General features: G+C 66.0%; 56 protein-coding genes and 1 other RNA gene (1 of these 57 running past the window's edge). 28 read left to right on the forward strand and 29 right to left on the reverse strand.

Going from position 1 to position 54,440, the window contains the following annotated elements; genetic code table 11:
- Positions 1-2: 2 nt before the first annotated feature.
- The 3 genes from J0L98_RS00875 to J0L98_RS00885 are packed head-to-tail and all read right to left on the reverse strand — an operon-like array spanning position 3 to position 1,801.
- The gene (locus J0L98_RS00875; RefSeq protein ID WP_296409424.1) at positions 3-881 is read right to left on the reverse strand and encodes a pirin family protein; all 879 of its coding nucleotides are present in this window, start codon (positions 879-881) and stop codon (positions 3-5) included.
- Between the two features lie 44 nt (positions 882-925).
- A complete protein-coding gene (locus J0L98_RS00880; RefSeq protein WP_296409426.1) occupies positions 926-1,564 on the reverse strand; it encodes a TRIC cation channel family protein in 639 nt (212 codons plus the stop codon).
- Positions 1,565-1,585: 21 nt separating this feature from the next.
- Positions 1,586-1,801 (reverse strand): VF530 family protein, encoded by a 216-nt coding sequence (locus J0L98_RS00885; RefSeq protein WP_296408937.1) that lies wholly within the window; start codon positions 1,799-1,801, stop codon positions 1,586-1,588.
- Between the two features lie 410 nt (positions 1,802-2,211).
- On the opposite strand from J0L98_RS00885, the gene J0L98_RS00890 reads away from it, so the two are divergent.
- The 3 genes from J0L98_RS00890 (at position 2,212) to J0L98_RS00900 (ending at position 3,824) form a co-directional block, all read left to right on the forward strand.
- Positions 2,212-2,652, forward strand: coding sequence for a GNAT family N-acetyltransferase (locus tag J0L98_RS00890; RefSeq protein ID WP_296409429.1), 441 nt, complete (start codon positions 2,212-2,214; stop codon positions 2,650-2,652).
- Between the two features lie 138 nt (positions 2,653-2,790).
- A complete protein-coding gene (locus tag J0L98_RS00895) occupies positions 2,791-3,492 on the forward strand; it encodes an AzlC family ABC transporter permease (RefSeq protein WP_296409431.1) in 702 nt (233 codons plus the stop codon).
- A complete protein-coding gene (locus J0L98_RS00900; RefSeq protein WP_296409432.1) occupies positions 3,489-3,824 on the forward strand; it encodes an AzlD domain-containing protein in 336 nt (111 codons plus the stop codon). The genes J0L98_RS00895 and J0L98_RS00900 overlap by 4 nt, the downstream gene beginning before the upstream one ends.
- A gap of 343 nt (positions 3,825-4,167) precedes the next feature.
- Here the strand turns inward: J0L98_RS00900 and lgt are convergent, their stop codons facing one another.
- The 6 genes from lgt to uvrA all read right to left on the reverse strand — a co-directional run bounded on the left by lgt (position 4,168) and on the right by uvrA (position 12,695).
- Positions 4,168-4,950 carry a prolipoprotein diacylglyceryl transferase gene (gene lgt / locus J0L98_RS00905; protein WP_296409434.1) on the reverse strand — a complete coding sequence of 261 codons (783 nt, stop codon included), beginning with the start codon at positions 4,948-4,950 and terminating at the stop codon, positions 4,168-4,170.
- Positions 4,951-4,958: 8 nt separating this feature from the next.
- Positions 4,959-5,645 carry a YceH family protein gene (locus J0L98_RS00910; RefSeq protein WP_296409436.1) on the reverse strand — a complete coding sequence of 229 codons (687 nt, stop codon included), beginning with the start codon at positions 5,643-5,645 and terminating at the stop codon, positions 4,959-4,961.
- A gap of 214 nt (positions 5,646-5,859) precedes the next feature.
- Positions 5,860-6,768: a DUF1186 domain-containing protein gene (locus J0L98_RS00915; RefSeq protein WP_296409438.1), complete on the reverse strand. Its 909-nt coding sequence runs from the start codon at positions 6,766-6,768 to the stop codon at positions 5,860-5,862.
- A gap of 201 nt (positions 6,769-6,969) precedes the next feature.
- Positions 6,970-8,730, reverse strand: a complete 1,761-nt coding sequence (locus J0L98_RS00920) for an EAL domain-containing protein (protein WP_296409440.1) — start codon at positions 8,728-8,730, stop codon at positions 6,970-6,972.
- Between the two features lie 145 nt (positions 8,731-8,875).
- Entirely contained in the window at positions 8,876-9,481 is a 606-nt protein-coding gene (locus J0L98_RS00925; RefSeq protein ID WP_296409442.1) for a response regulator, read from the reverse strand.
- 379 nt (positions 9,482-9,860) lie between these two features.
- Entirely contained in the window at positions 9,861-12,695 is a 2,835-nt protein-coding gene (gene uvrA, locus J0L98_RS00930; protein ID WP_296409444.1) for an excinuclease ABC subunit UvrA, read from the reverse strand.
- 90 nt (positions 12,696-12,785) lie between these two features.
- On the opposite strand from uvrA, the gene J0L98_RS00935 reads away from it, so the two are divergent.
- The 4 genes from J0L98_RS00935 to J0L98_RS00950 all read left to right on the forward strand — a co-directional run bounded on the left by J0L98_RS00935 (position 12,786) and on the right by J0L98_RS00950 (position 16,261).
- The gene (locus tag J0L98_RS00935) at positions 12,786-13,958 is read left to right on the forward strand and encodes an MFS transporter (RefSeq protein WP_296409597.1); all 1,173 of its coding nucleotides are present in this window, start codon (positions 12,786-12,788) and stop codon (positions 13,956-13,958) included.
- A 31-nt stretch (positions 13,959-13,989) separates the two neighbouring features.
- Positions 13,990-14,511 carry a single-stranded DNA-binding protein gene (gene ssb / locus J0L98_RS00940; RefSeq protein WP_296409445.1) on the forward strand — a complete coding sequence of 174 codons (522 nt, stop codon included), beginning with the start codon at positions 13,990-13,992 and terminating at the stop codon, positions 14,509-14,511.
- Positions 14,512-14,620: 109 nt separating this feature from the next.
- The gene (locus tag J0L98_RS00945; protein WP_296409448.1) at positions 14,621-15,244 is read left to right on the forward strand and encodes a response regulator; all 624 of its coding nucleotides are present in this window, start codon (positions 14,621-14,623) and stop codon (positions 15,242-15,244) included.
- A gap of 519 nt (positions 15,245-15,763) precedes the next feature.
- The gene (locus tag J0L98_RS00950) at positions 15,764-16,261 is read left to right on the forward strand and encodes a hypothetical protein (protein ID WP_296409450.1); all 498 of its coding nucleotides are present in this window, start codon (positions 15,764-15,766) and stop codon (positions 16,259-16,261) included.
- A 97-nt stretch (positions 16,262-16,358) separates the two neighbouring features.
- On the opposite strand, the gene J0L98_RS00955 is transcribed toward J0L98_RS00950, so the two are convergent.
- From J0L98_RS00955 to J0L98_RS01025, 15 genes are all read right to left on the reverse strand, one after another.
- On the reverse strand, positions 16,359-16,859 hold the full coding sequence (locus J0L98_RS00955; RefSeq protein WP_296409451.1) for a hydrogenase maturation protease: 501 nt from the start codon (positions 16,857-16,859) through the stop codon (positions 16,359-16,361).
- A 4-nt stretch (positions 16,860-16,863) separates the two neighbouring features.
- The gene (locus tag J0L98_RS00960; protein WP_296409453.1) at positions 16,864-18,330 is read right to left on the reverse strand and encodes a Ni/Fe hydrogenase subunit alpha; all 1,467 of its coding nucleotides are present in this window, start codon (positions 18,328-18,330) and stop codon (positions 16,864-16,866) included.
- Positions 18,331-18,340: 10 nt separating this feature from the next.
- Positions 18,341-18,823 carry an NADP oxidoreductase gene (locus J0L98_RS00965; RefSeq protein WP_296409598.1) on the reverse strand — a complete coding sequence of 161 codons (483 nt, stop codon included), beginning with the start codon at positions 18,821-18,823 and terminating at the stop codon, positions 18,341-18,343.
- Between the two features lie 125 nt (positions 18,824-18,948).
- Positions 18,949-19,656: a 2Fe-2S iron-sulfur cluster-binding protein gene (locus J0L98_RS00970; protein WP_296409455.1), complete on the reverse strand. Its 708-nt coding sequence runs from the start codon at positions 19,654-19,656 to the stop codon at positions 18,949-18,951.
- Positions 19,653-21,422 (reverse strand): NAD(P)H-dependent oxidoreductase subunit E, encoded by a 1,770-nt coding sequence (locus J0L98_RS00975; RefSeq protein WP_296409599.1) that lies wholly within the window; start codon positions 21,420-21,422, stop codon positions 19,653-19,655. Before J0L98_RS00975 ends, J0L98_RS00970 begins: the two co-directional genes overlap by 4 nt.
- Before the next feature lie 128 nt (positions 21,423-21,550).
- Positions 21,551-22,762 carry an MFS transporter gene (locus tag J0L98_RS00980; RefSeq protein ID WP_296409457.1) on the reverse strand — a complete coding sequence of 404 codons (1,212 nt, stop codon included), beginning with the start codon at positions 22,760-22,762 and terminating at the stop codon, positions 21,551-21,553.
- Between the two features lie 8 nt (positions 22,763-22,770).
- A complete protein-coding gene (locus tag J0L98_RS00985) occupies positions 22,771-23,922 on the reverse strand; it encodes a PatB family C-S lyase (RefSeq protein ID WP_296409459.1) in 1,152 nt (383 codons plus the stop codon).
- A gap of 7 nt (positions 23,923-23,929) precedes the next feature.
- The gene (gene cysK / locus J0L98_RS00990) at positions 23,930-24,862 is read right to left on the reverse strand and encodes a cysteine synthase A (protein WP_296409461.1); all 933 of its coding nucleotides are present in this window, start codon (positions 24,860-24,862) and stop codon (positions 23,930-23,932) included.
- Positions 24,863-24,974: 112 nt separating this feature from the next.
- Positions 24,975-25,700, reverse strand: coding sequence for an RES family NAD+ phosphorylase (locus tag J0L98_RS00995; RefSeq protein ID WP_296409462.1), 726 nt, complete (start codon positions 25,698-25,700; stop codon positions 24,975-24,977).
- Positions 25,660-26,040 carry an antitoxin Xre-like helix-turn-helix domain-containing protein gene (locus tag J0L98_RS01000; protein WP_296409463.1) on the reverse strand — a complete coding sequence of 127 codons (381 nt, stop codon included), beginning with the start codon at positions 26,038-26,040 and terminating at the stop codon, positions 25,660-25,662. Before J0L98_RS01000 ends, J0L98_RS00995 begins: the two co-directional genes overlap by 41 nt.
- 58 nt (positions 26,041-26,098) lie before the next feature.
- Entirely contained in the window at positions 26,099-26,584 is a 486-nt protein-coding gene (rfaE2, locus tag J0L98_RS01005) for a D-glycero-beta-D-manno-heptose 1-phosphate adenylyltransferase (RefSeq protein ID WP_296409464.1), read from the reverse strand.
- A gap of 43 nt (positions 26,585-26,627) precedes the next feature.
- Positions 26,628-27,788 carry a cardiolipin synthase ClsB gene (gene clsB / locus J0L98_RS01010; RefSeq protein WP_296409466.1) on the reverse strand — a complete coding sequence of 387 codons (1,161 nt, stop codon included), beginning with the start codon at positions 27,786-27,788 and terminating at the stop codon, positions 26,628-26,630.
- Between the two features lie 4 nt (positions 27,789-27,792).
- Positions 27,793-28,542, reverse strand: coding sequence for an endonuclease/exonuclease/phosphatase family protein (locus tag J0L98_RS01015; protein WP_296409468.1), 750 nt, complete (start codon positions 28,540-28,542; stop codon positions 27,793-27,795).
- A 105-nt stretch (positions 28,543-28,647) separates the two neighbouring features.
- Positions 28,648-29,748, reverse strand: a complete 1,101-nt coding sequence (gene nadA, locus J0L98_RS01020; RefSeq protein WP_296409469.1) for a quinolinate synthase NadA — start codon at positions 29,746-29,748, stop codon at positions 28,648-28,650.
- An 18-nt stretch (positions 29,749-29,766) separates the two neighbouring features.
- Positions 29,767-30,219, reverse strand: a complete 453-nt coding sequence (locus J0L98_RS01025; RefSeq protein ID WP_296409470.1) for a rhodanese-like domain-containing protein — start codon at positions 30,217-30,219, stop codon at positions 29,767-29,769.
- Positions 30,220-30,563: 344 nt separating this feature from the next.
- Here J0L98_RS01025 and glnA point away from each other — a divergent pair, with 344 nt between their 5' ends.
- The 10 genes from glnA to J0L98_RS01075 all read left to right on the forward strand — a co-directional run bounded on the left by glnA (position 30,564) and on the right by J0L98_RS01075 (position 39,368).
- Positions 30,564-31,973 (forward strand): type I glutamate--ammonia ligase, encoded by a 1,410-nt coding sequence (gene glnA / locus J0L98_RS01030; protein WP_296409472.1) that lies wholly within the window; start codon positions 30,564-30,566, stop codon positions 31,971-31,973.
- A 149-nt stretch (positions 31,974-32,122) separates the two neighbouring features.
- Complete coding sequence (locus tag J0L98_RS01035) at positions 32,123-32,602, forward strand: DUF4124 domain-containing protein (protein ID WP_296409474.1); 480 nt, start codon at positions 32,123-32,125, stop codon at positions 32,600-32,602.
- 64 nt (positions 32,603-32,666) lie between these two features.
- Positions 32,667-33,740 (forward strand): nitrogen regulation protein NR(II), encoded by a 1,074-nt coding sequence (gene glnL, locus J0L98_RS01040; protein ID WP_296409476.1) that lies wholly within the window; start codon positions 32,667-32,669, stop codon positions 33,738-33,740.
- A 78-nt stretch (positions 33,741-33,818) separates the two neighbouring features.
- Complete coding sequence (gene ntrC, locus J0L98_RS01045) at positions 33,819-35,222, forward strand: nitrogen regulation protein NR(I) (RefSeq protein ID WP_296408888.1); 1,404 nt, start codon at positions 33,819-33,821, stop codon at positions 35,220-35,222.
- A 229-nt stretch (positions 35,223-35,451) separates the two neighbouring features.
- A complete protein-coding gene (locus tag J0L98_RS01050; protein ID WP_296409600.1) occupies positions 35,452-36,225 on the forward strand; it encodes a biotin--[acetyl-CoA-carboxylase] ligase in 774 nt (257 codons plus the stop codon).
- Positions 36,225-36,944, forward strand: coding sequence for a type III pantothenate kinase (locus J0L98_RS01055; RefSeq protein ID WP_296409477.1), 720 nt, complete (start codon positions 36,225-36,227; stop codon positions 36,942-36,944). Before J0L98_RS01050 ends, J0L98_RS01055 begins: the two co-directional genes overlap by 1 nt.
- Positions 36,945-37,006: 62 nt before the next feature.
- Positions 37,007-37,729, forward strand: a complete 723-nt coding sequence (locus J0L98_RS01060; RefSeq protein ID WP_296409479.1) for an SPOR domain-containing protein — start codon at positions 37,007-37,009, stop codon at positions 37,727-37,729.
- Positions 37,726-38,349: a dephospho-CoA kinase gene (gene coaE / locus J0L98_RS01065; RefSeq protein WP_296409482.1), complete on the forward strand. Its 624-nt coding sequence runs from the start codon at positions 37,726-37,728 to the stop codon at positions 38,347-38,349. The genes J0L98_RS01060 and coaE overlap by 4 nt, the downstream gene beginning before the upstream one ends.
- A 60-nt stretch (positions 38,350-38,409) precedes the next feature.
- Positions 38,410-39,165 carry a cell division protein ZapD gene (gene zapD / locus J0L98_RS01070; protein WP_296409484.1) on the forward strand — a complete coding sequence of 252 codons (756 nt, stop codon included), beginning with the start codon at positions 38,410-38,412 and terminating at the stop codon, positions 39,163-39,165.
- Positions 39,162-39,368, forward strand: a complete 207-nt coding sequence (locus J0L98_RS01075; RefSeq protein ID WP_296409485.1) for a DNA gyrase inhibitor YacG — start codon at positions 39,162-39,164, stop codon at positions 39,366-39,368. The genes zapD and J0L98_RS01075 overlap by 4 nt, the downstream gene beginning before the upstream one ends.
- A gap of 25 nt (positions 39,369-39,393) precedes the next feature.
- Here J0L98_RS01075 and J0L98_RS01080 read toward each other — a convergent pair whose 3' ends face one another.
- Genes J0L98_RS01080 through J0L98_RS01090 form a run of 3 tightly spaced genes read right to left on the reverse strand, consistent with a single transcriptional unit; the run spans position 39,394 to position 41,313 of the window.
- On the reverse strand, positions 39,394-40,332 hold the full coding sequence (locus tag J0L98_RS01080; RefSeq protein ID WP_296409486.1) for a Nudix family hydrolase: 939 nt from the start codon (positions 40,330-40,332) through the stop codon (positions 39,394-39,396).
- The gene (locus tag J0L98_RS01085) at positions 40,329-41,192 is read right to left on the reverse strand and encodes an ATP-binding protein (protein ID WP_296409487.1); all 864 of its coding nucleotides are present in this window, start codon (positions 41,190-41,192) and stop codon (positions 40,329-40,331) included. The genes J0L98_RS01080 and J0L98_RS01085 overlap by 4 nt, the downstream gene beginning before the upstream one ends.
- Complete coding sequence (locus J0L98_RS01090) at positions 41,185-41,313, reverse strand: hypothetical protein (RefSeq protein WP_296409488.1); 129 nt, start codon at positions 41,311-41,313, stop codon at positions 41,185-41,187. The genes J0L98_RS01085 and J0L98_RS01090 overlap by 8 nt, the downstream gene beginning before the upstream one ends.
- Positions 41,314-41,382: 69 nt before the next feature.
- Between J0L98_RS01090 and J0L98_RS01095 the strand changes: the two genes are divergently transcribed.
- Positions 41,383-42,624 carry a murein transglycosylase A gene (locus J0L98_RS01095; protein WP_296409489.1) on the forward strand — a complete coding sequence of 414 codons (1,242 nt, stop codon included), beginning with the start codon at positions 41,383-41,385 and terminating at the stop codon, positions 42,622-42,624.
- A 116-nt stretch (positions 42,625-42,740) separates the two neighbouring features.
- Positions 42,741-43,607 (forward strand): EAL domain-containing protein, encoded by an 867-nt coding sequence (locus J0L98_RS01100; RefSeq protein WP_296409490.1) that lies wholly within the window; start codon positions 42,741-42,743, stop codon positions 43,605-43,607.
- A 29-nt stretch (positions 43,608-43,636) separates the two neighbouring features.
- On the opposite strand, the gene J0L98_RS01105 is transcribed toward J0L98_RS01100, so the two are convergent.
- Both J0L98_RS01105 and J0L98_RS01110 read right to left on the reverse strand, forming a co-directional pair.
- A complete protein-coding gene (locus J0L98_RS01105; protein ID WP_296408868.1) occupies positions 43,637-44,365 on the reverse strand; it encodes a DsbC family protein in 729 nt (242 codons plus the stop codon).
- Between the two features lie 58 nt (positions 44,366-44,423).
- Positions 44,424-45,587, reverse strand: a complete 1,164-nt coding sequence (locus tag J0L98_RS01110; RefSeq protein ID WP_296409491.1) for a UbiH/UbiF family hydroxylase — start codon at positions 45,585-45,587, stop codon at positions 44,424-44,426.
- Positions 45,588-45,887: 300 nt separating this feature from the next.
- Between J0L98_RS01110 and J0L98_RS01115 the strand changes: the two genes are divergently transcribed.
- The 9 genes from J0L98_RS01115 to mraY form a co-directional block, all read left to right on the forward strand.
- Positions 45,888-46,316 (forward strand): hypothetical protein, encoded by a 429-nt coding sequence (locus J0L98_RS01115; RefSeq protein WP_296409492.1) that lies wholly within the window; start codon positions 45,888-45,890, stop codon positions 46,314-46,316.
- 43 nt (positions 46,317-46,359) lie between these two features.
- An RNA gene (gene rnpB / locus J0L98_RS01120) (RNase P RNA component class A) lies at positions 46,360-46,749 on the forward strand.
- 351 nt (positions 46,750-47,100) lie between these two features.
- The gene (gene mraZ, locus J0L98_RS01125; protein ID WP_296408863.1) at positions 47,101-47,547 is read left to right on the forward strand and encodes a division/cell wall cluster transcriptional repressor MraZ; all 447 of its coding nucleotides are present in this window, start codon (positions 47,101-47,103) and stop codon (positions 47,545-47,547) included.
- Entirely contained in the window at positions 47,544-48,473 is a 930-nt protein-coding gene (rsmH, locus tag J0L98_RS01130) for a 16S rRNA (cytosine(1402)-N(4))-methyltransferase RsmH (protein WP_296409494.1), read from the forward strand. The genes mraZ and rsmH overlap by 4 nt, the downstream gene beginning before the upstream one ends.
- Position 48,474: 1 nt before the next feature.
- Entirely contained in the window at positions 48,475-48,741 is a 267-nt protein-coding gene (ftsL, locus tag J0L98_RS01135; RefSeq protein WP_296408860.1) for a cell division protein FtsL, read from the forward strand.
- On the forward strand, positions 48,738-50,495 hold the full coding sequence (locus tag J0L98_RS01140) for a penicillin-binding protein 2 (protein ID WP_296409495.1): 1,758 nt from the start codon (positions 48,738-48,740) through the stop codon (positions 50,493-50,495). Before ftsL ends, J0L98_RS01140 begins: the two co-directional genes overlap by 4 nt.
- Positions 50,495-52,012 carry a UDP-N-acetylmuramoyl-L-alanyl-D-glutamate--2,6-diaminopimelate ligase gene (locus J0L98_RS01145; RefSeq protein ID WP_296409496.1) on the forward strand — a complete coding sequence of 506 codons (1,518 nt, stop codon included), beginning with the start codon at positions 50,495-50,497 and terminating at the stop codon, positions 52,010-52,012. Before J0L98_RS01140 ends, J0L98_RS01145 begins: the two co-directional genes overlap by 1 nt.
- On the forward strand, positions 52,009-53,385 hold the full coding sequence (gene murF / locus J0L98_RS01150; protein WP_296409498.1) for a UDP-N-acetylmuramoyl-tripeptide--D-alanyl-D-alanine ligase: 1,377 nt from the start codon (positions 52,009-52,011) through the stop codon (positions 53,383-53,385). Before J0L98_RS01145 ends, murF begins: the two co-directional genes overlap by 4 nt.
- A 60-nt stretch (positions 53,386-53,445) precedes the next feature.
- Positions 53,446-54,440: the 5' portion of a phospho-N-acetylmuramoyl-pentapeptide-transferase gene (gene mraY / locus J0L98_RS01155; protein ID WP_296408855.1), read on the forward strand. Its footprint extends 94 nt past the window's final position; 995 of the gene's 1,089 nt are visible here — the first part of the coding sequence; the start codon lies at positions 53,446-53,448; the stop codon falls past the right edge of the window.

Here is a 54,440-nt window from a genome sequence, read left to right on the forward strand (position 1 = left end):
TGTCAGTGGCCGATCCACGGCAGGGGCGGCGCGACCAGACGCCGGGTGCTGCCCTCGACGGCGCCGAAGCGGGGGTTGCCGGCTTCCCAGTCGCGCTGGGCGGCGGCGATGGCTTCCCGGCTGTGACCGACGAAGTTCCAGGCCATCAGCACCGGCTGGGCGAAGGGCTCCCCGCCGATGACGAGCAGGCGGGTGCGGGCGGCGAGTTCCAGATGGAGGCTGTCGGCGCCCGGCGCGAAGCGGGCAAAGGCATCGCTGTCGAAGGTCTCGTCGCCGATGCGCAGGCTGCCTTCCAGGGGCAGGATGCCGTATTCGAAGCCGGGGTTGAGGGGCAGGGTCAGCCGGGCTTCGCCGTTGCTGCAGATGTCGAGCCCGATCAGGGGCGAGTGGAGGCGCGCCGGTGACTGGTGCTCGCCGTGGCGCCCGGCCAGCAGGGTCAGGGTGCAGTCATCCTGTGTCCAGCGGGGCAGGTCCGGGTGATGTTCGAAGGCGGGCGGGCAGTCGGCGTGTTCCGGCGGCAGGGCGATCCATAGCTGGGCGGCGTGCAGGCGGCGGGCGTCGGGCAGGGAGTCTTCGGTGTGCACGATGCCGTGGCCGGCGGTCATCAGGTTCACCTGCCCGGGGCGGATCACCTGCTCGCTGCCCAGGCTGTCCCGGTGCAAAACTTCGCCGTCGATCAGCCAGGTGAAGGTCTGCAGGGCCGTGTGCGGGTGGGCGCCCACGTGCATGCCGCCCCCCGGGGCGAAATCCACCGGCCCGGCGTGGTCAAGGAAGCACCAGGCGCCGATCATGCGGCGCTCGCGGGTGGGCAGGGCGCGGCGCACGTGCAGGCCTTCGCCCAGGTCGGCGCTGCGCGGGGTGATGCGTTCGATCGGCTGCATGGGGTGTCTCCTTCGGGCAGTCCGGTATGGAGGGGGCGGGCGGCCTATTCGTTCCGCAGCAGGGGGCGGGTCTGCCAGTTGTAGCGGATAGTGAGCATGCGCACCACGAAGAACAGGGCGATGGTGGCCCAGGCGGCGGGCACGGTGGCCACGCCGAGGGCCAGGGTCAGTGCCAGGAAGGCCAGGCTGGCCAGCAGCACCACCAGGGCGAAGAACTGGCCGGGCTGGAGGATGAAGGGAACGTCGCGGACGATCACGTCGCGCAGCACGCCACCCCCCACCCCGCTCACCGCCCCCACCAGCACCACCCCGGGCAGCGGGATGCCGGCCCCCAGGGCCAGCTGCATGCCCACCACCGCAAAGGCCGGGGTGCCGACGGCGTCGATGGTGCTGACCAGCTTGTCCACCACCGGCAGATCGGCAATGCGCTGGTGGAGCAGGGCGATGAGCAGGGTGGCCAGGGTGATCAGCGGTAGATAGACCGGATCGGTGAGCACCGGCGGGGTGCGCTGCAGGAAAAGCCCGTCGCGCAGGATGCTGCCGCCCACCGAGGTGAGCAGGGCCAGCACGAACAGGCCGACGATGTCGCAGCGCTTGCGCAGGGCCACGATGGCGCCGGAGAGGGCCCAGCTGAAGGTGGCCAGGTAATCGAAATAGACCGGGACGTGAAACTCGGCGGCCATGGGCGTCGGCTCCGCGCTGGCCTAGCGCCGTTGTCTCAGGTACAGGGCCTCGACTTCGGCGCGAGCCCAGGGGGTGCGGCGCAGAAATTTGAGGCTGGACTTGATGCTCGGCTCGAACTGGAAGCAGCGGATGTTCACCTGGTTGCCCAGGCTGTCCCAGCCGTAGCGCTCCACCAGTTCGGTGAGCATGCTTTCGAGGGTGATGCCGTGGAGGGGGTTGTTGGGCTGATCGGTCATGGCGGCGTGTTCGTGGGCGGGCGGCGGGAACTTTGATCCTGTTTGCACGCTCTGCCAAGGGGGGGCGACAATCCCCCGTTGATATTGCGAGTGGCCCTCTTGCTGCGGTCGTGTCCACATCCTGCTGCTGATCCCCTGCTGCCTCTCCAGGCGATGGCAGGCAGCTTCGCGCCCCTGTGCCGGCACGTGGCCTTCTCTCCCTGCCCGTTGCTCCCGGCGCCGTTGCCCCCAGCCCTGTGTAATGCGTGGGCCTCCGGGCCGCGCCACCTGCCGTCCGCATGTTCTCCATCGTTTGTCTGCGAGGGCGTCATGCGACGCTCTGGCTCGCTGCAGGATTCCTGTGTGGTCCTTGTTGCCACGTCAGGGCGATGGCTTTACCGTGTGACGCGGTGTCCGGAAGGAGAAGAGGCATGGAAGTGCGCATGGCGTCCACGGACGCCGAAATAGCGGGCTGTTTTGCGGTGATGAAGGTGCTGCGTCCGGATCTCAACGAGGCCGGTTTCGTTGCCCGGGTCCGCCGCCTGGCCCTGGCGGGCTATGGTCTGGCCTACGGGCTTGAAGGTGAGCGCGTGGCGGTGGTGGCGGGGTTTCGCCTCGGCGACAGCCTGGCGCGGGGGCCTTTCCTTTACGTCGATGATCTCGTTACGGCACCCGAGCTGCGCTCGCGCGGCTATGGGGCGGCCATGCTGGCGTGGCTGCGCCAGTTTGCCCGGGACAGGGGTTGCACCCGGCTGCACCTGGATTCCGGCCTGCAGCGCACCGACGCCCACCGCTTCTACGAGCGTGAGGGCATGCGCAAGTCGGCCTTCCACTTCTTCGAGCCCTTGCCCCCTGCCGACGGGCAGGCCTGAACCATGGGCCTGCCGGTGCGCTCCCGCCGGGGCGCCGTCCTGACCGTAGTGGCGGCGGGATGACCTTCACGTTAACCCGGACGGTCCCATGCCTCCTCGCGTGCTAAGGTCGCCCGCTCGATTCTGAAAGGAGTGGGCATGTCCCCGAGTTTCCGGGACGGCTTGCGGGAGGGCTTCCTCGCCTTCCTGCCCCTGTCCGTCGGCCTCATCCCGTGGGCGCTGGTCACCGGTCTGACCATGTCCGGGGTTGGCTTCACGCCGCTGCAGGCGATGGGCATGAATGTGATCGTGTTTGCCGGCACGGCCCAGCTCGGCACCCTGCCGCTGATCGCCGCCGGCACGCCGGTATGGCTGATCGTGATCACCGCCTTCGTGCTCAACCTGCGCTTTATCATCTTCAGTGCGGCCCTCGCCCGCGGCTTCCGTGGCGTGCCCCTGGGGGCGCGCTGGCTGTCGGGCCACCTGCTCACCGACGGGGCCTTCGCCACCTGCCTGGAGAAGATGCTGTCCCATCCTGACCCGCAATGGCGCCTGGGTTATTACCTGGGGCCGTCCCTGTGGTCCTGGCTGCTGTGGCAGGTCTTTGCCTTCTGCGGGGTGATGGCGGCGGGTTCCATCCCGCGGGGCTGGTCGCTGGAGTTCATGGCTACCATCGCCCTGATCGTGCTGCTGGTGCCCATGGCCCGGGTGCGGCCGATGCTGGTGGCGGCCCTGGTGGGCGGCGGCCTGGCGGTGGCCCTGCGCGGCATGCCCCTGCGCCTGGGGGTGATCGTGGCCATCGTCGCCGGTATTGCGGCGGGCTTTGCTGCGGAGAGTTGGCGCGGAAAGGACCTGTCATGAACTACGACTGGACCCTGTGGGGCCTCTTTATCCTCCTTGGCCTGGCCACGACCCTGCCACGGGCCAGCTTCATCGTGCTGGGTGAGCGGGCGGCGCTGCCCGAGTCCCTACAGAAGGCCTTGCGCTACGCCCCGGCCGCGGCGCTGGCGGCCATCGTGGCGCCGGACATCTTTGTGTCGGGTGGCGAGCTCACCGTGCTCAGCCCCCGGCTGGCGGCGGCCGCAGCCGCGGTGCTGGCCGCCCTGGTCTTCCGCAATCCCTGGCTGCCCTTCATTGCTGGGATGGGGGTGTTGTGGGGGTTGGAGAGGCTGCTTTCGGCTTGGATGGGGTGAGCCCTTGCTGGGTGGGGTGCTGGTGTTTGGCGTATCGTTGGCCGGGTCTCGCCCCGGCGGGCGATCTTCTTCTTTGTTGTACGACAAAGAAGAAGGCAAGAAAACGTACCCCGCTGTCGCGCCCCCTTCGGGGGTTCCCGCCCACGGCCGGGTGTGCAAACCCGGCCGTGGAAAAATCCCGGCCGATGTAACGTCAAGCAACGGAACGCCCGCAAATAAGGGCTCAAGCCTTGCCTGTCGAGGTGAAAACGCCTCCCAGCGTTAACGCGAACATCGCCTTGCGTAATGCCGGATCAATCTGATCCCGCTGCACGTCCTGGCCGGGGCCTGCCCGGTCAGGACCTTAGTCCCGCCGTTTCACCGCCCAGGCCGCCATGGCCACACCGGCGAGGATCATCGGCAGGGACAGCCACTGGCCCATGGACAGGCCGAAGGTGAGCAGGCCGAGGAAGTCGTCGGGCTCACGGCCGAATTCGGCGATGAAGCGGAAGGCGCCGTAGCCGATCAGGAAGACGGCGGAGATCAGGCCGCGGGGGCGGGGTTTGGCGGAGAACCACCACAGGATCAGGAACAGGCTGACCCCTTCCAGTGCAAACTGGTAGAGCTGGGAGGGGTGGCGGGGCAGGGCGTCCACCTGGGGGAAGACCATGGCCCAGGGTACGTCGGTAACCCGCCCGACGAGTTCGCCGTTGATGAAGTTGCCCAGGCGCCCGGCGGCCAGCCCCAGGGGCACCAACGGAGCGATGAAGTCGGTGACGGCCAGCCAGGGGCGATCGGTCTTGCGCCCGAACAACCACATGGCTACCAGCACGCCCAGGAAGCCGCCGTGGAAGGCCATGCCGCCCTGCCACACCGCCAGGATCTCGGCTGGGTGGGACAGGTAGTAGAGGGGCTTGTAGAACAGCACGTAGCCCAGCCTGCCGCCCAGGATCACCCCCAGCACGCCATAAAACAGGAGGTCGTCGATCTGTTGGGCATTCCAGCCCAGTTCGGGGCGGCGCCGGGCGTGGAGACGCCCGAGGAGCACGAAGAGGATGAAGGCGACCAGGTACATGAGGCCGTACCAGCGTACGGCCACGGGGCCGAGGGAGATCGCGATGGGGTCGAACTGGGGATGGACGAACATGCCTGGACTCACTGGAACTGTTTGCGGAAGGCCTCGAACTCGTTGGTCAGCCATTCAAGCTGCTGGCGCAGGCGGCGGACTTCTTCTTCGAGCTCCCCGACGCGGCTGCCCCGGGGGGGGCCGCTCTCGCCGATTTCGAAGGTTTGCTGGGCGGCGGCTTCTCCGCTCATGAGGTGGGTGTAGCGGGCTTCCTTGGTGCCGGGGGCCTTGGGCAGTTGAAGTGCCATGCCCTTGTCGTCCAGGCGTTCGAGCACGTTCTCCACGTCGGCGGTGCTGTTGAAGGTGTGCATGCGCTCGCAGCGGGCGCGGATCTCGCCGATGGTCTGTGGGCCGCGCAGCATCAGGATGGTGAGCACGGCCTGCATCGGGGGGGTGAGGGAGTGGCGCAGGCGGATCTGGTGTTCCCATTTGGCAACGCGGGCGCCGGCCTGGTGCCGCTGGGTCACCAGGCCACGCTCGACCAGACGATGGAGGGTGGTCAGCACGGTGGCTTCGGACAGGTTCATCACCGGTTCGCGGCCGGTGAGCTGGTTGCAGCCGGTGAGCAGGGCATTGACCGACAGGGGATAGGTGTCGGGGGTGACGAAGGACTTTTCAATGAGAACCGCGAGGACGCGCACCTCGAAGTCGTCCAGATCGAAACCGGAGCGGGTTTCAGGTGCGGCGGCGGGGACGTCGGGGGCGGTGTCGGTCATGGCGGGCTTCCGTTTGTTGCGAGGGCGCAATGATAGCCGACGCAGTGCGTCGGCCGGATGGCAAGGCGGTTCGGGCTTCGCCGGACAGGCTTAGAGGGTGTGAATAAATCTGCTGCGCGACCCGATTTCACCCCTGCGATGCTCAACGTAGCCTTGTACGGCTGCGCTTCTCGGGGCGAACTCGAAGCGCTCGCTACGATTTCTTGACACCCTCTCAGTTGGCGCCGTGACACTTCTTGTATTTGCGGCCGCTGCCACAGGGGCAGGGGTCGTTGCGGCCAACCTTGGCTTCTTCGCGGACGATGGGTTCGCGCAGGGCGCCGAGGGGGATGGGGGGCAGCTCCACCGGCGGCATGTGGTGGATGTGGGGCCAGATGGCAATTTCCGGCATCAGATCGTCGATCAGGCCGTGGCCGGCTTCGCGTACGGCGGCCAGGGCTGCGGCGGGGCTGCGGCGAATGTCGTGTTCGAGCTGGGTGGCGTCCACGTAGCCGTCGTCGATGAGTCCGGCGGTGAACCATTCGCGGATCAGGGGGAGGTGTTCGGTGGCGCCGAGATCGGCCAGGTGGGCTGCCACCGGGTCAATCAGGGGAAAGTCGTTGTTGTGTTCCGGGTTGTCCCGGAGGGCCTGGGCTTCGCGGGTGCCGAAGTCGGCCAGGAAGTCGATCACCGGGCCCCGGCTGCAGTGACCTTCAAGGGCGGCGAGCGTCATGGCTTCGAGGGCGGCGGCACGGGCCCAGGTACTGGCGGCGTCATCATCGGCGAGGCGGGTCAGGGGGGTCAGGTCGCCGTCGCAGGTGGAGGCCAGGGCGCGGCCGTAGCTGTCGTGGACCAGTTGGCCGAAGACGGTGTCCACCCGGCTTTCGTCCAGGTGGCCGAGTTCGGCGAGGGGCCGGTAGGCGCGGCTGTCGCGCCAGCGGGCCAGGAGCAGCATGGCATACAGGTGCAGCACGTAGCCGTCGGCCTGGGCCGGTGCAGGGTCGCTGGCCAGGGCGTCGAGTTCGGCGATGAGCAGGGGGGCGATCTCGTCCCTGCGGGTGTCGGCGAGTTGCAGTTCGGCAAGGGGCAGGGGGTTCGTCAGGTGTTCCAGCCGGGGGCGGAGGGCAGACCAGAGTTCGGACATGGGCGTGGGCAAAGTGGGGATGGCGATCAGTGTACTGGAACGCCGTGCGCCGCTGCGGGTTGTGGTGGCCGGGGCGTGCGGGCGTGCGAGTCAGTCTGCCGTGGGGCGTGATTGCGCTTTTGGGACGCCCGCCGTACCCCGTGTACGGCGGCGCTTCCCGGAGGCAACCCGAACCGCGCGTTGCGATGGCATTTCGTGCTTTCAGTGGGGGAGGCTAAGAGCCAGTTCGGCACCCGTGACCGGCCGGCTGAACAGGAATCCCTGGGCCTGGTGGCAGCCGACTTCCTGCAGTAGCGCGAGCTGCCCCACATTTTCGACCCCTTCGCCGATCAGTTCGAGCCCCAGGCTGCGCGCCAGGGAGGCAATGGCGCGGACGATGGTGGCGGCTTCCTTGCTGCGCTCCATCTGATAGACGAAGCTGCGGTCGATCTTGAGGGTGCGCACGGGGAAGCGCATCAGGTAGGCGAGGGATGAGTAGCCGGTGCCGAAGTCGTCCACCGCGACCCGGATGCCCCGTGCGCGCAGGGCTTCCAGCACGGCGGCAGAGGCGTCCGGGTTGTCCATGAGGGCGCTCTCGGTGAGTTCAAGCTCCAGCAGCGCGGGATCGAAACCCGCTTCGTCGAGGGCCGCGGTGACGTCCTGGAGCAATTCCACGTCGCGGAACTGGCGGCTGGAGAGGTTGAAGGCAAGGCGCAGTGTGGGTTGTCCTGCGCATTGCAGGGTACGAACCTGGCGCAGGGCCTGACGCAGGGCCCAGCGGGATACGGGCACGATCATGCCGTTCTCTTCGAGCAGAGGGATGAAGTGATCCGGCGGAACGGTGCCATGGGCGGGTGAGTGCCAGCGCATCAGGGCCTCGACGGCAATCGGGCGCTGGGTGCGCGTGTCGATGATGGGCTGGTAGACGACGGCGAATTCCTGATTGTCGAGGGCGCCTCGGATGGCCGCTTCGAGGGTCAGGGTGCGCATGGCGCTGGCGTCCATGGCCGCTTCGAAGAAGCGGAAGCTGTTGCGCCCGCCCTCCTTGGCCCGGTACATGGCCAGATCCGCCCGCATCAGCAGTTCGTCAGGGGTGAGGCCGTCTCCCGGGTAGAGGGCGAGGCCGACGCTGACGCTGACGAAGAGGCCCTGGGGAGGCGTTACCGGAAAGCAGGGGGCGAAGGCATCGAGCACCTTGCGCGCGACTTGCTCGACTTCATCGGGATTGCCCACGCCTTCCTGGATCAGGATGAATTCGTCGCCGCCGAGGCGGGCGACGGTGTCGGTGGCGCGCAGGCACTGGCGCAGCCGGCTGGCGGCTTCGATCAGCACCCGGTCGCCGGCATTGTGGCCGAGGGTGTCGTTGATGAGCTTGAAGCGGTCCAGGTCCACGAACTGCACGGCAACCCCCTTGCCCAGGCGATGGGCGCGCTGGATGGCCTGGGCGAGGCGGTCATGGAGCAGGCTGCGATTGGGCAGGCCGGTGAGGGCATCGTAGTTGGCCAGGTATTCGAGGCGGCGTTCGGCGGCAATGCGTTCGGTGACGTCCTTGCCGGTTGCCACGAAATGGCTGATGGTTTCGTCGGCTCCCCGTATCGGGCTGATGGTCTTCTCTTCGTAGTAGAGCTCGCCACTACTGCGCCGGTTGGTGAACACGCTGCGGAAGGATTCACCGCGGCCGAGGGTGCGCCACAGTTCACTGTAGAAGGCGGGCGGATGCATGCCCGAGGCGAGGATGGAAGGGCGGCGGCCGACGATGTCGCCAGAGCGGTAGCCGGTGATGCGCTCGAAGCCCGGGTTGACGTACTCGATAATGCCATCGGAGCGGGTGATCATGACGGCATCATCGGTCTGTTCGATGGCGCGGGCAAGGATCTGGGCGACGGGAGTGGCGCCGCAGTTGAGGTAGGGTGCGTCGACCGGGCTGGCGGTCTTGCCTTGGGAAAGCCCGGTTTCCGGCCGGCCGTTGGAACTGGCGATCATGCTGCCCCGCTTGGAGTGGCCGCCGTCCTGGCAGAGTACGGGCTGCGAGAACCTTGGCAACAGTCAGTCTGGGGCGGGGTCCGGGCCCGTGGTGCCGTCGCCGTGAGGGACGACCATGGAATGTGCCGATTTACGGCGGGAATGCCTATGTCTTTAGGGTGGCGCCGCGATTGCCGATCAATTCGTGGGCTACCTCGCCAAGCTTGCGCCGGCTTGACCGGGCCTGGCGGCGCAGGAATTCAAAGGCACCCGCCCGATCCAGGTCGAGCAGGACCATCACCATGCCAGTGGCGATACTGATGTCCCTTTCCTGATTGAGGGCGGTCTGCAACTGGTCGCAGGTGGTGCGGAGGGCTTTCAATTCCGTTCCGCGGGCGATGGCGGTGGCGATCATCGGTATCAGCTGACACACATCCACCGGTTTCATGAGGTAGGCGAGGGCACCCTCAATGATGGCATTCTGGAGGCAGTTCCCATCGGTGCAACTGGAGAGCACGATGAAGGGCAGCTGAAATTGCTCCCGCAGCGTGCGGGCGAGTTCATGCTGCATGATGCACGGGAGCGGTTCATCGAGGATGGCGAGGTCGAAATGGGCTTCCCCGCGCAGAGCGAGTGCGTGGCCTGTGTCTGTGGCGCAGGTCAGCTCGTAGCCCTCTGACTGGAGGCCGAGATGCAGGGCTGTGGTGAACGTGGCGTCATCGGCAATCAGCAGAATGCGCGGCCGGCCGGGGGTGGAGGTATCGACGCTCATGACGGGGCTCGATTGATGGCCGGGCGGTGAGGCGGATGGTGCAGGGGCCGTACAGGGTGGCTGATGGGCAGGGGCCGGCGAAGACCGGTACGGTGCCGTACGGCGCTGCTGCGCCCGGAGGAGGGCGGAATGGAGCTTGCCTGGTGAGGTGCCCCCGAGCTACGAGATCCCATGTATTGCCTGCGATGCGGTTTGCCATCGTCGGCGCGGGGGCTGGGCGCCTGATGTAATCTTCCGGAATGTGTTGCGGTCGGTGTTCCTGGGGGAGGCCCCCTGCCGAAGTGTCCGTTTACGTGGTACTCATCATACCCCATAGTCTGCCCGCGGGGGCGCCACGTCGCAGGCTTCCTTCCAGACTGGGCGCGGCTCTCCGGTATGCTCAGGGGATGGGTCGGGGCTTCAGTTGTCTGGTCAGATAGCGACCCGTGTGACTGGCGGGGTTGAAGGCCAGTTCCTCCGGCGAGCCGGCACCGACCACCATGCCGCCCCCGTCTCCCCCCTCGGGACCCATGTCGATGAGCCAGTCGGCGGTCTTGATGACGTCCAGATTGTGTTCGATGACGACGATAGTATTGCCGTGGTCGCGCAGACGGTGGAGTACCGAGAGCAGCAGCTCGATGTCGGCAAAGTGCAGGCCGGTGGTGGGTTCATCAAGAATGTAGAGGGTGCGCCCGGTATCGCGTTTGGACAGCTCCAGGGCCAGCTTGACGCGCTGGGCCTCGCCGCCCGACAGGGTGGTGGCGCTCTGGCCGAGGCGGATATAGCCAAGGCCGACCTGCATCAGGGTCTCGAGCTTGCGGGCGACAATGGGCACGGCGTTGAAGAAGGCCAGGGCCTGCTCGACCGTCATCTCCAGCACTTCGTAGATGGTCTTGCCCTTGTAGCGGATCTCCAGGGTCTCCCGGTTGTAGCGCTTGCCGTGGCAGACGTCGCAGGGCACGTACATGTCGGGCAGGAAGTGCATCTCCACCTTGATCAGGCCGTCGCCCTGGCAGGCTTCGCAGCGCCCGCCCTTGACGTTGAAACTGAAGCGTCCGGGGCCGTAGCCACGGGCCTTGGCTTCGGGTACGCCGGAGAAGAGGTCGCGGATGGGGGTGAGCAGGCCGGTGTAGGTGGCCGGGTTGGAACGCGGGGTGCGGCCGATGGGGCTCTGGTCCACGTTGATGACCTTGTCGAAGTGGTCCAGCCCCTCGATGCCGGCGCAGGGGGCGGCTTCGATGCTGCTGCCGTTCACGTGGCGGGCCACGTGGGCGTAGAGGGTGTCGTTGATGAGGGTGCTCTTGCCCGATCCGGAAACGCCGGTGACGCAGGTGAATAGTCCCACCGGGATGTCGACGCAGGTATCGCGCAGGTTGTTGCCGGTGGCGCCCTTGATGCGCAGCATGCGTTCGGGGTCGGGGCGGTGCCGGGTGGCGGGTACGGCAATGCTGCGGGTGCCCGACAGGTAGGCTCCGGTGAGGGAGTCGGGGTGGGCGGCCACGTCTTCCGGCTTGCCTTCGGCAATCACCCGCCCGCCGTGTTCGCCGGCACCGGGGCCCATGTCAACCACGTAGTCGGCCATGCGGATGGCGTCCTCGTCGTGCTCGACGACGATCACGGTGTTGCCCATGTCGCGCAGACGGCGGAGGGTGTCGAGGAGGCGGTCGTTGTCGCGCTGGTGCAGACCGATGGAGGGCTCGTCGAGCACATACATGACACCGGTAAGGCCGGAGCCGATCTGGCTGGCCAGGCGGATGCGCTGGGCTTCGCCGCCCGACAGGGTGTCGGCGGAGCGGTCGAGGGACAGGTAGTCGAGGCCGACGTTGATCAGGAACTGCAGGCGGCTGGAGATCTCGGAGACGATCTTGTCGGCCACCTGACCCCGCTGGCCGGTGAGGCTGAGGCTGTCAAAGAAGGCCTTGCACTGGCCCAGGGGCAGGCGGCTGATCTCGGAGAGGTTGCGACCCCCGATCAGCACGAAGCGCGCCTCGGTGCGCAGGCGCGTGCCGTGACAGGCCGGGCAGGGTTGGTTGGCCCGGTATTTGGCCAGCTCCTCGCGCACGGCCAGGGAGTCGGTTTCCTTGAAGCGCCGTTCCAGGTTGGGGATGATGCCTTCGAAGGCATGCTCCTTGAGCACGGCCTTGCCGCCGTCGGACAGGTAGCGGAAAGCGATCTTGTCCTTGCCGGAGCCGTGCAGCACCACTTCGCGGATGGCTTCCGGCAGGTTCTCCCAGGGGGTCTCGATGTCGAAGCCGTAGTGGCTGGCGAGGCTGGCGAGGAGCTGGAAATAGAACTGGTTGCGCCGGTCCCAGCCGCGGATGGCGCCGGAGGCCAGGGACAGCTCGGGGTGGGCGACGACACGGGCGGGGTCGAAGAAGTCCACGTGGCCGAGGCCGTCGCACTTGGGGCAGGCGCCCATCGGGTTGTTGAAGGAGAACAGGCGCGGTTCGAGCTCGGCCAGGGCGAAGCTGCACACCGGGCAGGCGAACTTGGCCGAGAACAGGTGTTCGGTGCCGCTGTCCATCTCGACGGCAATGGCGCGGCCCTCCGCATGGGTGAGGGCGGTCTCGAAGGACTCGGCGATGCGGCCGCGCAGATCCTGGCGCACCTTGAGACGATCCACCACTACCTCGATGGTGTGGCGCCGGGCCTTGTCGAGGGCCGGCAGGTTGTCGAGCTCATGGACGATGCCATCCACCCGCACCCGCACGAAGCCCTGGGCACGCAGCTCGGCAAACAGATCGGCCTGTTCGCCCTTGCGGCCGCTGACCACCGGGGCGACGATCATCAGCTTGGTCTCTTCGGGCAGGGCCAGCACCGCGTCCACCATCTGGGAGATGCTCTGGGCCTCCAGGGCGTGCTCCGGGTGGTCGGGGCAGTGGGGCGTGCCGGCGCGGGCGTAGAGCAGGCGCAGGTAGTCGTGGATCTCGGTGACCGTGCCCACCGTGGAGCGCGGGTTGTGGCTGGTGGCCTTCTGTTCAATGGAAATGGCCGGCGACAGGCCCTCGATCAGGTCCACATCGGGTTTCTCCATCAACTGCAGGAACTGCCGCGCGTAGGCTGACAGGCTCTCCACATAGCGACGCTGGCCCTCGGCGTAGAGCGTGTCGAAGGCCAGCGAGCTCTTGCCGGAGCCGGAAAGCCCGGTGATCACGGTGAGCTTGTTGCGCGGAATGTCGAGCGCGATGTTCTTCAGGTTATGGGTGCGGGCACCGCGGATTCGGATGGCTTCCATGGGGCGTTCGGGGTGGGGGCAACCTGTTAATATACGCCTCTTGCCCCTCCCCACGCAGCAGCTTCGATGGCTTCTTCCGACACCGACAAGATGAGCCCGGCCGAGCGTCGCGCCGGCGTTTCGCTGGCCGCGATCTTCGCCCTGCGCATGCTCGGCCTGTTCTTGATCCTGCCCGTCTTTGCGGTTCATGCCCGCGGCATGCCGGGCGGTGACAACGTGGCGATGGTCGGTATGGCCATCGGCGCCTACGGGCTCACCCAGGCTTTCCTGCAAATTCCCTTTGGTGCCGCCTCCGACCGTTTCGGACGCAAGCCGGTGATCGTCTTCGGTCTGCTCCTGTTCATTGTCGGCAGCGTCGTGGCCGCCCTCGCCCAGGACGTGCAGACGGTCATCATCGGCCGGGTGTTGCAGGGTGCCGGTGCCATCTCGGCAGCAGTCACGGCCCTGGCTGCCGACCTCACCCGCGACCAGCACCGCACCAAAGTGATGGCCATGATCGGCTCCTCCATCGGCCTGGTGTTCGCCCTGTCGATGGTGGCTGCGCCGCTGCTGTACGCGTTGATCGGCATGGATGGCCTGTTCTGGCTTACCGCTACGCTGGCCGTCGGGGCCGTGTTCACGGTGCTTTTCGTCGTACCCGCCGCACCGCCGGTGCCCCGGGCCGTCGGGCGCTTCTCCGAGGTGCTGGGCAATGGCCAGCTGATGCGGCTCAACTTCGGTGTCTTCGCCCTGCATCTGATGCAGACCGCCATGTGGGTGCTGGTGCCGGCCGGCCTGGTGGCCGCCGGGCTGCCGATGGCCGAGCACTGGAAGGTCTATCTGCCCGCGGTGCTGCTGTCTTTCGCAGTGATGGTGCCCGCCATCATCATGGCCGAGAAGAAGGGGGCCATGAAGAAGGTGTTCAACTCGGCCATCGGCTTGCTAATTGTCGTCCAGGCCGGTTTGTACCTGACGGGAAGTGCGGGGCTGTGGCCGCTGGCCATCCTGCTGACGCTGTTCTTCGTTGCTTTCAATGTGCTCGAGGCGACCCAGCCGTCATGGATTTCGCGGATCGCGCCTCCCCATGCCAAAGGCACGGCCTTGGGCATTTACAATACATTGCAGTCCGTCGGGCTGTTTCTGGGCGGCGTCCTGGGTGGGTGGCTGGTCCAGCACGTGGGGGCGGGCGCGGTATCCCTGCTGGGGGGCGGTCTTGCCCTGGTCTGGTTGATCCTTGCCTCGGGCATGGTTCCCCCGCCGATCCGGCGTCCTGCTGCCGCCTGATTCCGCCCCAAGAATTTTTCAGGAGAGACATATGGCTTCGGTCAACAAGGTGATTCTTATCGGCAACCTGGGCAAGGACCCGGAAACCCGCTATGCCCCGAGTGGCGACGCGATCTGCAACATCACCCTCGCCACCACCGACACCTGGCGCGACAAGGCCAGCGGTGAGAAGCGCGAGGCCACCGAATGGCACCGGGTGGTGTTCTTCGGCAAGCTTGCCGAGATCGCCGGTCAGTATCTGCGCAAGGGGAGCGCGGTGTATGTCGAAGGCTCCCTGCGCACGCGCAAGTGGCAGGACAAGGATGGGCAGGATCGCTACACCACCGAAATCCGTGCTGACGAGATGAAAATGCTGGGCAGCCGCCAGGGCATGGGCGGCGCGGATGCCCCGTCACGCAACGAAGGCAGTTTCGCGCCTGCTGCGGGTGGCGGAGGCCGGGATGGCGGCTACGGCGGTGCTCCGGCCCCCGCTCCTGCTCCCGCCGGTGCATCGGCCCCAAAGAAGCCGGCAGGGGGTGGTTTTGGTGATTTTGACGACGATATCCCATTTTGAGATATTGTCGTCAATTGAAGGAGATGCCGGGGCAAAGTCAGCGCCCCGACACCACCGGCTTAGCTGGTAACATCGTTCAACACTGACTCGTTCTTTATGCCCTATTGAAATGGCCGCCACGCCCGAATCTCCTGAAAAGGAATATTGCAGCACCTCCGAAGCCGCCCAGCGCTTGGGGCTTTCCTTGGGCACTGTCCAGCAGATGGTCGAGAACGGCCAGTTGGAAGGATGGAAGACTGCCGGGGGGCATCGGCGCATCCGAGTGAGTTCGATCGAAGAGTTCCGTGCCCGTTCCATGGCGGGTGGTGGGCAGAGTGCGCTACGGGCTGCAGCAGGTGTCCTCCAGGTGCTTGTGGCGGAGGACGATCGCATCCTGCAGAAGCTCTATGAGCACACTTTTTCCACCTGGGCTTTGCCTCTTCAGGTGCGCATGGTGTCCAGCGGGATTGATGGTCTCCTTGAGATCGGCCGTGTTCCGCCTGACTTGCTGATCACCGATCTGCGCATGCCGGGCATTGACGGGTTCGAGATGATCCGTCGCCTGCGGGCCGACCCCCAGCTGCAGGATCTCGACATCGTGGTGGTCAGCGGACTTACTGAAGACGAGATCGTCGAGAACGGTGGCTTGCCGGCTGATGTGATCCTGTACAGCAAACCTGTCCCATTCCGTGAACTCAAGGGCTACGTCCAGGCCAAGATCATGGCCCTCCAGCGACGCGGCCGGGCCACCTGAACACGCATCACGCTTTTCACCTGCCGTTCGGCAGGTCTTGCTGAATCTGATCTTCCGCTGATTCTCCTTCCCCTGCCCGTCGGCCTGGCCGGCAGGGGCTTGCGTCCATCTCCCTGTTTCACGGCGAGCGGTCTGTGAAATGACGTGAAGCCTGCATTCAATATATCCGTATCCAGTGATGCCCTCCGCCTCCCTGGAGTCGGATTTCGCACTGTTTCATAAAATTTCGTGAATTCCCCAGGCATTTTTACGCAGTCCTCCGGCGCGCTTCTGCGCTAAATTCAGTAAAAAATATCGATTTGGCAATATGCCGTTCAAAATCTACCTTTGTTGTAGAATTTGACGTAACTGTTAATTTCTGTCTTGAGACATTGCCTGTTCGGCGTGCCGTCAAGTGTCGCCTACCACTGCATCCGCGCTGGAATGCACCCGAGGGCCAGCCTCATGTTCTGCAAGCTCGAGCAAGAATCCTTGTCGCGTATGGGGCGGCAATTCGGTCAGCCCCTTGGAGATGACGACGTGGGAGATCCCGTTTCTGAAGCCGCGATCACCGGGGCTGCCCTGGTTCGCCACCTGGACGATGTGCGTTTCGCCACCCTTCGGGCCCTGCGTCAGCTCCTGCGTGCCCTGGATGCCGAGAGGATTGCCATCGGTCTGCTCAGTCCGGACGGCGAGAGGATCAAGGAAGAGCTCGTGTGGGTCAGCGGCTTTGGCCGCTGCGGCGAGTCGGAGCGCGTGGTGTCGTGCGCGTCCTTCAGTGATGAGTTGCGCATCTGGCTGGCTTCCCGGGAGGATTCCGTCAGCATTGGCATCGATGCCCGCTCTCCGGCGTGGCACGAACTGCCCTGTGATCAGCTATTGCTGGTGCGGGGCGGCCCGACCGAACGCGCCCAGCCGTGCCCGGTACTGGTGGCCCAGCTTCGTGGGGGTACCCGCCTGCGCGAGCCGGCGGCCCAGGCTATCTCGATTCTGCTCAAGGAATATGTCGTGCGGCGGGCCTCCGCAGCCCAGAACTAGCCCCCGGGCTTGCCTCCGCAGGTGTGACGAAGGCGTCGCCGCACAAGGGAGGCGGTGAGCGTCGGAGGGGTGAAGCCGGGCCGCGCAGTCTATGTGCTCACACGCACTCAGGCGCGGGGCTGGTGGCACGGTCATGGGTCTGCCGCTGGCGCCAGGCTTGTGCTTCAGGCAGGGCAAGGCATTCCGCCAGATGCGCGCGCGCCGCTTGGAGGTGTATTCGCGCCGCCTCGCCGAGGCCTTCGCCCAGCTCGAAATGATCGCCGCGGATGCACAGCACGAAGGCCGGTGGCGTGACCGGTCGAAGTTGCGCGTGCACCTGCAGCACCGCCGATGGGGTCAGGGCATGGGTGGTGATGGACATGCCGGCGGAGGCGCTCACCTCGTAGAAGCCGAAGGGGGCGGGTGTGCCGGTGCCGGCGTCAATGAACAGGGCCAGATCGTGGCCGTCAAGGTCCAGGGCATGCTCGATCTGTAGCTGGAAGTCGGTCACCAGGGTGACCCCGGGCAGACTCTGTGTTTCGAGTTCGGCCATCAGGAGCGGGCCGAGGGCGTCATCGCCCCGGGAAGGGTTGCCCACGGCGAAGATCACCAGGGACATGGCCTCAGCCTCCGTGGGCAACCCGGTCCGCCAGGCTGCCGTCGGCGGTCAGCAATTCCACCACCAGCGGCATCTTGCCCAGAGCGTGGGTGGCGCAGGACAGGCAAGGGTCGAAGGCGCGGATGGCCACCTCGATGTGGTTGAGCAGCCCCTCGGTGAGCTGGCGCCCGTCCAGATAGCGGCGCGCCACTTGGCGCACGGCCTCGTTCATGGCCTGATTGTTGTGGGTGGTGGACACGATCAGGTTGCAATAGCTCACCAGGTCGTCGTCGTCCACCCGGTAGTGGTGGATCAGGGTGCCCCGGGGCGCTTCGATGATGCCGACGCCTTCGCGCCCCTTGGTGCCCTCGTTCATGCGCTGGTTGGAGAGCAGGTCCGGATCGTCGAGCAAGCTGCGGATCACCTCGGCGGCATGGAGCATTTCGATCATGCGGGCCCAGTGGTAGGCCAGCGGGGCGTGCACCGGCTCGCCTTCGCCGTGGGCGATGAAGGCCTGGCGCTCGATCTCGGCAAGCGCGCTGGGGATGAAGTCACAGTTCTGTACCCGGGCCAGGGGGCCGACCTTGTACCAGCCACGGGCAGGGCCGAGATCCTTCATGAAGGGGAACTTCATGTAGCTCCAGGACTTCACCTCCTCGACGATGTGCTGCTCGTAGTCGGCGCAGGGGATGCCGTCCCTGACGATGTGGCCGCGGGCATCGCGCAGGCGCAGGTGCCCATCGTAGAGGTCCATGGCACCGTCGGCCCGCACCAGGCTGAACAGGTGGCTGCGGAACAGGCCGAACTCGTCGTACAGGGCGCGGTCACTTTCGTGCAGCCGCCGGGCAAGGTGCACCGCGTCGCGGCTCCAGGCGATCATCTGGTCGGCGTCGGCGAGCAGCTCGTCGCGTTCGGCGGCGGTGAGTGACTTGTTCACACCGCCCGGCACTGCCCCGGTGCCGTGCACCCGCTTGCCGGCGGTGATGCGGATCACCTCCTGGCCAAACTTGCGCAGCAGCACCCCCTGCCGCGCCACCTCCGGATGCGCCGCCGCCACGCCGACGATGTTGCGTTGCTGGACGGGTGACTCGAAGCCGAAGAGCAGGTCGGGGGACGACAGATGGAAGAAGTGCAGGGCGTGGGACTGGAGGATCTGCCCGTAGTGCATCAGGCGGCGGATCTTCTCGGCCGTGGGGGTGAGGGTGAGGGCACCCACCACCGGGTCGAGGGCCTTGGCGGCGGCCAGATGGTGGCTCACCGGGCAGATGCCGCACAGGCGTTGCACCATCACCGGGACTTCCCAGTAGGGCCGGCCCTGGATGAATTTCTCGAAGCCGCGGAACTCGACGATATGCAGCCGCGCCTCCTTCACGTGGCCGGCTTCGTCGAGCAGCAGGGTGACCTTGCCGTGGCCTTCCACCCGCGAGACGGGGTCGATGGCCACCCGGCGCAGGCCTTCGCGGTTGACGGCGGTTTCCAGTTCGAAGCTCATGGTATGAACCTCAGTCGTAGTGCAGCAGGCCGCCGGTCAGGCGCGGGGTCCGGCCGGCGATCAGATCGGTGAGGAACTTCCAGATTGCCGGCCCCGAAGGCGGGCAGCCGGGCAGGAAGTAGTCGATGCGCACCACCTCGTGGATGGGCCGCACCTTGTCGAGGGGCAGGGGCAGCTCCGGGTCGTTGGGGATTTGGCCGTTGGCGATGCCGGGGCGGAACTGATAGACCTCGCGCAGGCATTCGGACAGGGGCAGGTGGTTGCGCTGGGCCGGCAGGCCGCCATTGACGGCGCAGGCACCAAGGGCGATCAGGGTCTTGCAGTTGCGGCGGAAGGCGCGCAGTACGTGCACGTTCTCGGCATTGCACACGCCGCCTTCTATCAGGCCGATGTCGCAGGGCCCCACTTCCTTGATATCGGTGAGGGGCGAGCGGTCGAACTCGATCAGCTCGACCAGTTCGAAGAGGTGCTCGTCGATGTCGAGAAAGGACATGTGGCAGCCGAAGCAGCCGGCCAGGGAGGTGGTGGCGACGCGCAGCTTGCGGGCGGGGGCGCTAACTGGACTACCTCCGCCCTCTCGGGCTGCGGTGCGAGCGCCTTCGGGCGGCCGGGCGGGGCTCATGATTCCTCCTCCTTGAGCTTCTGGCTGCGGATACTGGCCGCGTCGTAGGTGCGCTCGCCGATGGGTACGGCAAAGCCGGGGCCCTTGTGGAGAATCACACCCACCGGGCAGATGTGGGCTGCCAGATCGTCTTTGCTGAAGTCCGTGTCGGCCAGTCGGCCCGATTCCGCATTGACCACCAGGTGCTTGTTGATGCCTCTGCCCGTGAGGGCGAACACCGACTTGCCGTCCACGTCGCGGCTGGCGCGCACGCACAGCTCGCAGAAGATGCAGCGGTTGAAGTCGAGCAGTACGTCCGGGTGGGAGGCGTCCACCGGGCGGTCGGGGTAGAAGTGGCGGAAGCGCGAGGTGAGCATCTCGTACTCGTAGCCCAGGGCCTGCAGCTCGCAGCTGCCGCTCTTCTCGCAGGAGGGGCAGAAGTGATTGCCCTCCACGAAGAGCATCTGCAGGAGGGCGCGACGTTCGCCGTTCATCTCGGGGGTATTGCTTTCCACCTCCCAGCCTTCCTTGGCCGGCGTGGCGCAGGCCGAAACATGGCGACCGGCGGCCTTGACGATGCACAGCTTGCAGCTACCGTGGGCGGGAAAATCCTTGTGCCAGCACAGGCTGGGGATGTAGTGGCCGGCCTTGCGGGCGGCTTCGAGGATGCTCTGGCCGTCCTCGAAGGGCACCGGCTGACCATCGAGAAGGAACTGCTTGCTCATGATGTGCCCTCCTCGTGGGTGTGCAGGTGTGCGCCGGGATCATCCCGGGCGGTGAGCTGACGGGCTTCGGCCAGGGCGGCGTCCAGGTCGAAGGCGGGCTCGAAATCCAGGGACACCAGCCGCCGCTCGTAGGCCGGACGGAATTTCTGCAGGGTGTCGATCACCGGGTTGGGCGCGGCGCTGCCCAGGCCGCAGTGGCTGGCGTTCTTGAGCAGGCGGTCGAGCCAGTCGATGTCGGCGAGGTCGGCCTGGGCGCCATGACCATCGGCCAGCTTGTCCATGAAGCCCTTCAGCAGCGCGGTGCCAACCCTGCAGGGCGTGCAGAAGCCGCAGCTCTCATGGGTGAAGAAATGGACGAAGCTGCGTGCCACCTCGAAGAGGTCGCGGGTGCCGTCAAAGATCATGAAGGCACCGGCAGTGGGTACATCTTCATAGGCGATGCGGCGCTGGAACTCATAGCCCGCCAGGCAGATGCCGGAGGCGCCGCCCACCTGCACGGCCTGGGTGTCACTGGCGCCGCAGTCCTCCAGCACGCGGGCGATGGAGACGCCGAAGGGGTATTCGTAGATGCCGGGCGCGGCGCAGTCGCCGGAGATGGACAGCAGCTTGGTGCCGGCCGACTGGGCGGTGCCGGTGGCGGCAAAGGCCTCGCCGCCCTGGAGGGCGATGAGACAGGTCTTGGCCAGGGTCTCCACGTTGTTCACCACCGTCGGTCGACCCAGGTAACCGCAGGTCACCGGGAAAGGCGGGCGGATGCGGGGTGTGCCGCGCTTGCCCTCCAGCGATTCGATGAGGGCGGATTCCTCGCCGCACACATAGGCGCCTGCCCCCAGGTGGATGCGGATGTCGAAGTCGAAGCCCGGCTCGTGGAGGATGCGCATGCCGAGAAGACCCTCGGCCCGGCGTCGGGCGAGCACGGCTTCCAGTTGCGGCAGCAGGTGGCTGTACTCTCCACGCAGGTAGAGAAAGCCTTCCGAGGCACCCACTGCCCAGGCGGCGAGGGTCATGCCCTCGAAAACCAGGTCGGCGTAGGTATTGAGAAGGACACGGTCCTTGAAGGTGCCGGGTTCGCCTTCGTCGGCGTTGCAGACGATCACCTTGGGCTCGCCGGGGGCATTGCGGGCACTGGACCACTTTACGGCGGTGGCGAAACCGGCACCGCCACGACCGCGCAGGTTGGACGCCTGCATCTCGGCCAGCCAGCCGGCCCGGCCACGGGCGATGGCACTGGCAAGGGCCGCTCCGGGCTTCATGTCCAGGTTGAGGAGCGCGTCCCGACGCCGGATGTTGTCGTCGATATGGAAATACTCCGACGGCCACTGGGCCAAGGGGCGTTGCTGACGGATGAGCTCGGCAATCTCATTGATGCGCCGATGGTTTAGCTGGCCGATGGCGCGCCCATTGACGAGCATCGCGGGCCCTTGGTCGCACAGTCCGGTGCAGGAGGTGGCGTCGATGCTGACCAGGCCGTCTTCGGAAAGCTTGCCGGGTTCGATCCACAGCTTGCGACACAGGGCATCCATCAGCTCGGCGTTGCCGAGCATGCGGTCGGTGATGTTGTCGGAGAACAGAACCCGAAAGCGTCCGGCGGGGCGGGTGTACAGGAAGCTGTAGAACCCTGCCACGCCCTCGACCCGTGCGCGGGGCAGGTGGAGTGCCCGGGCAAGGTAAGTGAGTGTTGGAGCGGGGAGCCAGCCTTCGAGTTGCTGGGCATTGATGAGGATCTGCAGCAACTCGGTCGGGCGATGGCCGTGGTGCTGCAGGATGCCATCAAGGGCTGAGCAGGGGGTGGGCGCTTGCGTGTGCACGGACTTCTCCAGCAGGGACGACGTCGCGAGTATGCGCCGGGCCGGAGATGCGTACTTGCGCTAGATCAGAAGAGGTGCGCGGTGGCTCAGGGGGGCGCGGCGCGGCGCCAGCGGCCCAGTTCCGGAAACAGGCGGGGGCTCGCGGCCACCACCAGCAGGGTGATGAGGCCGCCGCCCACAACCGCCGGTACGGGGCCGATGAGTGCGGCGAGGAGGCCGGATTCGAGGGCGCCGAGTTCATTCGATGAGCTGATGAAGACCCGGTTCACCGCGGCCACGCGGCCCCGTAGGGCGTCGGGGGTGGCCTGCTGGATGACGGTCTGGCGGATCACCACGCTGATGCTGTCCAGCCCGCCGAGCAAGGTCAGGGCGGCGATGGAGAGCGGAAAATGGGTGGAGGCGCCGAAGACAAGGGTCATCAGACCGAAGCCGCCCACCGCGGCGAGGAACAGGCGCCCATCCAGCGCGACACCAAAGCGGGCGATGGCCAGTCCTGCGACCGCAGCACCCACTGCCGGGGCGGTGCTGAGCAGGCCCAGGCCTGCCGGTCCCACCTGAAGAATGTCTTTGGCGTACATGGGCAAGAGGGCTACCGCCCCGCCAAAGAGCACGGCCAGCAGATCGATGGACATCACCGCGAGGAGGAGGCGGGTACGCCGGATGTGGGTGAAGCCGGCCAGCATCTCGCTGAGACGCCCGGCGCCTCCGGGCAGTGTCTTTGTGCCACGGGAGCGCTGCCGGATGGCGAGGGCGGCAAGCAGCGCGATGAGGGTGAAGACGGCATTGGCCGCATGGATGGGGAGGGCTGAATGGAAGAGCGCCAGGCCCAGGCCGGCCAGTGCCGGTGCGGCCATGGAGGCCACCTGGTGCAGGGAACTGGCCAGGGCGATGGCCCGGGCCAGTTGTGCCGGTGGGACGAGGGTGGGCATCAGGGCGTCCCGGGCGGGCCGGTTGAGGATCTGGGCGCAGCCGGAGAGCACCAGGGCAGCGTAGGTCCAGGCCACGTCCAGGTGCAGCCAGGCCGCACCCGCCAGGAGCAGGGCTGCGCAGGCGCCGAGTGCCAGGCTGGTGACGATCACGCTGCGTCGTTCGAAGCGGTCTGCAACCTGGCCGGCGGGCAGGAAGAACAGCAGGATGGGCAGGAACTGGGCCAGCCCCACCAGGCCCAGGGCCAGGGATGAGCCGGTCTGCTCATACACCGACCAACCGACGGCGACGCCCTGGCCGAAGTGGACCAGGGCGCCCATGACACTGATCAGCAGGTAGAGCCGGAAGTCCCGGGGCAGTGCGGCCTTCACCCGGTGGCTCAGCCCGTGACCGCCCGGCGGATGCGGGCCAGGCCTTCCTCGAGGCGGGCTGGCGGGCAGCCGAAGTTGAGGCGCACGAAGCCCGGCAGGCCGAAGTCCTTGCCGTCGGAGAGACCCACGCCAGCCTGTTCGAAGTACCGGGCGGCGTTGTCGATGCCCTTGGCGGCCAGCCAGTCGCGGCAGTCGATCCAGGCCAGGTAGGTGGCTTCCACCGGCGTGGTGGACAGGCCGGGCAGGGTGTTGATGGCTTCGACCACCCGGGCGGTGTTGCTGCGCAGGGTGGCGATGAGGGCCTCGCGCCAGGGGCCGGCATCCCGGTAGGCGACTTCGGTGGCGGTGAGGCCCAGTACATTCACGTGGGGCACGATGCCGGCCATGGCGCGCTTGTAGCGGGCGCGAAGGTTGGCGTCGGGGATGATGGCAAAGGCGCAGTACAGGGCCGGGATGTTCCAGGTCTTGGACGGTGCCATCAGGGTGAAGCTGCGGCGGGCGACGCTTTCATCCAGGGCGGCGATGGGGATGTGCGGCGTGGCCGGGTCGAGCACCAGGCCGCAGTGGATCTCGTCGGAGCAGATCACCAGATCGTGGCGCTCGGCCAGGGCGGCGATGCGGCCGAGCTCGTCCCGGTCGAAGACACGACCCACCGGGTTGTGGGGGTTGCACAGCATGAACAGGCGTACCCCGTCGGCCACGGCGGCCTCGGTGGCGGGCCAGTCCCACTCCCAGCGCTGGCCGCTGTTCACCAGGGGCGTGGTGACCAGGCGCTGCTCGAAGTTGGCCGGGGCGTGCAGGAAGGGCGGATACACAGGGGTGGCGGTGAAGACGCCGTCACCGGGTTGCCCGACGGCCCGCACCGCCACGTTGAAGCCGGTGACCACCCCCGGCAGCCACACCAGCCACTCGGGCTGGATGCGCCAGGCGTGGTCCCGGGCGATGCCTTCGATCACCGCCTCGAGCACCGCGGGCCAGGGGTCGGCATAGCCGAAAACGCCATGGTCGATGCGCGCACGGAGGGCCTCCAGCACGGCCGGGGGCGCGGCAAAGTCCATGTCGGCCACCCACATGGGGATCACGTCGCGGCCGGCGTAACGGCGCCACTTGATGCTGTCGGAGCCGGCGCGATCCGGCGCGGTGCTGAAGTCGAAGGGCATCAGGATGTCAGACTTCCAGATGCTGGAAGAGCACGGTGGACAGGTAGCGCTCGCCGAAGGACGGGATGATCACCACCACCAGCTTGCCGGCGTTCTCGGGGCGTTCGGCCACCTGCAGGGCGGCCCATACGGCGGCGCCGGAGGAGATGCCGACCAGCAGGCCTTCCTCGGTGGCCAGACGGCGGGCGGTGTCGAGGGCCGCATCGTTGGGTACCTGCACAACCTCGTCGTAGACCTGGGTGTTGAGGATGCCCGGCACGAAGCCCGCGCCGATACCCTGGATGGGGTGGGGGCCACGCTGGCCGCCGGAAAGGATGGGGCTGGCGGCGGGCTCCACGGCCACCACCTTCACCCCGGGCTTGCGTTCCTTGAGCACCTCACCCACGCCCGTGACGGTGCCGCCGGTGCCCACGCCGGAGACGAAGATGTCCACCTGGCCGTCGGTGTCGGCCCAGATCTCCTCCGCCGTGGTCTTGCGGTGGATGGCCGGGTTGGCGGGGTTCTCGAACTGCTGGGGGATGAAATAGCGCGAGTCGGCGGCGGCGAGTTCCTCGGCCTTCTTCACGGCGCCGGGCATGCCTTCGGGGCCGGGGGTGAGGATCAGGTCGGCGCCGTAGGCCTTGAGCAGCAGCTTGCGCTCGCGGCTCATGGTTTCCGGCATCACGAAGGCGCACTTGTAGCCGCGCGCGGCGCAGACCATGGCCAGGCCGATGCCGGTGTTGCCGGAGGTGGGCTCGAGGATGATGGTGTCGGGGCCGATCTTGCCGGCGGCCTCGGCGGCGTCGAGCATGGCCGCGGCGATGCGGTCCTTGACGCTGTGGGCCGGGTTGAAGAACTCCAGCTTGAGGGCCACGGTGGCGCCGTTGGCCGGGGCCAGGCGGTTGAGCTTGACCAGGGGGGTGTTGCCGATGAGTTCGGCGACGTTGTTGGCAATGCGCATGGCGATTCTCCGTGTCGGGAAAGTGGTTATTGGTTCGCTAATTAATTCTAGTGCTGACCAACTTCACCTTTTAGACGAAAAGTGAATATCCAAATAATGGATCGCGTGCCCTTCATGGGTTGCCCCGCCAGTGGGCTGCATGGAAAACCACTGACTCCTTGTCCCGCCGCCACTGGATTTCGTCGCCCCTGACGGCCAGCCACCAAGTCTGGGTAGGTTGTTCCGGTGCTGCACAGGCGAATGCGTCGGGGGTGAGGATGGCGGCGCACCAGGCTGCGGTGGGTGCCCGCACCGAGGTATAGAGGATGGCGCCGATGGCGGCCTCGCGGGCCTGACGGGCGAGGGCCTGGGTGGCGGTGTAGTCGGTAGGGTGGGTCCAGGCTGCCGCATCCCGGGCGAGAGGAGGCTGGCGCAGGTCAATGGCGGTGGTGGTGATGCGCGTACGGAAGGCGGTATGGGCGACGGGCTCAAGGTACTCGAGGGCCGGGGCATCCTGCAGGAAGCGCCAGCGCCAGTAGCCGAGCTCGGCGCAGGCGGTGAGGGCGGTGTCTGCACCGTAGAACACGCCCGGGTCGGTTGCGCCCCGGAAGCGCGAACCACCCGGCAGCGGGGTGTAGCGGAAGGGGGCAGCGAGCAGGTAGTCGAGGGCGGCGGTGCTGCCCGGGCTGGGGGGCTTGCTGCCTTCGAGCAGGGATTCAAGGAGATCCTGTTCGGCGGGGCTGTCCACCAGCTTCATCGTCGCGGCGATGTGCTGGGCTTCGACCATGCGCCAGACGGAGGCCTGCCAGGGGCGGGCCTCAGACGACAGCGCGGGAGGCGTCCAGGTAGTGAACGACACGGACCAGGCCTTCGGTATTGCGGATCAGATCGACGGGGCGGCCGTTGAGGGCCAGATTGTCGCTGGCAAGCCATCTGCGGGCGCTGCCTTCGTCCCCGACGATGGAGTCGAGGGCCCGGAAGAGGCGCACCAGGAGCAGGGCGAAATCCCATTCCTTGCGTTTCGGGTCGAGGTGGTAGGTGCCCGAACACAGGCGGCTGACGCTGGCCGGGCTGAGGCCGAGAACCTGGGCCAGCAGGGCGCGGGAAAGGCCCAGGCGTTCGGCGGCGCGGGCCACGGCCTTGCCGAGAACGGCGGCGGCGTCTGGCTGGGGTGCGACGGGGCGGGCAAGAGCTGTCATGGTGTCTTCCTTTCTGCAGAAATTATAGGGCAAATGTTGTTCTGCAGAAAGGATGGTGTCAGAGCCGGCGGATCTTCTCGAGCAGGGCTGTGGTGGAGCGCTGGTGTTCGAAGGGGATGGAATGAACGCTGCCGCCGCGGGCCAGGGTCTCCGTGGCGCCGACGATGCGATCCGGCGCCCAGTCGCCACCCTTGACCAGCACGTCGGGCTGGCATTCGAGGATGCGGGCGATGGGGGTGTCCTCATCGAACCAGGTGACCAGGTCAACGCAGCCCAGGGAGGCCATGACGGCGAGGCGATCCTGCAGGGTGTTGATGGGGCGGTCATCGCCCTTGCCCTGACGGCGCACCGAGTCGTCGCTGTTGAGGGCGACGACCATGGCGGCACCGAGGGCGCGGGCCTGGGCCAGGTAGGTGACGTGGCCGCGGTGCAGGATGTCGAAGCAGCCGTTGGTGAACACCAGGGGGCGGGGCAGGGTGGCAATGCGTGCCCGGAGTTGGTCGGGTGGGCAGATGCGGGCTTCGAAGCTGGGGGTGGGGTACATGGGTGGAGGTGTCTGGAGGGTGAGGGCTGGATTAGGGGGGCGCTCAGTGCCGGTTGCCGTAGCCGGCAATGCCGATCATCAGTCGGACCAGGCCGTAGGCGGCCCAGTTGAAGAGGCGCTGCAGGCGGGAGCCCCGCTGCCAGTCGCTGGCGTGGATTTCGTGGCCGCCAATGTCGATGGCCTGCTGCAGCCGGGAACGCAGCCCGCTGGCGAAGGCCGCATTGCGTACCACCACGTTGGCCTCGCGGGCCAGCAGCAGGCTGAAGGGGTCGATGTTGCTGGACCCGACGGTGGCCCAGTGGTCGTCGATCACCGCGACCTTGGCATGCAGGTAGCTGCGGTGATATTCGACGATGCGGATGCCGGCATCGAGCAGCTGTCCGTAAAGAGCCCGGGTCGCGCGCTGCTGCAGCGGGTGATCGGCGATACCCTGGATGAGCAGGGTGATGCGCACGCCGCGCCGGGCTGCGTCGAGCAGGGCCTGGCGGAAGCGCCGGCCGGGCAGGAAATAGGCATTGGCCAGCAGGATGTCCCGCCGTGAGCCGGCGATGCCGAGCAGGTAGGCGTTCTCGATGTCGTGGCGATGACGGATGTTGTCGCGGATCACCAAGGCCGCTTCCACCTCGCCGCAGGGCTGCGGGTAGGCCTGCACCTTGCCGAGCAGGCGTAGGCGGCGCCGGAAGGAGGCCCAGGCGACCAGCTCCCACACGCGTCGGACGCTGCCATGGATGGGCGCAAGCAGCGGTCCCTCGATGCGCACCGCGTAATCCTGGCGCGGGGCGGGCACCCGTGGATCTTCGAAGTCGCTGACGATATTGATTCCGCCGACGAAGGCGATCCGCCCGTCGATGACGGCGAGCTTGCGGTGCAGCCGGCGCAGGCGCCGGCGACGCAGGGACAGGGTGCTGACCTCCCGGCGGTAGATGAGTACATTCACGCCGGCATCCATCAGCGGCGACATCATGTCGGCGACGAACTCGCGGCCACCGAAGCCATCCACCAGCACGCGCACTGTGACCCCCCGCTGCGCGGCCCGTCCCAGGGCGTCGGCGATCTCCTGGCCGGTTTCGTCGCTGGCGAAGATGTAGGTCTCGAGAAAGATCTCGGTCCGGGCAAGGTCGATGGCCGCCGTCAGCGCGGGAAAGAACTCGGCGCCGTTCTCCAGCAGGGTCAGGGCGTTGGCCGGATGCCAGACGATGCTCATCGATTCAGCGGGCGCGCAACTGGGCGGTGAGGGCGGCGTGGTCGGAGATCTGGCTCCACGGCTGGCCGTAGTGAACCTCCGCCTTGTCCACGGAGAATCCGCGCACGTAGATGCGGTCCAGGCGCAGAACCGGCAGGGTGCTGGGAAAGCTGCGGGCCGGGCGGCCGCGGATCGATACAAAGGCCTCGGTGACGCCGAGCTGCTCGGTCAGGCAGTCGTCTGCGTGGTTGCGCCAGTCGTTGAAGTCGCCGGCGATAATCAGGGGGGCGCCGTCGGGTGCCAGGGCGTCGAGGCGCTTGACCAGGGCCGCCATCTGGCGGCGGCGGCTGCCGGCGGTCAGGCCCAGGTGGACGCAGACGCAATGCACCGGCCGGGTCACGCCATCCACATGGATCTCGCAGTGGAGCAGACCCCGATTCTCGAAGCGGTGATCGGAGATGTCTTCGTTGGCCTGGGACAGGATGGGGTGGCGGCTCAGGATCGCGTTGCCGTGATGGCCGTGGTCGTATATGGCGTTGCCGCCGTAGGCCGTCTGCTGCCACACATCCCGGGCCAGGAACTCGTGCTGGGGCTGCTCCGGCCAGTCCACATGACGGCGGGCGTGGCGCAGGTGCATGCCCTGCACTTCCTGCAGGAAGACCACATCGGCACCGAGCAGGCGCAGACGGTCGCGCAGGTCGTGGATGGCCAGACGCCGGTTGAACTGGGAAAAGCCCTTGTGGATGTTGTAGGTACAGATGCGCAGGCTGTTCATCGGGTCTCCTTCGTATCCATTCTGCCTTCATCGGCCGGGTGCTGCACGGGGATGTCCATGAAAAACGGCGCCCATGGGCGCCGTCTTGAATGCCTGCAGGCGATCTCAGGAAACTGCCAGCATGCGCTCCAGGGCCAGCTTGGCCAGCGTCGCCTCGTGCTCAGGCACGCTGATGCGATTGACCACCTTGCCGTCGGCCAGGTTCTCGAGGGTCCAGGCCAGGTGCTGCGGATCAATGCGCTGCATGGTCGAGCACATGCACACGGTGGGCGCCATGAACTGGACGACCTTGCCCTCGGCCTTGACCTCTTCGGCGAGGCGATTGACCAGGTTGAGCTCGGTGCCCACCAGCCAGCGGGTGCCGGGGGCGGCAGCCTTGATGACGTTGATGATGTACTCCGTGGAGCCCACGTAGTCGGACTGGCGACACACTTCGAGGGCGCTCTCCGGGTGGGAGATGACCAGCCCGTCGGGGTACTGGTTGCGGAACTTGATGATGTGCGCAGGCTGGAACATCTGGTGCACCGAGCAGTGCCCCTTCCACAGCAGGATCTTTGCCTTCCGGATCTGCTCGACGCTGAGGCCGCCGTATTCAAGATCCGGGTCCCACACCACCATTTCTTCCAGCGGAATGCCCTTCTTGAAGCCGGTCCAGCGGCCCAGATGCTGGTCGGGGAAGAACAGCACCTTTTCGCGCTGGGCGAAGGCCCAGTCGAGGATGGTGGGGGCGTTGGTGGAGGTGCACACGATGCCGCCATGTTCGCCGCAGAAGGCTTTTAGGTCGGCGGCGGAGTTGATGTAGGTGACCGGCGTGATCAGTGCGTCCGGGGTGTCGAGCACCTCGGCCAGCTCTCGCCAGCAGCGCTCGACCTTGGCCAGATTGGCCATGTCGGCCATCGAACAGCCGGCTGCGAGATCGGGCAGGATGGCCTGCTGGTGGGGTTTGGACATGATGTCCGCCACCTCGGCCATGAAATGCACGCCGCAGAAGATGATGAACTCGGCTTCCGTTTCGGCCGCCAGACGCGACAGTTTGAGGGAGTCGCCGGTGAGGTCGGCGTATTGGTAGACGTCGGCCCGCTGATAGTGGTGACACAGCAGCACGGCCCGGTCGCCGAGGCGCTCACGGGCGGCGCGGATGCGCGCGTGGGCATCGGTGTCGGAAAGAGTGTTGAAGCGGTCGAAACTGATGGGAACGGCTTGCATCTCGGTGTCCTGTGGTGTTCAGCCCTGGGTCCACGGCAGGTTGGCGTGACGCCAGCCCCCGACCTTGTTGCGGTGGCCGCCGGCGTCCTTGTCGCCTTCGAAGCCTTCCAGGATGTTATAGGCGTTGGTGAAGCCCGAGCCGGCGGCCAGGGTGGCTGCGGCGTTGGAGCGGGCACCGCTGCGGCACAGGAACATCACCAGCGCTTCCGGATCGACCTGACGCTTGAAGTGTGCCAGGAAGTGGGGGTTGGGTTCGTTGCCCGGATAAAGCATCCACTCGATCTCGATGGCGCCTGGTACGCGGCCGACCCAGTCCCACTCCGCACGGGTGCGGACATCGACGAGCTTGGAGCCCGGTGCGAGCTGGAGCACATCCCATGCTTCCCGGGGCGTCAGGGCGCCAGCGTAGGGAAGACCCAGGCTGCGGGCGCGTTCCTGAGCGAGGGCGAGGGTTTCACTGAGTTTTCCCATGGCAGGCATCCGATGAGAAGGAGGGTCTGCGAGTATACCGCTGCCCTCCACGGCCGCAAGCCATGCATGCCGGAGGGCGGCTGCCCGCCCGGGGTTGGCTTTTTCATGCCTCGTTCTGTGGCATTGCACCGGTTGAGTTGGCACCATTTATGTGCCTTGTGCGTGCTACATGCACCGTATTGGTGCTTATTTTTTTCGGGGCGATGTGGCCTGCCCTTGTGGCACAATGAACTGTTTTCACTTGGTAGCTGGCATGTTCCCTGCTTTCAAGCGTTCTGACTTATTGTTGTAACCCCTATCTTTTTCCACTGCGCAGCAGCTTCAACCCGTTAGGAGTGAGTGATATGACCCCGCAAGACGTCATGAAGATGGTCCAGGAAAACGAAGTCAAATTCGTCGACTTCCGTTTTACCGACACCAAGGGCAAGGAACAGCACGTTGGCGTGCCCGTGAGCGCGTTTGACGAAGATAAGTTCGAAAGCGGTCATGCCTTTGACGGTTCTTCGATTGCCGGCTGGAAGGGTATCCAGGCTTCCGACATGCTGCTGATGCCGGATCCCAACACCGCCTACATCGACCCGTTCTTCGACGAAACCACCCTGGTGCTGTCCTGTGACGTGATCGACCCCGCCGACGGCAAGGGCTACGACCGTGATCCCCGCTCCATCGCCAATCGTGCCGAGGCTTACCTGAAGTCCTCCGGCATTGGTGATACGGCCTACTTTGGTCCGGAGCCCGAATTCTTCATCTTCGACTCCGTCGAGTGGAAAGTGGGCATGTCCGGTGCGTACCACAAGATCTTCTCCGAAGAAGGTGCCTGGTCGTCCGACACCAAGTTCGAGGGTGGCAACACCGGTTACCGTCCTGCCGTGAAGGGTGGCTATTTCCCCGTCCCGCCGGTTGACTCCTTCAACGACATGCGTGCCGCCATGTGTCTGGCCCTTGAGGCCTGCGGTGTGCCCGTCGAAGTGCATCACCACGAAGTCGCCACTGCCGGCCAGAACGAAATCGGCACCAAGTTCGACACCCTGGTGCGTCGCGCCGACCAGACCCAGATCCTGAAGTACATCGTCCAGAACGTTGCCCACCAGTACGGCAAGACCGCCACCTTCATGCCCAAGCCCATTGTTGGTGACAACGGTTCCGGCATGCACGTGCACCAGTCCATCTGGAAGGACGGCAAGAACCTGTTCGCCGGCAACGGCTACGCTGGTCTGTCCGAGACCGCCCTGTTCTACATCGGCGGCATCATCAAGCACGCCAAGGCCCTGAACGCCATCACCAACCCGCTGACCAACTCCTACAAGCGTCTGGTCCCGCACTACGAAGCACCGGTGAAATTGGCGTACTCTGCCAAGAACCGTTCCGCTTCCATCCGCATCCCGTTCGTGAACAGCGAAAAGGCTCGCCGCATCGAGACCCGTTTCCCGGATCCGGGTGCAAACCCCTACCTGTGCTTTGCCGCGCTGATGATGGCCGGCCTCGACGGCATCCAGAACAAGATTCACCCGGGCGATCCCGCCGACAAGAACCTCTACGACCTGCCGCCGGAAGAAGACGCGCTCATCCCGACCGTCTGCTCCAGCCTCGAAGAAGCGCTGGCTGCCCTCGACAAGGATCGTGAGTTCCTGACCCGTGGTGGTGTGTTCAGCAATGACTTCATCGATTCCTTCATTGCCCTGAAGAACGATGAAGTGAACCGTCTGCGCGTCGAAGTGCATCCGGTCGAGTTCGAGATGTACTACGCCATCTGATCTTCGGATCGGAGCCGGTCAGCGTGCTGGCCGGCCAATGCGTTACAAGGGGACGGGCTTAGGCCCGTCCTTTTGTTTCCGGCCCTTGTTTGTGTTTGGCCGGGCCGGCCCCTAAACTAGTCCAGCTTCTGAACCAACCTGTGCCAACGATGAACCCGAGAATTTTCCTTTCGCTGGCTGCCTCGCTGTGTATTTCCCCGGCGTGGGCGGATATCTACAAGTGCGTTGATGAGGCTGGCCACGTCACATACACCAACAGCAAGGCCTCCGGGCGGGGGTGCAGTCTTCTTGCCCGTGATCAGGCGGTGTCTTCGGTGCCGAGTGCATCCCGCCCGGCACCTGCGCCCCAAAGTGGTGCATCTACGTCCAGTGCGGGTTTCCCCAGGGTCGATACGGGCACCCAAAAGGCGCGCGACAGTGATCGGCGCCGCATTCTTGACGAAGAGCTGGCCAGTGAACAGAAAGCCCTGGATGCGGCCCGGCGGGAGCTGGCGAGTCAGGAGAGCATCCGCACCGATGAGCGCAATTACCAGAAGGCGCTGGAGCGGCTGCAGCCCTACAAGGACAAGCTGCAGATCCACGAACGCAACATCGAGGCCCTGCGCAAGGAGATCGCGAACCTCCGTTAGTGGGGCTCCGTTGCCTAAGTGAATCGTCGGGCAAGTGGTCTGCTTCTTGCATTGGTCTGCCCATATGCAAAACGACCAATCCCCCAGCCCTACCTCCCCTTTTGCTGGCCTCGAACTGTTGTCATCTGCCGTGGTGCTGGTGGACGACGAACTCACCGTGCGCTATCTCAATCCCGGGGCTGAAAACCTGTTTGCCGCGAGCAGCCGCAAGATCGTCGGCTATTCCCTGCGGCGCCTGCTCGGGGAGCCGGCGGGGCTGGCCAGCGCACTCAACAATGTTCTGCGTGACAACTGGAGCTATACCGGACATAACCTGACGGTGACGCGTCCGGGCATGGAGGCCCTGCAGCTTGACTGCACCGTCACGCCCGTCGATTCGGTCAGCGCGCGCCTGCTTCTGGAGTTCCGTCCGATGGACGCGCACCTGAAAGTGGCACGCGAGGAGCAGCTCGCGCACCAACAACAGGCAAGCCGCGAACTCATCCGCAATCTGGCTCACGAGATCAAGAATCCCCTGGGGGGCATCCGTGGTTCGGCCCAGCTGCTTGAGCGGGAGCTGGACGATCCGCAACTGCGCGAATACACCCAGGTGATCATCGCCGAGGTTGATCGCCTGCAGGACCTGATGAACCGGCTGCTTACGTCCCACCGGATGATGCAGCCTTCCCAGCTCAATCCCCATGATGTCCTTGAACGGGTGAGGCGCCTGATCCTGGCGGAGTTTCCGGCGGTGACCGTGCAGCGGGACTACGACACAAGCCTGCCCTATATCACCGGAGATCGCGAGCAGCTCATCCAGGCCATCCTGAACATCGCCCGCAACGCTGCCCAGGCCATGCACGGCAACGGTGAAATCGTGCTGCGCACCCGGGCGGCTCGGCAAGTCACCCTGGCCAAGCGCCGTTTCAAGCTCGCCCTGCAGTTGCAGGTGATCGACAACGGCCCCGGCATACCGGAAGGCATTCGCGACAAGATCTTCTACCCCCTGGTGTCCGGGCGCGAGAACGGCAGCGGCCTGGGCTTGTCCCTCGCACAGAGCTTCGTCGAACAGCATCAGGGGGCAATCGAGGTGGAGTCCCGTCCCGGGCGCACCTGTTTCACGATCTTCCTGCCGATCGCCAGGGATCTGGAATCATGAATTGACTGAGGCACTGTTTTGGTGCATTTGTCCGCTAACCCTTTTTGTTTGCCTGAATCACTTGTGCGCGTGAATGACATGAATGCAGTCTGGATAGTTGATGACGACCGCTCGATCCGTTGGGTGCTGGAGAAGGCCCTGGCGCGGGAGGAGATTCCGTACAAGAGCTTCGGCTCCGCCGGGGAAGTGCTCGCGGCGCTGGAGGGTACGTCGCAGGCGCCGAGGGTGCTGCTCTCAGACATCCGCATGCCCGGCGAGTCGGGTCTGACCTTGCTGTCCAAGGTCAAGGCGCGCTTTCCGCACATGCCGGTGATCATCATGACCGCCTACTCTGACCTGGACAGCGCGGTGGCGGCCTTTCAGGGCGGAGCCTTCGAGTATCTGCCCAAGCCCTTCGACGTGGATCAGGCGGTGGAGCTGGTACGTCGCGCCATCGAAGAGAGCGCCCATCAGGTGGGTTCCGAGGAAGTGCTCAGCGCAGTCCCGGAGATTCTTGGCCAAGCGCCTGCCATGCAGGAGGTCTTCCGGGCCATCGGGCGACTCTCCCAGTCCCATGCCACGGTGCTGATCAACGGCGAGTCCGGCTCCGGGAAGGAACTGGTTGCACGGGCACTGCATCGTCACAGCCCGCGCAAGGACGCGCCCTTCATCGCCATCAATACCGCCGCGATCCCCCGTGACCTCCTCGAATCCGAACTGTTCGGCCATGAGCGGGGGGCCTTCACCGGTGCCCAGACCATGCGCCGGGGCCGCTTCGAGCAGGCCGAGGGCGGCACCCTCTTTCTCGATGAGATCGGTGACATGCCGGCCGAGCTGCAGACCCGGCTGCTGCGGGTGTTGTCCGACAACAACTTCTATCGTGTGGGTGGGCATCAGCCCATCAAGGCCAATGTGCGGGTCATCGCGGCCACCCACCAGAACATGGAGGAGCGCGTCCGCCAGGGGCTGTTCCGCGAGGATCTGTTCCACCGCCTCAATGTGATCCGCTTGCGCCTTCCGCCCCTGCGCGAACGCCGCGAGGACATCCCGCCCCTGGCCAAGCATTTCATTGCCCTGTCGGCCCAGGAACTGGGCGTTGAGGCCAAGCGCCTGTCGGAGAGCACGCTCAAGTACCTTCAGAGCCTGGATTTCCCCGGGAACGTCCGCCAGCTTGAGAACCTTTGCCATTGGCTCACGGTGATGGCCCCCGGTCAGACTGTTGAGGTGGCCGATCTGCCCCCCGAGCTGAAGGACCAGCCGACGCGGGAGCAGCCCGCCAATTGGGGCGACGCCCTCATGGCCGAGGTGGACCGCTCCCTGGCCCAGAACCCGGGTGAGGTCTTCGACCGCCTCAGCAAGGATTTCGAGCGCATCCTCATCCGGCGTGCCCTGGTGTCTACTGGTGGCCGGCGCATCGAGGCCGCCCAGTTGCTCGGGATCGGCCGCAACACGATCACCCGCAAGATCCAGGAGCTGGGGCTGGAAGACCCCGATCCGGCCTGAAAGACTGGGGAGGGATCGACTGCGCGGCCCTGTTGCGCGCGTGCGATGCTTCCCGTCTCCTTCCCGGGCTGCCCTTGCTGGAGCGATCTCTAAGCACTTGCTCCCATTTCTTCACGAGTCCGGAGTGCGGGCGAGCACGCCTGATGATGCGCCTTGCTCCATAATGACCGGCCTGATTTCATTTGCCGGGATTTGATTCTTGGACCGTTCCGATTACGTGGCCCTCGACATGGGGGCGGCGCTGGCTGCTTTGGATGACTTGGCCGGTGCCTTTTCGCTGGTGCTCCTGACGGAGTGCGATTCCACCAACAGTCGTCTGCTGGCCGAGTTGCCCCCGGACGACGGGCGCGTGCATGTGCTCGCCGCTGACGTGCAGACGTCCGGGCGGGGACGGCGGGGGCGTGCCTGGAAGTCCTGGCCGGGTGCCAGCCTGACCTTCTCCGCCCTGTGGCGCTTCGCCCCGGATGCCCCGGTGCCTGCCGGCTTGTCCCTCGTCGCCGGCCTTGCCGTGGCCCGAGCGCTCGAAGAACTGGGGGTCGAGGGCGTGCAGCTCAAGTGGCCCAATGACGTGCTGGTGCATGGCCGCAAGCTGGCTGGCATTCTCGTCGAACTGACGCCCGGCCGCGGGCGCGTACCGGCTGCCGTCGTGGGGATCGGCATCAACCTGCAGTTGCCCCCCGATGCCGATGTGGAATACGCCACCGGGGTCACGGATCTGGCTGCCTGCCTCGGGCAGGCGCCTGACGCCAGCCGTCTCCTTGGTCTGGTACTGGTCCAGCTTCACCGCCTCTTCGAGGTCTATGCGGCAGCGGGCTTCTCCGCCCTGCGTGGCGCGTGGCAACAACGCAATGCCTTTGCCAATCTGCCGGTGAACATCCTTGGGGAGGCGGAGGCCCTGGCGGGAACCTGCGCCGGCGTGGACGACGATGGCGCCTTGTTGCTGCAGACCCCGGGGGGGCTGCGTCGGGTGCTGTCGGGCGAAGTCTCCCTGAGGCTGGCCTGATGGACCTTCTTCTCGATGTGGGCAACACCCGTCTCAAGTGGGGGCTCCACGATGGCGTGCGCTGGTGTGGCCAGGGGGCCGTGCTGCTCAGCGCCCTCGACGGATTTGCCGACGTACTTGCCGGCCTGGGGCCGATCAGGCGTGTGCTCGGCGCCAATGTGGCCGGGGCAACGGTGGGCGGGCGCCTCGGCGCCTTCCTCGGACGCGCCGGTCTGGGAGCCGAGTGGATACGCCCCATGGCCGAGGGGTACGGGGTTCGCAATGCCTACCTCGACCCATCCCGGCTCGGGGCCGATCGCTGGGCAGCGCTGGTGGGCGCCCGCGCGATCCACGGCGCCGCGGCGCTGGTGGTCACCTCGGGTACGGCTACCACGGCCGACGTGCTCGATGGCCGGGGGGTGTTCCAGGGGGGCGTGATCCTGCCCGGCCTGGACCTGATGCGCCTCTCCCTGGCGCGCGATACGGCCCAGTTGCCCTACACCGATGGTCGTTTCGAGCACATGCCGCGGCGTACTGCAGACGCCATCCAGACCGGTTGCCTGCATGCCCAGCTGGGGGCGATCGAGCGCATGTTCCGCCTGGTCGCCGCCGAGCCGGGCAGTCTCTGCCTGCTCAACGGGGGGGCCGCCGCGTCTTTGGCGCCACTGCTGGAGTGCCCGCTGCGGGAGGTGGACAATCTGGTGCTAGAAGGACTTGCCCGCATGCTGATGCCCGATTAGGGTGTCCACAGCGCTGCGCGCTTGCCTTTTCCCGTGCCCTCGTATCGGTTAGTCTTGCGGCCATGGCCCCACTCCGTGTCACCGTCATCATCCTGATCTTCGCCAACCTGCTGGCCCTTGCCCTGTGGAGGGGCTGGCTCGGCGATGGCGCGTCCTATGGCGAGCCGGAACGGCTCAGCAACCAGCTCAATCCGGAGCGCCTGCGCCTCATGACCGAAGCCCGCCCACCCGCAGCACCGCCGGCGGTCGTCAAACCGGCCCCGGAGCCGGAGCCGGCCGTTGCGAAGGAGAAGGCTGAAGCGGAGTCGCCCCCCGCCGACAGCGTGGCGCCCCAGGCCTGCGTGGTGTTTGCCGGGCTCAGCCCGGACCAGGCCCGCGAACTGACGGCCCGCATTGCCAAAGCCGGAACGGGCTTCAAACTCAGCGAAACCCGCAGCGAGGCTCCGTCATCCTGGTGGGTGCATATTCCGGCACAGGGCAGCCGCGATGGCGCCGAGAAGAAGGCTGCCGAACTGCGTCGTCTTGGCGTGGACGATCTCTTCATCATGCAGGACCCTGGGCCCAACCAGTTTGCGGTGTCCCTCGGCCTCTACAAGAATGAAGTGGCCGCGACGCGACTCCTCGATGCGCTCAAGGAAAAGGGCGTGCGCAGCGCCCAGATCGCGACCCGGGGGGCCGGCACCGTCCGGATCGAAGTCCGTGGCCCCGGTGACAGCCTCGCCACGGTGGCCAGCGACCTTTCCGAGCGCCTGCGCGGTGTCAACCGCCTCGAATGCAGCCCGTGAAACGTCAAGCTTTTGTCGTGGGCCTCACCGGCGGCATCGGAAGCGGGAAAAGCGCCGCTGCCGATATCTTCGCCGAATCAGGGGCCGCCATTGTCGATACCGACCGGATCGCCCATGCGCTGACCGGCCCCGGTGGTGGTGCCATGGCAGCGATACGCGCCACCTTCGGGGACGGTGTGCTCACCGGGGAAGGCGCTCTGAATCGCGCGGCCATGCGTGCCCTGGCCTTCGAGAGCCAGGACGCGCGCAAGCGCCTGGAGGGCATCCTCCACCCGATGATCCGTGAGGAAAGCGAGCACCAATGCCTTGCTGCCCGCGCGCCCTACGTGATCCTGGCCGTGCCCTTGTTGATTGAATCGGGGACTTACCGGGAGCGGGTGCAGCGTCTGTGCGTGGTCGATTGCCCCGAGGCCTTGCAGGTGCTTCGGGTCATGCAGCGCAGTGGTCTGGAGGAAAGCCAGGTGAGGGCCATCATGGCAGCCCAGGTCGGCCGCGCCGAGCGTCTTGCCGCGGCCGACGACATCCTGGACAACGGAGGCACCATCGACGCCCTGCGCGAGCAGGTGGCCAGGCTCCATCGTCGCTACTTGGCCCTCGCCGCGACCGCCAAAGGCCTGTGATATGATTCGCGGCGATCAGACCGACATATCCCCTCATCCCATCCAGGCCCAGGCGCGCGCGTGATCACCTACGAATATCCGCTCAACGAGAGGATCCGCACGCTCCTACGGCTCGAAAACCTGTTCGAGAAAGTCACCCATTTCGTGCGGGCCGAGGGCGCCCTCGAACACCATGTGGCTCTCCTGACCCTGTTTGAAATTCTCGAGGTGGCGGGCCGGGCAGACCTGAAGGTCGATCTGGTCCAGGAGCTTGAACGCCAGCGTCAGATCCTGCTGTCCTTCCGCAACAACCCCCAGATTTCCGAAGAGGCCCTGTCCGGCGCCCTTTACGAGATCGAGCAGGCATCCGCCTCCTTGCTCGCCATGGCCGGCAAGACCGGCCAGTACCTGCGCGAAAATGAATGGCTGATGAACATCCGCAGCCGGGCGGCCATCCCCGGTGGCGCCTGCGAGTTCGATCTGCCCTCCTACCATCACTGGCTCAACCGGGAGGTTGAAGCCCGCCGCCGTGATCTTGGCGCCTGGGTGCATCCCCTGTTGCCCATCCGTGACGGCCTGGCCATCGTGTTGCGCCTGCTGCGGGCCAGCGGCCGACCGGAAGAGCTGATGGCCCTGCGGGGTGCCTTCCAGCAGACCATGGGCGGGCGCACCGCCCAGATGATTCGCATCCGCCTGGCCTCGACCGCCATGTGCGTGCCGGAGACCAGCGCCAACAAGTACGCCCTGAATGTACGCTTCATGCACGCCGAAACCGTGGCCCGGCCCCGTCAGGCGGAGATGGACGTTCCGTTCGAACTGACTTTCTGCAATCTGTGAGCGATTCCCCCAAGCCCCGCATCGTCAAGTGCCCCACCTGCGGCACCGCCGTCGTCTGGGGCCCCCAGAGCCCGCAGCGCCCCTTCTGTTCCGAGCGCTGCCGCCTGATTGACCTCGGCGCCTGGGCGACCGACAGCTACCGCGTCGAGGGTGACTCGCCCCTCGACGACGAGTCCGATCCTCTCCGCGATCTGCGTCACTGAGCGGCCCGCTGGCCGCTCCTCCACCCTAGCCCGGCCAGAAACTCCGGATGCCCGCCACGCCGTGGGCGCCGTGGGCTTTTGCCGTGTCCAGGTCGTCGGGCTTGAGCCCGCCGAGGGCCAGCACTGGTAGCGGAAGGGTGCGGATGCGGTCTGCAAAGGCGTCCCAGCCCAGTGCGTCGCGCTCTGGATGGCTGGCGGTGGGGGTGACTGCGCCGAGCACGGCGTAGTCGAGCCCCAGGGTGGCGGCCAGCTCCAGCTCGTCGCGGGTGTGGCAGGAGGCGCCGACCCATTCCAGCGCCGGTCGGGTTTTGAGTTCAGCCAGGCGCCGGGCCGGCAGGTGCACGCCGTCGGCGCCGAGGCGGGTGGCCAGGTCCACGTCGTCATTGATCAGGGCGATGGCGCCTGCAGCCCGGGTGCGCCCCAGCACGGCCTGGGCGAAGGCTTCCCGGTCGGGAGCCGGCAGGCCGGGTTCGCGGATCTGGACCAGGCGCAGGCCGCTGGCCAGGGCCTGGTCGAGGCGGGCCAGCTGGGTGTCGATGCCGATCTCGGCGGCCTGGGTGATGGCCATCCGGCGGGGCAGGCGGAGAGCCTTGAGGATGGGGCCGTTGGCCGGCAGCATGGGCTCGACGTCCATGGTCGCGGCCTGTTGCCAGGAGAGGGCGGCGTGCACCCGGTCGTGGATCTCGCCCCGCCAGACGGGCACTTCGAAGAAGTGCAGATTGACGTGGGCGTGCTCGTAGACGTGTTCGCGGGTGAGCCACGGCCAGGCTTCCAACACCTCTATGTCGAGTTCTTCGTAGAGTTCGCGGATCAGGGCTTCGCGGGGGGTTTCGCCGGCTTCGACCTTGCCGCCGGGGAACTCCCAGTAACCCGGGTAGAAGGTGTCGGCAGCGCGCTGCCCGACCAGGAAGCTGCCGTCGGGCCGGGTGATGACGGCGGCGGCCACATGCACGATCTTTCTCATTGTTCGAAGCGCCCCGCGTAGTCCCGGGCAAACTGCCAGGCCACCCGGCCGCTGCGGGAGCCACGCAGCAGCGCCCATTGCAGGGCTTCGCCGCGGGCGTCGGGGATGGCCCCGGCCGGCACGCCGAACTCGCCCAGCCAGTGATTCACCACCGTCAGGTATTCGTCCTGGCTGAAGGGGTAGAAGGAGATCCACAGGCCAAAGCGCTCGGATAGGGAGATTTTTTCCTCCACGGCTTCGGACGGATGGACTTCACCGTCCTTGTGTTTGGTGGCCGCGTTCTCGGAGAAGTACTCCGGCATCAGGTGGCGGCGGTTGGAGGTGGCGTAGATGAGTACGTTGTCCGGTACGGCGGCCACCGAGCCGTCGAGAACGCTCTTGAGGGCCTTGTAGGCGGGCTCGCCATCTTCGAAGGACAGGTCGTCGGTGAACAGGATGAAGCGTTCGGGGCGCCCCTCGACGAGCTCGACAATGTCCGGCAGGTCGATCAGGTCGTCCTTGTCCACCTCGATCAGGCGCAGGCCCTCGGCGGCGAATTCGGTGAGCAGGGCCTTGACCAGGGATGACTTGCCGGTGCCGCGGGCACCGGTGAGCAGCACGTTGTTGGCGCGCTTGCCGTTCAGGAACTGGCGGGTGTTGGCGACGATGCGCTCTTTCTTGTCGTCGATGTCCTGCAGATCGGCGAGGCGGATCGAGTGCGGGTGCGGGATGGCCTGCAACCCGGCCGCATTGCCCCGGCGGCGCCAGCGGAAGGCCGTGGACGCCGTCCAGTCGGGGGCGGCCGGGCGTGCCGGGAGGAAGTGCTCAAGGCGCTCGAGCAGGCGTTCGGCCCGGGCGAGGAACTGGTTCAGGTCAGTCATGGGGTGGGGGTTCCGTATCCTTGTTCTTGGGGCCACGCAGGGCCAGGGCGACGATGCCGAGCAGCACGGCGACGATGCCGAGTTCAAGACCGATCAGCCACATGGTGGTTTCCTTGTGCATCCCCGGGGGAGCGGTGCGGTGGTTATACTCGGGCGCGTTTCGACAGCATTCTGCAAGTTTACCCCATCCATGTTTTTCACTTTTTCCCGTCTCCCCATTCTTGTTCCGGTGCTCCTGCTGGCGGCGTGCGCTTCCGCTCCGAAGCCCGTCAGCGAGCCTGCCCGTGCTCCGGTCGTGGTGCCGTCGCCGCCGACGCCCGCGACGGCACCCTCTCCCGCTACGACCCCGGCGGTCGGCGGGGCACCGGCCCCCCTGCCGCTGGCCCGGCCTCTGCAGGCGGCGGATTGGTCCGAGTTGCCGGGTTGGGCGAGCGATCCGGTGGAGGAGGCCTGGCCCGCCTTCCTGGCCTCCTGCCGGGCTGTCAGCCGGCAAGCGGTCTGGCGCCCGGTGTGCGATGCGGCCCGGGGGGTGGGGGAAAAGCCGGGTGCCGCCGCCGTGCGGCGCTTCTTCGAGGCGCGCCTGAGCCCCTGGCGGGTGCTCAATGCCGACGGGAGCCGGGAGGGGCTGATCACCGGCTATTACGAGCCCCTGATCAAGGGTAGCCGCAGCCGCAGCAAGGCCTACCCGTGGCCGGTGCATGGCGTGCCGGACGACCTGTTGACCATCGATCTGGGTGAGGTCTTTCCGGAGCTCAAGGGGCAGCGGGTGCGGGGGCGCCTGGTGGGCAACAAGGTGGTGCCCTACCACTCCCGCGCCGAAGTGGCCCGGCTGGGGGATCGCTTCGGGGCGAAGACCCTGCTCTACGCGGAGGATGCCGTCGAGCTGTTCTTCCTTCAGGTGCAGGGCTCGGGCCGCGTGGAACTGAGCGATGGCAGCGTGGTGCGCCTCGCCTACGGGGATGCCAACGGCCACCCCTATCAGTCCATCGGGCGCTGGCTGGTGGACAAGGGTGAGATCAAGCTGGAGCAGGCATCCATGGAGGGCATCAAGGCCTGGGCGCGGGCCAACCCCGGGCGTTTGCAGGAAATGCTCAATGCCAACCCCAGCTATATTTTCTTCCGCGAGCTTCCCCCGTCGGCCGGGGGGCCGTCGGGTGCCCTGGGCCAGCCCCTGACCGAAGGCCGCAGCCTGGCCGTGGATCCGCGCAGCATCCCCCTTGGCGCGCCCGTGTTTCTTGCCACGACCCAGCCCAACAGCCCCCAGCCCCTGCGGCGCCTGATGCTGGCCCAGGATACCGGGAGCGCGATCAAGGGCGGCGTGCGGGGAGACTTCTTCTGGGGGTTCGGCGCCGAGGCGGGTGCCCTGGCGGGGCGGATGCGCCAGAAAGGCGAGATGTGGGTGCTGTGGCCGCGGGATCAGGTGCCGAGGTAGCCCGGGTGAATGGGTAGATTTGTAATAACGACAGCGTAAATTCTTGGTTCGCTGACGCGAGGGCCTTGGCTATCGTGCGAAGCTTGCGTCTCTGTCCATGACGCAATCCGATCTGAATGCCTACGGAGACCACTGTGCCGCTCACCGAACTGGTTCACTACTTCAACAAACGCAATCGGCTTGTCTGCAGTGCGGAGGGGGAGGACTGTTTCCAGATCGTTGACGGTCACGCGCAGGCGCGTTTTCGCGGCAATGTGCTGACTACCCTGTTTCAGCCGGTGGTGGAGCGGGCCAGCGGGCAGGTGATCGGGCACGAGGCGCACCTCCGTGTGGCGGCGGGCGAATGGGTGGGCGGGCCTGCCCAGGGGGTCTTCCTGGAGGCCCGCGACGACAACGAGCTGGTGTACCTGGACCGCTTGGTGCGTACCCTCCATGCGCTGAACTTCCTGCAGGAGCGCGAGCAGCATGGGGGCTTTCTGGCCCTCAACATCCACCCGCAGCTCCTGCGCGCGGTGCGCGGACACCACGGGCATGTGTTCGAGGCCATCCTGGCCCGATGCGGGCTGACGCCCGAGCGCATCGTGCTGGAGCTTGCGGATGATGGATTTGGCAAACTGGCTTGCCTCAAGGCCGCGGTTGCGGCCTATCGGGAGCGTGGCTATCGGGTGGCGATCGACAACTTCGGCCGCCATAGCGCCTGCCTTGATCGCCTGGAGGCATTGGCGCCCGATCTGGTCAAACTGGATCGCAGCCTGATCGGGCATGCCGGGCACCTCAGCCTTGCCAAGCGGGTGATGACCGAACTGAGCGCCGAGATCCGTCGCCTCGGTGCCCAGGTGGTCTGCCAATGCATTGAAAACCCTTTGCAGCTCCAGGTGGCCCAGGATGCCGGGGTTGATTGGTTGCAGGGCTATCGTCTCGGCCGCCCGGCCACCCACTGCCTGCCCCTGGTCAGGCCCCGGCGGCCCCGGGAAGCGGCCTGAAAACGGGGGCTGGCGGGCCCCCGAGAGGCCTACTTGCCGCCCGCCGCCTGGGTCATGGCCTGTTCGAGCTGGGCCAGGGGCACGGCGCCGGGCAGGCGATTGCCGTCGGCGGTGAAGATCGTCGGTGTGCCGCTGACCTTGATCTTCTGGCCGAGGGCCACGTTCTTGTCGATGGCGCTGGTATCGCAGCCTGCAGCGGCAGCGGCTGGCGTCTTGCCGGCGGTCATCCAGTCATTCCAGGCCGCGACCCTGTCTTTCGCGCACCAGATGTTCTTCGACTTCTCGGTCGAATCCGGGCTCAGGATGGGGTACAGGAAGGTGTACACCGTTGCATCCTTGAGGCCCTGCAGATCTTTGGCAAGCCGCTTGCAGTAGCCGCAGTTGGGGTCTTCGAAGCTGGCGATCACCCGCTTGCCGTTGCCGCGAACCTGTTTGATGGCCTGGTCGAGGGGCAGGGTGGCGAAGTCGATCTTCATCAGCTGGGCCATGCGGGCCTGGGTCACATTCTTGCGGGTCTTGGCGTCGATCAGGCTGCCATCGATCAGGAAACTGACGTTGGCGTCCGTGTAGAGCAGTTCGCCCGACTTGAGCACGACTTCGTACAGGCCACCGTAGGGGGTCTTCTTGATGCTCTCCACGGCGGGGGCGTTGAGGAAGCTCTCGACGTTTTTCTTCACCGTGTTTTCATCGGCTGCATGGGCGACGCCCGCTGCAAGCAAGAGGGTGGTGAGCAGCGAACGTACGAAGGGGAATTTCATCCGGGAATCTCCAGGGAAAGGGCGGGTGATGGCAGGTGAGGCTGGGCGGGTTCGAAGCTCAGAAGCGGCCGGCGATGGCATACCGAACAAGGGCATTGCGTACGACCGGCAATCGGTTGGTGAGGTTCAGCCCGAGATTGCGCAGGCCCGACAGGAGCGGATCGGCGGGCTTGAAAAGCCGGTTGAGGCCGTGGGTGGTGTACTGAAGCAGGGCGGTTTCTTCGGCCCGGGCGCGGGCGTAGGCGCGCAGGATGGACAGTTCGCCCGGATCACGCCAGGCATCAAGGGCGGCCAGTTGCTCGGCGAGGACACGGGCGTCCTGGTAGCCCAGGTTGATGCCGTGGCCCGACAGGGGGTGAATGGCATGGGCGGCGTCGCCGATCAGGGCCAGGCGTGGCTTGACGACCGTTTCGACGCGCATCAGGCGCAGTGGGAAGGCGGCTGCGGGGGTAACGGTCTCGAGCGTACCCAGGCGGAAGGCGCCCGCTTCACCGACCCGGGCGGCGAGGACTTCCGGCGGAAGGCCGACGAGCTCGTCGGCCAGGGCGTCGGGGGCCGACCAGACCATGGACATGTGGTCGCCGGGCAGCGGCAGGTAGGCCAGCACGCCATCCTTGCGGAACCATTGAAATGCCGTGTCGCGGTGGGGCTTCTCGCAGCGGAAGTTGGCGACCACACCCTTCTCGTCGTAGGGCGTGTTGCGGGCGCCGATGCCTGCTGCCTGCCGGACCCACGAATCCCGGCCATCTGCCGCGACGATGAGCCTGGACTCCAGGCGGCGACCGTCCTCCAGGGTCAGGTAGGCGGCGTCCTCCTCAATGGCGAGGGCGGATGGAGCGGCCGGACAGAGCAGGCTGACGTTGTGCTGGCGCTTGACGGTCTCCCACAGTTCCAGCTGCATCTGGCTGGATTCCAGGATCCAGGCCAGCTCGCGCAGGCCACAGTCATAGGCTGAAAAGTCCAGGCGGCCGCCTGCGTCACCATGGATCTCCATGTCGTAAATCGGGGCCAGCCGTTGGGGGTCGAGGTGTTGCCAGATGCCGATTGAGGACAGGAAGTCCACGTTGGCGGCGCTGATGGCGTAGATGCGGGGGTCCCAGCCTGTGGGTCGGGCCGGGGGGCGGGCTTCCACGATGCCGACCTTGAGACGGCTGCCGCGCAGGGCGGCGGCGAGGGCGGCTCCGGCAAGCCCGGCGCCTACGACGAGTACATCGAATTTCATTGGGGAATCTCCTGCGCCGGGATTGTGCCGGACGGCGCAGGGGAAGTCACCCGCGATGGGACGGGGCAGCAAGGCTGGGCACGTGGATGGGGTGCCGGGGTACGTCGGCATGTTTCCATTGCAGCGATCGAGGAGGGCCCCTATACGGGTTCGCGCTTCACCGGGGCCGCGAAGGCGAGTGAAAGGCCTGCCGGCAAGATCTGCTTACGCGCTGTGCGGGGATCAATGTGTCCGATTTGGCTGCGTTTCTTCGCCCGGCCGGGGAGAATGTGGTTCTTTGATTTTCTACAGTGTGCACCGATGGATGTACGCAAGCTGGTTGTGGCGCTCTGCGTCGTGACGCTCTTCGCGGTAGCGATCGTGCTCTTCCTTCAGCAGGAGGCGGCCGAGACGGGGCGCCCACCCAATAATCCGGCCATTGCCGAACACGTGGAGACACGCCACGGGCCTGCATTGCGGGCCATTGGTGTACGCAGTCTGGGGGTGGACCGGAAGTCCGGCGATGTGGTGGTGGTCTTTGCCGGGGGTGGCCGGCTTGGCCGGCGGGTGGCCGGGCGAGTCCCCGGCTTGGCCGGTGCCGACGGTTGCGGTGAGCTGGATGTGGGGATCGCTGTGGGTGAGTCCCTCACGGCGTGGGGTAATGCGCGCACGCCCGACTTCCGCTCCCGCCTCGACTGCGTCATTGAAAAAGTGCTCGAGCAGGCTGCGGACCTGCGCGGCGGAGACTGATTCCGGGGCATGCTGCGGCGCGAGCGGCTATACTCCGCGCCGGGAAGTTCGCCAGGCAATCGCGGTGTGTCCGCACATCGAGGAAAGTCCGGGCCCCATAGAGCAGGATGCCGGCTAACGGCCGGGCGCCATAGCCTTCGGGTGAAAGCGACGGAAAGTGCAACAGAGAGCAGACCGCCGATGGCTCCTCGCGGAGATCAGGCAAGGGTGAAACGGTGGGGTAAGAGCCCACCGCGGACGTGGTGACACGGACGGCACGGTAAACCCCATCCGGGGCAAGGCCAAATAGGGGGACGCTGACGCTGCTCGCGGAGTCCCCGGGTAGGCTGCTAGAGCGGCGCGGCAACGCGTCGACCAGAGGAATGATTGCCCGGCGGGCCGGTTTTCGGACGGGTCCGCTCGACAGAACCCGGCTTATCGGCGGACTTCCCAATCCTCGACCGATTCATTCCACTTTTCCCCACTTGTCGGCGGTTTTCGGCGCGCTGCTGCGCTGCGCAACGTTTTTTAACCTCCACTTCCCTGAAGGGTGATGGCTTCCTTTTGGGTCGAGCCGCTCTGCCGCGATTAATCAAGCACTTTTGCAATATTTTCTATGGCCATTGATTTATAAGCGGATTTCCTTTTTCGGCCGGTCTCGTCCTCTAAGTGCTTGTGTCCAAAAGAGATTTACCTTCCGGTCGGCTTGACCACCTATTCCTTTTGCTCTAAAGTGGGATGAAGTGGACGAAAGTGGGAGAAAGTGAGTTTTTCCTGCTTGTCCGGGTGAAGAAGTGGGGGAATCATGTTTCAAGGCGCAGCAGCGCTCACTCTCGATGCGAAGGGTCGCCTGGCGATACCGGCGCGGCATCGGGACGCGCTCGCCAAGCTCGCCGAGAATCAGCTGGTTCTGACCGCCCATCCCCATCGCTGTCTTCTGATCTACCCCGCCCCCGCGTGGGAGCCGATCCGCAACAAGGTTCTTGCCGGCTCCAGCCTTGATCACCAATCCGCTCTGCTCAAGCGTCTTCTCGTGGGTTTCGCCCGGGAGGAAGAAGTGGATTCGGCTGGGCGGGTGTTGATCGCCCCCGAGCTGCGCAGTTTTGGCCAGCTGGAAAAGCAGGTGCATCTGGTGGGGCAGGGGGATCACTTCGAGTTGTGGTCGGATGCCGGTTGGCAGAAGCAGCAGGAGCAGATCTTCGCCCTGGGCGCCGATCTCATGCCGTCGGGTTGGGAAACCCTGCCGCTGTGAGCGTGGCTGCACACATCACGGTGCTGCTGGACGAAGCAGTCGAGGCGCTGGCCATTCGTCCGGAGGGTGTCTACGTGGATGGCACCTTCGGGCGCGGTGGGCATAGCCGGGCGATTCTGGCCCGGCTGGGGGCAGGTGGCAGGTTGATCGCCTTTGATCGCGATCCGGTGGCGGTGCAGGCCGGGCGGGCGGTGGAGGATCCCCGTTTCGAGCTTGTGCATGCGCCGTTCTCCGATTTTGCGGCGGCGCTGGCGGAGCGGGGCGTGGAGCGGGTGGACGGCGTCCTGCTGGATCTGGGGGTGTCTTCTCCCCAGTTGGACGAAGCCGGGCGGGGCATGAGCTTCCGGTTCGATGCGCCGCTCGACATGCGAATGGATACAACCCGCGGAATGACCGCGGCGGAGTGGCTGGCGGAAGCGTCGGTTGCCGACATAACCCAAGTGCTGAGGGAATACGGTGAAGAACGGTTTGCTTATGAGATTGCAAAGGCGGTTGTTGCTGCTCGGGCAGGGGGGCATGTTGCAACCACTGGACAGCTTGCCGCGATCGTGGAAAAAACGGTCCGCACACGCGAGCCGGGTCAGCACCCTGCGACGCGCACCTTCCAGGCTCTACGGATTTGCGTCAATCAAGAGCTTGAGGAGCTGTCGCTAGTTCTGCCCCAGGTGGTGGCAGCGCTGGCGGTTGGAGGCCGTCTGGTGGTGATCAGCTTTCACTCCCTGGAGGATCGCATCGTCAAGCGTTTCATGCGTGACGAGTCGCGGCCGCCTCAGCTTCCCGCGCGCCTGCCGGTGCGGGCGGCCGATCTGCCCAAGCCGCGGCTGGGGCTGGTGGGCAAGCCGGTGCGGCCCTCCGATGCCGAGGTGGTGGCCAACGCCAGGTCGCGCAGCGCGGTGATGCGGGTTGCCGAACGGATGGAGGCGTGAGATGGCCCGTCTGACAGGGTTCCTCCTGATGCTCGTGGTGGCGAGCAGCCTGGGTGTCGTTGCATCCCAGCACCAGGCCCGCAAGCTGTACACGGCCGTCGAGCGGGAGCAGCAGCGCTCCCAGCAGCTTGAGGTCGAGTGGGGTCAGCTCCAGTTGGAGCAAAGCACTTGGGCGGCCCACGCCCGCATCGAGAAGCTTGCTCGCGAGAAGCTCGCGATGCGCCCCCCGCTGTCGGGGCAGATCATCGCTATCGAGGAGCAGCCATGAAGAAGGCCAAGAAGGGCGTCACCTTCAATCACAATCCCCTTCTGCGTTCGGAGCTGTCGGCCTGGCGGCCGCGCTTTGTGCTGTTGTGCCTCCTCGGCGGTTCACTGGCCTTGATCGGCCGGGCGGCCTATCTGCAGGGTGTGCACGATCAGTTCCTCCAGGCCAAGGGTGAGTCCCGCTACGCGCGGGTCTTGGAGGTGCCCGCCACCCGCGGCAAGATCACCGACCGCCAGGGCGATGTGCTGGCGGTGTCGTCCCCCGTGAAGTCGATCTGGGCCATCCCCGAGGATGCGCGTCTCGATCCCTCCCAGACCCGCCAGTTGGCCGGTCTGCTGGAGCTTGGGGTCAGCGAGCTCAACCAGAAGCTGTCCAGCGACAAGGATTTCATCTATCTCAAGCGCCAGGTGTCGCCCGAGCTCGCGGATCGGATCGCGGCGCTGAAACTGCCTGGCATCCATGATCAGCGGGAGTACCGTCGCTTCTACCCGGGGGGGGACGTGATGGCCCATGTCCTGGGCTTTACCGGTGTCGATGACAAGGGCCAGGAGGGGATTGAGCTGGCCTTTGAGTCCCAGCTTGCGGGCAAGCCCGGCTCCCGCCGGGTGGTGAAGGATCGCCGCGGCAACGTCGTCGAGGACGTTCAGTCGATCCGCCTGCCCCAGGACGGGCGCGAGGTCGCCCTGTCGATCGATAACAAGATCCAGTACCTCGCCCATGCGGCCCTCAAGCAGGCCATGACCGATCACAAGGCCAAGGCCGGTGGTGTCGTGGTGCTCGATGCAAAGACCGGGGAAGTGCTGGCGTTGGCCAATGCGCCCACTTACAACCCGAACAACCGGGTCAAGCTGACCGGCGATCAGCTGCGCAACCGGGCCCTGACCGATACCTTCGAACCGGGCTCGACCATGAAGCCGTTTACCGCTGCGCTGGCGCTGGAGAAGGGCAAAGTCACTGCCGGCACCATCATCAACTGCGCGCCGGGTCGGATGACAATCGGGTCGGCGACGATTTCCGATGCCCACCCCCACGGTGCCCTGTCGGTGGCCCAGGTCATCCAGAAGTCCTCGAATATTGGCGCCGCCAAGATGGCGCTCAGCTTTCCCCCCGAAACCATGTGGAAGATGCTGGACGATCTCGGATTCGGCACGCCGCTCAAGCTTGGCTTTCCGGGCGAAGTGGGGGGGCGTCTGCGTCCGGCCAAGGCCTGGCGCCCCATCGAGCAGGCCACCATGTCCTACGGTCACGGCATGTCGGTCAACCTGATGCAGATGGCCAACGCCTACCAGGTGTTTGCCCGTGATGGCGACATCGTGCCCGTTTCCCTGTCACGCCTGGATGCGCCACCGGTGCACGGTGCCCGGGTGTTCTCGCCGCAAACGGCAAGGGAAGTGCGGCAGATGCTCGAACTGGTGGTGCAGAAGGGGGGAACCGCGCCCCAGGCCGGTGTGCCCGGATACCGGGTCGGCGGCAAGACGGGAACCGCCATGAAACTGGTCGGTGGCCGTTATGCACACAAGTATGTGGCGTCATTCGTGGGCATCGCTCCGATCTCCGATCCACGCCTGATTGTTGCGGTGATGATTGATGAGCCGAGTAACGGCAAGCATTACGGCGGTGACGTGGCTGCGCCGATCTTCTCGCAGGTCACTGCGGGTGCCCTGCGCTCGCTGGGCGTGGCGCCGGATGCGCCGCTCAAACCCCTCCAGGTCGCCCGTCAGGGTGTGTCCCAGACAGCCGTTCGGGAGGCCATGTGATGTCGGATAGTGCGGAAGCCCAGGTTCGCCGCGTTCTCGACGAGCTGGCGAGCCGGGGGGTGAAGCCGCAGCGTCTCTGTGCCGACTCCCGTCAGGTGCTGGCTGGTGACGTCTTCCTGGCGTTTCCGGGGCTGCGGGCGGATGGCCGGCGTTTCATTGAGAGCGCAGTCCACGCGGGAGCGGAAGCGGTGCTGTGGGAGGCGTGCGGTCACGTGTGGAATGAGCGTCTGCCCGTTCCCCATCTGGCGGTGGAAGGGCTGGCGGCCTTGTCGGGGCATCTGGCCCACGAGGTTTACGGGCGCCCCTCGGAAAGCCTATGGACCGTCGGGGTGACGGGCACCAACGGAAAGACATCTGTCACCCAGTGGCTGTCGCGGGCCTATGCCGCCCTCGGGCGCAAGTGCGGCGTCATCGGCACGCTGGGTATTGGCTTTCCCGGCGCCTTGTCGGAAAGCCTCAACACCACCCCGGACAGCCTCACCCTGCACCATACCCTTGCCCGTTTCCGCGATTCCGGTGCGGATGCGGTGGCCATGGAGGTCTCTTCCATCGGCCTTGACCAGGGGCGTCTGAATGGTCTGCGTTTTGATGTGGCTGTGCATACCAATCTGACCCGCGACCACCTGGACTACCACGGCAACATGGAGAACTACGCAGTTGCCAAGGCCCGTCTGTTCGACACGCCGGGGCTGCGTTCGGTGGTGCTCAATCTAGACGATCGGTTCGGCGTGGAGCAGGCCCGCCGTCTGGCCGGTAAGGGTCTGGAGGTCATCGGCTACACCCTGTTTCCCAGCAATGCCGATGCTGCGCCGGTCAACCGGCTGCTGTTGGCTGACCGCCTCACCGCTACTTCGGCAGGGATCCGTTTCACCGCGCGCTGCGGCAATGATTCCGCCGACCTCTATCCCCACCTGGTTGGTCAGTTCAATGTGTCAAACCTGCTGGCGGTCATTGGCACCCTGATTGCATCCGGCATCACGCTGGAGGATGCGGCGATGGTTGCGGAGGGGCTCACTCCTCCCCAGGGGCGGATGCAGACGCTGGGAGGGATCGGCGAGCCCTTGGTTGTGGTGGACTATGCCCATTCGCCCGATGCACTTGAGCAGGTGCTTTCCGCTGTCCGTGCCACCGTCAAGGCGCGCAATGGCCGGCTGATCTGCGTCTTTGGTTGTGGCGGTGACCGCGACCCGGGCAAGCGTCCCTTGATGGGAGAGGTGGCGAGTCGGCTGGCCGATCAGGTTGTGCTGACCAGCGACAACCCCCGGGGGGAAGACCCCGAGCAGATTCTCCGCGACATCGTCAGCGGTGCCGGTCCGGAGGCCGAAGTGGTGGCCGACCGGGCCGAAGCCATCCGCCGCGCCATTCTCTCCGCGGCGGCCGACGATCTTGTCCTGATTGCCGGCAAGGGGCACGAGCCCTACCAGGAAGTCAAAGGCGTGCGCCATCCCTTTTCCGATGTGGAGCAGACCCGCGCTGCTCTTGAAGCCTGGAACGATGCCCAGGGAGCGCTTTCATGATGGATCTTCAGGAGGCCGCGCTGGTCACCGGCGGTACGGCGGTGGGGGGGAGTGTTTCCTTCCGTTCCGTGAGCACCGATTCCCGGGCGATTCAGCCCGAACAGTTGTTCGTGGCCTTGCGTGGCGAGCGCTTTGACGGCCATGAGTTCGTCGGTGCCGTGGCTGCCCAGGGGGCTGTCGCTGCCATGGTTGACCGGGCCTGGGCAGCGACCCATCCGGTGCCTTTGCCCCTGCTCGTCGTCGAGGACACGCGTCTCGGTCTGGGGCGACTTGCCGCCGGCTGGCGCAGCCGCTTCGATCTGCCCCTGATCGGCATCACCGGCAGCAATGGCAAGACCACCGTGAAGGAGATGTGTGCGGCGATCCTGCGCGCCCAGGCCCGCATCGATGGCTTCGACCCCGATCTGGCCGTTCTGGCGACCCGCGGTAATCTCAACAACGACATCGGCGTGCCATTGATGCTGTTGCGGCTTTCCGGCAACCACCGCTCGGCGGTGATCGAGATGGGCATGAACCGCCCTGGCGAAATCGGTTATCTCACCCACCTGGCGCGGCCGACCGTGGCCCTGGTCAACAACGCCCAGCGTGCCCACCTGCAGGGCATGGGCAGTGTCAATGAGGTGGCACGGGAGAAGGGCGCGATCTACGAAGGCCTGTCCTCGGACGGTGTCGCGGTGCTCAACGCCGACGACCCGTTTGCCGCGTACTGGCGCTCAATCAACGGCGGCCACCGCATCCTGACTTTCGGTCTGTCATCGGATGCCGATGTCAGTGCCCGCTGCACGAGCCATGGTTTTGCCAGTGATGTGGTGCTGATCTCGCCAAAAGGGGAGGTGCAGTTCCGCCTGCAGGTGCCCGGGCAGCACAACGTGCGCAACGCCCTGGCGGCCGCAGCGGCCTGCCTTGCGGCCGGCGTCTCGCTGAAGGCGGTTGCTGACGGGCTGGGCGGTTACGCAGGAACCCCGGGTCGCCTCCACCTGCGCAAAGGCCTGGGTGGGGCCGTGGTCATTGACGACTGCTACAACGCCAATCCGGACTCCATGCGTGCCGGTATCGCCGTGCTGGCGGCTACCCCCGGCCGCAAGATCCTCGTGATCGGCGACATGGGTGAGATTGGTGAGCAGAGCTACCAGTACCACGACGAGATCGGTGGCTACGCGAAGAGTGAAGGCGTCGATTTCCTCTTCGGGCTGGGCGAGATGAGCGAGGTTGCGGCACGTAACTTCGGAGAGGGCGGACACCACTTCACCCGGCTTGATGACCTGGTGGCGGCGGTGAAGGCGGAAATGAATGCAGATACGGTGGTGCTCGTGAAGGGCTCGCGTTTCATGAAGATGGAACGCGTGGCGGACGCCATTGCGGAGAAGGTTTGATGAGTGTGCGAAGTACCGATATGTGTGCAGTTCATGGTGTGACGGATCGGGGGAGCCGCCATGCTGCTTGAACTCGCCCTTTGGCTCGGCAAGGACGCGCGCTTCTTCAACGTGTTTGGTTACATCACCTTGCGCACCATGCTGGCGGCGGGAACGGCGCTGCTCCTGTCGCTGCTCTTCGGCCCGGCGGTGATCCGCTGGTTGGCGGCGAAGAAGATCGGCCAGGCGGTGCGTGATGATGGCCCCAAGTCCCACCTCACCAAGGCGGGCACCCCGACCATGGGTGGCGCCCTGATCCTCATCTCGATCTCGGTCACCACCCTGCTGTGGGGAGATCTCGGCAACAAGTACGTCTGGGTCGTCCTCTTCGTCACCCTCGGATTTGGTGCCGTGGGCTGGGTGGATGACTGGCGCAAAGTGGTCTATCGCGACCCCAAGGGGCTGGCAAGCCGCTGGAAGTATTTCTGGACGTCGGCCATCGCCCTGGCGGCGGCGGCATTTCTTGGACTTACCGCAACCCTGCCGGCCCAGCTCGAACTGATCGTTCCCTTCTTCAAGGCCGTGAGCTATCCCTTGGGGGTGCTGGGTTTCATCATCCTGACCTATTTCGTCATCAACGGTACCAGCCACTCGGTGAACCTCACCGACGGACTTGATGGGCTGGCGATCATGCCGACCGTGATGGTCAGTGCCGCGCTGGCGATCTTCGCCTACGTGGCAGGCCACATGGGTTTCTCCAAGTACCTGGGCGTGCCCTACATCCCGGGGGCCGGTGAGATGGCGGTGATCTGCGGCGCCATTGCAGGGGCAGGGCTCGGCTTCCTGTGGTTCAACGCCTACCCGGCGGAGGTTTTCATGGGCGACGTGGGGGCACTGGCCCTGGGCGCTGCCATGGGTACCATCGCCGTGATCGTGCGTCAGGAAATCGTGCTCTTCATCATGGGCGGCCTGTTCGTGGCCGAAGCCTTGTCGGTGATGGTCCAGGTCCTGTACTTCAAATACACCGGCGGCAAGCGCATCTTCCGCATGGCCCCCCTGCATCACCACTATGAGCT

This window comes from Zoogloea sp. (genome assembly GCF_017302315.1).
Classification (GTDB): domain Bacteria; phylum Pseudomonadota; class Gammaproteobacteria; order Burkholderiales; family Rhodocyclaceae; genus Zoogloea.

Bases quoted from the DNA above. Each gene is read 5' to 3' on its own strand.
- ssb (WP_296409445.1), top strand. From the start codon at position 13,990: ATGGCTTCGGTCAACAAGGTGATTCTTATCGGCAACCTGGGCAAGGAC.
- rfaE2 (WP_296409464.1), bottom strand. From the start codon at position 26,584: ATGTACCCCACCCCCAGCTTCGAAGCCCGCATCTGCCCACCCGACCAA.
- J0L98_RS01140 (WP_296409495.1), top strand. From the start codon at position 48,738: ATGAAGAAGGCCAAGAAGGGCGTCACCTTCAATCACAATCCCCTTCTG.
- murF (WP_296409498.1), top strand. From the start codon at position 52,009: ATGATGGATCTTCAGGAGGCCGCGCTGGTCACCGGCGGTACGGCGGTG.
- ntrC (WP_296408888.1), top strand. From the start codon at position 33,819: ATGAATGCAGTCTGGATAGTTGATGACGACCGCTCGATCCGTTGGGTG.
- J0L98_RS01105 (WP_296408868.1), bottom strand. From the start codon at position 44,365: ATGAAATTCCCCTTCGTACGTTCGCTGCTCACCACCCTCTTGCTTGCA.
- J0L98_RS00880 (WP_296409426.1), bottom strand. From the start codon at position 1,564: ATGGCCGCCGAGTTTCACGTCCCGGTCTATTTCGATTACCTGGCCACC.
- J0L98_RS00970 (WP_296409455.1), bottom strand. From the start codon at position 19,656: ATGAGCAAGCAGTTCCTTCTCGATGGTCAGCCGGTGCCCTTCGAGGAC.
- ftsL (WP_296408860.1), top strand. From the start codon at position 48,475: ATGGCCCGTCTGACAGGGTTCCTCCTGATGCTCGTGGTGGCGAGCAGC.
- J0L98_RS01060 (WP_296409479.1), top strand. From the start codon at position 37,007: ATGGCCCCACTCCGTGTCACCGTCATCATCCTGATCTTCGCCAACCTG.
- J0L98_RS00985 (WP_296409459.1), bottom strand. From the start codon at position 23,922: ATGCCCTTCGACTTCAGCACCGCGCCGGATCGCGCCGGCTCCGACAGC.
- J0L98_RS01085 (WP_296409487.1), bottom strand. From the start codon at position 41,192: ATGACTGACCTGAACCAGTTCCTCGCCCGGGCCGAACGCCTGCTCGAG.
- J0L98_RS00910 (WP_296409436.1), bottom strand. From the start codon at position 5,645: ATGACCGACACCGCCCCCGACGTCCCCGCCGCCGCACCTGAAACCCGC.
- lgt (WP_296409434.1), bottom strand. From the start codon at position 4,950: ATGTTCGTCCATCCCCAGTTCGACCCCATCGCGATCTCCCTCGGCCCC.
- J0L98_RS00900 (WP_296409432.1), top strand. From the start codon at position 3,489: ATGAACTACGACTGGACCCTGTGGGGCCTCTTTATCCTCCTTGGCCTG.
- J0L98_RS01015 (WP_296409468.1), bottom strand. From the start codon at position 28,542: ATGAACAGCCTGCGCATCTGTACCTACAACATCCACAAGGGCTTTTCC.
- J0L98_RS01035 (WP_296409474.1), top strand. From the start codon at position 32,123: ATGAACCCGAGAATTTTCCTTTCGCTGGCTGCCTCGCTGTGTATTTCC.
- J0L98_RS00920 (WP_296409440.1), bottom strand. From the start codon at position 8,730: ATGATCGCCAGTTCCAACGGCCGGCCGGAAACCGGGCTTTCCCAAGGC.
- glnL (WP_296409476.1), top strand. From the start codon at position 32,667: ATGCAAAACGACCAATCCCCCAGCCCTACCTCCCCTTTTGCTGGCCTC.
- J0L98_RS01095 (WP_296409489.1), top strand. From the start codon at position 41,383: ATGTTTTTCACTTTTTCCCGTCTCCCCATTCTTGTTCCGGTGCTCCTG.
- clsB (WP_296409466.1), bottom strand. From the start codon at position 27,788: ATGAGCATCGTCTGGCATCCGGCCAACGCCCTGACCCTGCTGGAGAAC.
- J0L98_RS01090 (WP_296409488.1), bottom strand. From the start codon at position 41,313: ATGCACAAGGAAACCACCATGTGGCTGATCGGTCTTGAACTCGGCATC.
- cysK (WP_296409461.1), bottom strand. From the start codon at position 24,862: ATGCGCATTGCCAACAACGTCGCCGAACTCATCGGCAACACCCCCCTG.
- J0L98_RS00890 (WP_296409429.1), top strand. From the start codon at position 2,212: ATGGAAGTGCGCATGGCGTCCACGGACGCCGAAATAGCGGGCTGTTTT.
- J0L98_RS00960 (WP_296409453.1), bottom strand. From the start codon at position 18,330: ATGAGCTTCGAACTGGAAACCGCCGTCAACCGCGAAGGCCTGCGCCGG.
- J0L98_RS00955 (WP_296409451.1), bottom strand. From the start codon at position 16,859: ATGTCCCTGGTGATCTTCGCCGTGGGCAACCCTTCCCGGGGCGATGAC.
- mraZ (WP_296408863.1), top strand. From the start codon at position 47,101: ATGTTTCAAGGCGCAGCAGCGCTCACTCTCGATGCGAAGGGTCGCCTG.
- uvrA (WP_296409444.1), bottom strand. From the start codon at position 12,695: ATGGAAGCCATCCGAATCCGCGGTGCCCGCACCCATAACCTGAAGAAC.
- J0L98_RS00965 (WP_296409598.1), bottom strand. From the start codon at position 18,823: ATGTCCTTTCTCGACATCGACGAGCACCTCTTCGAACTGGTCGAGCTG.
- J0L98_RS01055 (WP_296409477.1), top strand. From the start codon at position 36,225: ATGGACCTTCTTCTCGATGTGGGCAACACCCGTCTCAAGTGGGGGCTC.
- J0L98_RS00895 (WP_296409431.1), top strand. From the start codon at position 2,791: ATGTCCCCGAGTTTCCGGGACGGCTTGCGGGAGGGCTTCCTCGCCTTC.
- J0L98_RS00885 (WP_296408937.1), bottom strand. From the start codon at position 1,801: ATGACCGATCAGCCCAACAACCCCCTCCACGGCATCACCCTCGAAAGC.
- J0L98_RS00915 (WP_296409438.1), bottom strand. From the start codon at position 6,768: ATGTCCGAACTCTGGTCTGCCCTCCGCCCCCGGCTGGAACACCTGACG.
- J0L98_RS01110 (WP_296409491.1), bottom strand. From the start codon at position 45,587: ATGAAATTCGATGTACTCGTCGTAGGCGCCGGGCTTGCCGGAGCCGCC.
- J0L98_RS00875 (WP_296409424.1), bottom strand. From the start codon at position 881: ATGCAGCCGATCGAACGCATCACCCCGCGCAGCGCCGACCTGGGCGAA.
- J0L98_RS01100 (WP_296409490.1), top strand. From the start codon at position 42,741: ATGCCTACGGAGACCACTGTGCCGCTCACCGAACTGGTTCACTACTTC.
- J0L98_RS01000 (WP_296409463.1), bottom strand. From the start codon at position 26,040: ATGACAGCTCTTGCCCGCCCCGTCGCACCCCAGCCAGACGCCGCCGCC.
- nadA (WP_296409469.1), bottom strand. From the start codon at position 29,748: ATGCAAGCCGTTCCCATCAGTTTCGACCGCTTCAACACTCTTTCCGAC.
- J0L98_RS00935 (WP_296409597.1), top strand. From the start codon at position 12,786: ATGAGCCCGGCCGAGCGTCGCGCCGGCGTTTCGCTGGCCGCGATCTTC.
- J0L98_RS01145 (WP_296409496.1), top strand. From the start codon at position 50,495: ATGTCGGATAGTGCGGAAGCCCAGGTTCGCCGCGTTCTCGACGAGCTG.
- J0L98_RS01080 (WP_296409486.1), bottom strand. From the start codon at position 40,332: ATGAGAAAGATCGTGCATGTGGCCGCCGCCGTCATCACCCGGCCCGAC.
- J0L98_RS00925 (WP_296409442.1), bottom strand. From the start codon at position 9,481: ATGAGCGTCGATACCTCCACCCCCGGCCGGCCGCGCATTCTGCTGATT.
- J0L98_RS01025 (WP_296409470.1), bottom strand. From the start codon at position 30,219: ATGGGAAAACTCAGTGAAACCCTCGCCCTCGCTCAGGAACGCGCCCGC.
- glnA (WP_296409472.1), top strand. From the start codon at position 30,564: ATGACCCCGCAAGACGTCATGAAGATGGTCCAGGAAAACGAAGTCAAA.
- J0L98_RS00945 (WP_296409448.1), top strand. From the start codon at position 14,621: ATGGCCGCCACGCCCGAATCTCCTGAAAAGGAATATTGCAGCACCTCC.
- J0L98_RS01050 (WP_296409600.1), top strand. From the start codon at position 35,452: ATGGGGGCGGCGCTGGCTGCTTTGGATGACTTGGCCGGTGCCTTTTCG.
- J0L98_RS01115 (WP_296409492.1), top strand. From the start codon at position 45,888: ATGGATGTACGCAAGCTGGTTGTGGCGCTCTGCGTCGTGACGCTCTTC.